53 protein-coding genes (2 of these 53 running past the window's edge) are annotated in these 57,671 nt (G+C 37.9%); 10 read left to right on the forward strand and 43 right to left on the reverse strand.

What is annotated here, in order from left to right; translation table 11 throughout:
- From dnaE to efp, 5 genes are all read right to left on the reverse strand, one after another.
- On the reverse strand, positions 1-3,353 hold the 5' portion of the coding sequence (gene dnaE, locus SFB89_RS07530) for a DNA polymerase III subunit alpha (RefSeq protein ID WP_331774070.1). The gene continues 187 nt to the left of window position 1, outside the view; the window shows 3,353 of its 3,540 coding nt (coding positions 1-3,353); the start codon lies at positions 3,351-3,353; its stop codon lies beyond the left edge, outside the window.
- 76 nt (positions 3,354-3,429) lie between these two features.
- On the reverse strand, positions 3,430-4,638 hold the full coding sequence (locus SFB89_RS07535) for an NAD(P)/FAD-dependent oxidoreductase (protein ID WP_331774071.1): 1,209 nt from the start codon (positions 4,636-4,638) through the stop codon (positions 3,430-3,432).
- A complete protein-coding gene (locus SFB89_RS07540) occupies positions 4,623-5,465 on the reverse strand; it encodes a CvfB family protein (protein WP_331774072.1) in 843 nt (280 codons plus the stop codon). The genes SFB89_RS07535 and SFB89_RS07540 overlap by 16 nt, the downstream gene beginning before the upstream one ends.
- Positions 5,462-6,004: a DJ-1 family glyoxalase III gene (locus tag SFB89_RS07545; protein ID WP_331774073.1), complete on the reverse strand. Its 543-nt coding sequence runs from the start codon at positions 6,002-6,004 to the stop codon at positions 5,462-5,464. Before SFB89_RS07545 ends, SFB89_RS07540 begins: the two co-directional genes overlap by 4 nt.
- A gap of 21 nt (positions 6,005-6,025) precedes the next feature.
- Complete coding sequence (efp, locus tag SFB89_RS07550; protein ID WP_331774074.1) at positions 6,026-6,589, reverse strand: elongation factor P; 564 nt, start codon at positions 6,587-6,589, stop codon at positions 6,026-6,028.
- 167 nt (positions 6,590-6,756) lie between these two features.
- On the opposite strand from efp, the gene SFB89_RS07555 reads away from it, so the two are divergent.
- Positions 6,757-6,918 (forward strand): hypothetical protein, encoded by a 162-nt coding sequence (locus SFB89_RS07555; protein ID WP_331774075.1) that lies wholly within the window; start codon positions 6,757-6,759, stop codon positions 6,916-6,918.
- A 247-nt stretch (positions 6,919-7,165) separates the two neighbouring features.
- Positions 7,166-7,315 carry a hypothetical protein gene (locus SFB89_RS07560; protein ID WP_331774076.1) on the forward strand — a complete coding sequence of 50 codons (150 nt, stop codon included), beginning with the start codon at positions 7,166-7,168 and terminating at the stop codon, positions 7,313-7,315.
- Between the two features lie 32 nt (positions 7,316-7,347).
- On the opposite strand, the gene SFB89_RS07565 is transcribed toward SFB89_RS07560, so the two are convergent.
- The 13 genes from SFB89_RS07565 to pheS all read right to left on the reverse strand — a co-directional run bounded on the left by SFB89_RS07565 (position 7,348) and on the right by pheS (position 24,161).
- Positions 7,348-9,021 (reverse strand): efflux RND transporter permease subunit, encoded by a 1,674-nt coding sequence (locus SFB89_RS07565; protein WP_331774077.1) that lies wholly within the window; start codon positions 9,019-9,021, stop codon positions 7,348-7,350.
- Complete coding sequence (locus SFB89_RS07570) at positions 9,008-10,645, reverse strand: efflux RND transporter permease subunit (RefSeq protein WP_331774078.1); 1,638 nt, start codon at positions 10,643-10,645, stop codon at positions 9,008-9,010. The genes SFB89_RS07565 and SFB89_RS07570 overlap by 14 nt, the downstream gene beginning before the upstream one ends.
- A 9-nt stretch (positions 10,646-10,654) precedes the next feature.
- On the reverse strand, positions 10,655-11,455 hold the full coding sequence (locus SFB89_RS07575) for an efflux RND transporter periplasmic adaptor subunit (protein ID WP_331774079.1): 801 nt from the start codon (positions 11,453-11,455) through the stop codon (positions 10,655-10,657).
- Positions 11,452-12,858 (reverse strand): TolC family protein, encoded by a 1,407-nt coding sequence (locus tag SFB89_RS07580; RefSeq protein ID WP_331774080.1) that lies wholly within the window; start codon positions 12,856-12,858, stop codon positions 11,452-11,454. Before SFB89_RS07580 ends, SFB89_RS07575 begins: the two co-directional genes overlap by 4 nt.
- A gap of 93 nt (positions 12,859-12,951) precedes the next feature.
- Positions 12,952-13,101 carry a hypothetical protein gene (locus SFB89_RS07585; protein ID WP_331774081.1) on the reverse strand — a complete coding sequence of 50 codons (150 nt, stop codon included), beginning with the start codon at positions 13,099-13,101 and terminating at the stop codon, positions 12,952-12,954.
- A 63-nt stretch (positions 13,102-13,164) separates the two neighbouring features.
- A complete protein-coding gene (locus tag SFB89_RS07590; RefSeq protein ID WP_331774082.1) occupies positions 13,165-14,631 on the reverse strand; it encodes an NAD(P)/FAD-dependent oxidoreductase in 1,467 nt (488 codons plus the stop codon).
- 187 nt (positions 14,632-14,818) lie between these two features.
- The gene (serA, locus tag SFB89_RS07595; RefSeq protein ID WP_331774083.1) at positions 14,819-16,405 is read right to left on the reverse strand and encodes a phosphoglycerate dehydrogenase; all 1,587 of its coding nucleotides are present in this window, start codon (positions 16,403-16,405) and stop codon (positions 14,819-14,821) included.
- Between the two features lie 2 nt (positions 16,406-16,407).
- Positions 16,408-16,899: a hypothetical protein gene (locus SFB89_RS07600; protein ID WP_331774084.1), complete on the reverse strand. Its 492-nt coding sequence runs from the start codon at positions 16,897-16,899 to the stop codon at positions 16,408-16,410.
- A 13-nt stretch (positions 16,900-16,912) separates the two neighbouring features.
- Positions 16,913-18,586 (reverse strand): 30S ribosomal protein S1, encoded by a 1,674-nt coding sequence (locus tag SFB89_RS07605; protein ID WP_331776071.1) that lies wholly within the window; start codon positions 18,584-18,586, stop codon positions 16,913-16,915.
- Positions 18,587-18,700: 114 nt separating this feature from the next.
- Positions 18,701-19,525, reverse strand: a complete 825-nt coding sequence (locus tag SFB89_RS07610) for a 4-hydroxy-3-methylbut-2-enyl diphosphate reductase (protein WP_331774085.1) — start codon at positions 19,523-19,525, stop codon at positions 18,701-18,703.
- Positions 19,526-19,555: 30 nt separating this feature from the next.
- Positions 19,556-20,842: a 3-phosphoshikimate 1-carboxyvinyltransferase gene (gene aroA / locus SFB89_RS07615; RefSeq protein WP_331774086.1), complete on the reverse strand. Its 1,287-nt coding sequence runs from the start codon at positions 20,840-20,842 to the stop codon at positions 19,556-19,558.
- On the reverse strand, positions 20,839-23,172 hold the full coding sequence (pheT, locus tag SFB89_RS07620; RefSeq protein ID WP_331774087.1) for a phenylalanine--tRNA ligase subunit beta: 2,334 nt from the start codon (positions 23,170-23,172) through the stop codon (positions 20,839-20,841). Before pheT ends, aroA begins: the two co-directional genes overlap by 4 nt.
- A complete protein-coding gene (pheS, locus tag SFB89_RS07625; RefSeq protein ID WP_331774088.1) occupies positions 23,169-24,161 on the reverse strand; it encodes a phenylalanine--tRNA ligase subunit alpha in 993 nt (330 codons plus the stop codon). The genes pheT and pheS overlap by 4 nt, the downstream gene beginning before the upstream one ends.
- Positions 24,162-24,391: 230 nt before the next feature.
- On the opposite strand from pheS, the gene SFB89_RS07630 reads away from it, so the two are divergent.
- On the forward strand, positions 24,392-24,748 hold the full coding sequence (locus SFB89_RS07630; RefSeq protein ID WP_331774089.1) for a histidine triad nucleotide-binding protein: 357 nt from the start codon (positions 24,392-24,394) through the stop codon (positions 24,746-24,748).
- A gap of 12 nt (positions 24,749-24,760) precedes the next feature.
- On the opposite strand, the gene argH is transcribed toward SFB89_RS07630, so the two are convergent.
- From argH to SFB89_RS07685, 11 genes are all read right to left on the reverse strand, one after another.
- Entirely contained in the window at positions 24,761-26,149 is a 1,389-nt protein-coding gene (gene argH / locus SFB89_RS07635) for an argininosuccinate lyase (protein WP_331774090.1), read from the reverse strand.
- Between the two features lie 61 nt (positions 26,150-26,210).
- Complete coding sequence (gene pckA / locus SFB89_RS07640) at positions 26,211-27,785, reverse strand: phosphoenolpyruvate carboxykinase (ATP) (RefSeq protein ID WP_331774091.1); 1,575 nt, start codon at positions 27,783-27,785, stop codon at positions 26,211-26,213.
- A 17-nt stretch (positions 27,786-27,802) separates the two neighbouring features.
- A complete protein-coding gene (locus tag SFB89_RS07645; protein WP_331774092.1) occupies positions 27,803-29,128 on the reverse strand; it encodes a sodium ion-translocating decarboxylase subunit beta in 1,326 nt (441 codons plus the stop codon).
- 9 nt (positions 29,129-29,137) lie between these two features.
- Positions 29,138-30,979, reverse strand: a complete 1,842-nt coding sequence (locus SFB89_RS07650) for a biotin/lipoyl-containing protein (RefSeq protein ID WP_331774093.1) — start codon at positions 30,977-30,979, stop codon at positions 29,138-29,140.
- Positions 30,980-30,992: 13 nt separating this feature from the next.
- Positions 30,993-31,250 (reverse strand): OadG family protein, encoded by a 258-nt coding sequence (locus tag SFB89_RS07655; protein ID WP_331774094.1) that lies wholly within the window; start codon positions 31,248-31,250, stop codon positions 30,993-30,995.
- Between the two features lie 145 nt (positions 31,251-31,395).
- Entirely contained in the window at positions 31,396-34,224 is a 2,829-nt protein-coding gene (locus tag SFB89_RS07660; protein WP_331774095.1) for an FAD-binding and (Fe-S)-binding domain-containing protein, read from the reverse strand.
- Between the two features lie 113 nt (positions 34,225-34,337).
- Positions 34,338-35,693 (reverse strand): TRAP transporter large permease, encoded by a 1,356-nt coding sequence (locus tag SFB89_RS07665; RefSeq protein WP_331774096.1) that lies wholly within the window; start codon positions 35,691-35,693, stop codon positions 34,338-34,340.
- Entirely contained in the window at positions 35,693-36,226 is a 534-nt protein-coding gene (locus tag SFB89_RS07670) for a TRAP transporter small permease subunit (RefSeq protein WP_331774097.1), read from the reverse strand. Before SFB89_RS07670 ends, SFB89_RS07665 begins: the two co-directional genes overlap by 1 nt.
- 96 nt (positions 36,227-36,322) lie before the next feature.
- A complete protein-coding gene (locus SFB89_RS07675; protein WP_331774098.1) occupies positions 36,323-37,387 on the reverse strand; it encodes a TRAP transporter substrate-binding protein in 1,065 nt (354 codons plus the stop codon).
- A 132-nt stretch (positions 37,388-37,519) separates the two neighbouring features.
- On the reverse strand, positions 37,520-38,173 hold the full coding sequence (locus SFB89_RS07680) for a response regulator transcription factor (RefSeq protein WP_331774099.1): 654 nt from the start codon (positions 38,171-38,173) through the stop codon (positions 37,520-37,522).
- 11 nt (positions 38,174-38,184) lie between these two features.
- Complete coding sequence (locus SFB89_RS07685; RefSeq protein ID WP_331774100.1) at positions 38,185-40,371, reverse strand: sensor histidine kinase; 2,187 nt, start codon at positions 40,369-40,371, stop codon at positions 38,185-38,187.
- 128 nt (positions 40,372-40,499) lie between these two features.
- Here SFB89_RS07685 and SFB89_RS07690 point away from each other — a divergent pair, with 128 nt between their 5' ends.
- The gene (locus tag SFB89_RS07690) at positions 40,500-40,658 is read left to right on the forward strand and encodes a hypothetical protein (protein WP_331774101.1); all 159 of its coding nucleotides are present in this window, start codon (positions 40,500-40,502) and stop codon (positions 40,656-40,658) included.
- A 41-nt stretch (positions 40,659-40,699) separates the two neighbouring features.
- Here the strand turns inward: SFB89_RS07690 and SFB89_RS07695 are convergent, their stop codons facing one another.
- Entirely contained in the window at positions 40,700-40,960 is a 261-nt protein-coding gene (locus tag SFB89_RS07695) for a hypothetical protein (RefSeq protein WP_331774102.1), read from the reverse strand.
- A gap of 12 nt (positions 40,961-40,972) precedes the next feature.
- Positions 40,973-42,310: a sodium-dependent transporter gene (locus SFB89_RS07700; protein WP_331774103.1), complete on the reverse strand. Its 1,338-nt coding sequence runs from the start codon at positions 42,308-42,310 to the stop codon at positions 40,973-40,975.
- Positions 42,311-42,749: 439 nt separating this feature from the next.
- Between SFB89_RS07700 and SFB89_RS07705 the strand changes: the two genes are divergently transcribed.
- The 6 genes from SFB89_RS07705 to SFB89_RS07730 all read left to right on the forward strand — a co-directional run bounded on the left by SFB89_RS07705 (position 42,750) and on the right by SFB89_RS07730 (position 49,093).
- Positions 42,750-42,971: a cold-shock protein gene (locus tag SFB89_RS07705; RefSeq protein ID WP_331774104.1), complete on the forward strand. Its 222-nt coding sequence runs from the start codon at positions 42,750-42,752 to the stop codon at positions 42,969-42,971.
- 218 nt (positions 42,972-43,189) lie between these two features.
- Positions 43,190-44,656, forward strand: a complete 1,467-nt coding sequence (gene zwf / locus SFB89_RS07710) for a glucose-6-phosphate dehydrogenase (RefSeq protein ID WP_331774105.1) — start codon at positions 43,190-43,192, stop codon at positions 44,654-44,656.
- On the forward strand, positions 44,649-45,344 hold the full coding sequence (gene pgl, locus SFB89_RS07715; protein WP_331774106.1) for a 6-phosphogluconolactonase: 696 nt from the start codon (positions 44,649-44,651) through the stop codon (positions 45,342-45,344). Before zwf ends, pgl begins: the two co-directional genes overlap by 8 nt.
- Positions 45,334-47,166 (forward strand): phosphogluconate dehydratase, encoded by a 1,833-nt coding sequence (edd, locus tag SFB89_RS07720; RefSeq protein ID WP_331776072.1) that lies wholly within the window; start codon positions 45,334-45,336, stop codon positions 47,164-47,166. Before pgl ends, edd begins: the two co-directional genes overlap by 11 nt.
- Positions 47,163-47,786, forward strand: a complete 624-nt coding sequence (gene eda / locus SFB89_RS07725; RefSeq protein WP_331774107.1) for a bifunctional 4-hydroxy-2-oxoglutarate aldolase/2-dehydro-3-deoxy-phosphogluconate aldolase — start codon at positions 47,163-47,165, stop codon at positions 47,784-47,786. The genes edd and eda overlap by 4 nt, the downstream gene beginning before the upstream one ends.
- A 20-nt stretch (positions 47,787-47,806) precedes the next feature.
- Entirely contained in the window at positions 47,807-49,093 is a 1,287-nt protein-coding gene (locus SFB89_RS07730; RefSeq protein WP_331774108.1) for an SH3 domain-containing protein, read from the forward strand.
- On the opposite strand, the gene modB (SFB89_RS07735) is transcribed toward SFB89_RS07730, so the two are convergent.
- From modB (SFB89_RS07735) to SFB89_RS07790, 12 genes are all read right to left on the reverse strand, one after another.
- Positions 49,090-49,767, reverse strand: a complete 678-nt coding sequence (gene modB / locus SFB89_RS07735) for a molybdate ABC transporter permease subunit (protein ID WP_331774109.1) — start codon at positions 49,765-49,767, stop codon at positions 49,090-49,092. The two genes, SFB89_RS07730 and modB (SFB89_RS07735), sit on opposite strands and share 4 nt — an antisense overlap.
- Positions 49,767-50,474, reverse strand: coding sequence for a molybdate ABC transporter substrate-binding protein (modA, locus tag SFB89_RS07740; RefSeq protein WP_331774110.1), 708 nt, complete (start codon positions 50,472-50,474; stop codon positions 49,767-49,769). The genes modB (SFB89_RS07735) and modA (SFB89_RS07740) overlap by 1 nt, the downstream gene beginning before the upstream one ends.
- Before the next feature lie 18 nt (positions 50,475-50,492).
- Entirely contained in the window at positions 50,493-51,341 is an 849-nt protein-coding gene (locus tag SFB89_RS07745) for an ABC transporter ATP-binding protein (protein WP_331774111.1), read from the reverse strand.
- A 1-nt stretch (position 51,342) separates the two neighbouring features.
- On the reverse strand, positions 51,343-52,038 hold the full coding sequence (modB, locus tag SFB89_RS07750; RefSeq protein ID WP_331774112.1) for a molybdate ABC transporter permease subunit: 696 nt from the start codon (positions 52,036-52,038) through the stop codon (positions 51,343-51,345).
- Positions 52,039-52,434, reverse strand: a complete 396-nt coding sequence (locus tag SFB89_RS07755; protein ID WP_331774113.1) for a TOBE domain-containing protein — start codon at positions 52,432-52,434, stop codon at positions 52,039-52,041.
- A complete protein-coding gene (modA, locus tag SFB89_RS07760) occupies positions 52,431-53,180 on the reverse strand; it encodes a molybdate ABC transporter substrate-binding protein (RefSeq protein ID WP_331774114.1) in 750 nt (249 codons plus the stop codon). Before modA (SFB89_RS07760) ends, SFB89_RS07755 begins: the two co-directional genes overlap by 4 nt.
- Positions 53,181-53,189: 9 nt before the next feature.
- A complete protein-coding gene (locus tag SFB89_RS07765) occupies positions 53,190-53,969 on the reverse strand; it encodes a TOBE domain-containing protein (protein WP_331774115.1) in 780 nt (259 codons plus the stop codon).
- Between the two features lie 101 nt (positions 53,970-54,070).
- Positions 54,071-54,481, reverse strand: coding sequence for a thioredoxin family protein (locus SFB89_RS07770; protein ID WP_331774116.1), 411 nt, complete (start codon positions 54,479-54,481; stop codon positions 54,071-54,073).
- Positions 54,482-54,571: 90 nt separating this feature from the next.
- Positions 54,572-55,459 carry a hypothetical protein gene (locus SFB89_RS07775; RefSeq protein ID WP_331774117.1) on the reverse strand — a complete coding sequence of 296 codons (888 nt, stop codon included), beginning with the start codon at positions 55,457-55,459 and terminating at the stop codon, positions 54,572-54,574.
- Between the two features lie 23 nt (positions 55,460-55,482).
- Positions 55,483-56,331: an NAD(P)-dependent oxidoreductase gene (locus SFB89_RS07780; protein ID WP_331774118.1), complete on the reverse strand. Its 849-nt coding sequence runs from the start codon at positions 56,329-56,331 to the stop codon at positions 55,483-55,485.
- A 79-nt stretch (positions 56,332-56,410) separates the two neighbouring features.
- Entirely contained in the window at positions 56,411-57,271 is an 861-nt protein-coding gene (locus SFB89_RS07785) for a DUF808 domain-containing protein (RefSeq protein ID WP_331774119.1), read from the reverse strand.
- 49 nt (positions 57,272-57,320) lie between these two features.
- Positions 57,321-57,671, reverse strand: the 3' end of a protein-coding gene (locus SFB89_RS07790) for a DsbA family protein (protein ID WP_331774120.1). The gene runs 483 nt beyond the window's last position; the window shows 351 of its 834 coding nt (coding positions 484-834); its start codon lies off the right edge, out of view; it ends in the stop codon at positions 57,321-57,323.

Here is a 57,671-nt window from a genome sequence, read left to right on the forward strand (position 1 = left end):
ATAAAGAGTGTCTTTGGCTCTGCTTCGACCTCAATCGCTTTAGTTTCAGTTTTCTCTTTTTTGGCTTCTTTTAAATTTAAAATCTTCAAAACACGCTTATTGACACCCCGTTCATCTCTTGAAATCGCCACTTTAAGACAAATAGGCTCTTCTTTATCCATCTTATCAATTTTTTCCAGAAATTTTGAAAACAGTGTCACTTCAATATTGCCATGGAAATCCATGAGATTTAAAATAGCAAATTTATTGCCTTTTTTACTTATTTTTTCAGTAATCTCTTCGACCTTCCCAATAAAAAGAGCCGTACTTCCATCGCCTAAGTTTTCAATATCACTTGACAAGGTATAAGGGACTGCATTAATTTCCTCTTTGAACGCATCAAGCGGGTGTCCTGAGACATAAAATCCCATCGTCTCTTTTTCAAATTCTAAGACTTTTTTCATATCAAATTCTGGTACATTCTGAATATCAATATGCAAAGAAACCAATTCTTGGTCATCTCCAAAGAGAGAATTTTCAGCCATTTTTTTCGCTCGGGCACATTCACCGGCAGTTTCAACGATTTTTTCGATATTATCTAACAGCGCCCGTCTGGTATAGCCAAAATCATCTAAACTACCAGATTTTATCAAGGATTCAATGACCCTCTTATTGACTTTAGAGGTATCGATTTTTGACAAGAAATCATCCAAACTGTGAAAGTTTTCTGCTTCTCTTGCTTCTAATATCTTGGTTATGGCTGAACTTCCCATACCTTTGACAGCACCCAATCCAAATAAAATCGTCTCATCGCCTTCGTCATCTTTTATCGCCGTAAATTCAATCAAACTCTTACTCACGCTCGGAGGAGAGAGTTTGATACCAAGTCTTTTGACTTCATCAATATACTTGACGATTTTTTCTGTATTATCTTGCTCACTGGTTAAAAGTGCCGCCATGAATTCTTGCGGATAATAGTATTTTAAATAAGCCGTTTGAAATGTAATCATCGCATAAGCGGCAGAGTGGGATTTATTAAAACCATAACCAGCAAATTTTTCAATCAATTCAAACAGTTCAATCGCATGATTATAGTCATATCCCTGTTTTACGGCACCATCAGCAAATTCAGCCTTATATTTTTTCATGACATCGATTTTCTTTTTACCCATGGCACGTCGCACAATATCTGATTTTCCTAGACTAAATCCCCCAATTGCTTGAACGATTTGCATGACTTGTTCTTGATAAACAATGACACCATAGGTCGTCTCTAAGATAGGTTTTAATGCCTCGGTAAACTCATCATAAAAGTAATCAATCTCTTTTATGCCATGCTTTCTGTCAATAAAGTCATTTAACATACCCGATTCCATCGGACCAGGACGATACAATGCCAACACCGCCACAATATCTTCAAAGGTAGTCGGTTTTAAACGTTCATTTAGAGATTGCATCCCTCCTGATTCAATTTGAAACAATCCAATAGTGTGTCCACTTTGGATAAATTTGTAAATATTTTGGTCATTGACATCTACTTTGTTAAAATCAATATCTTTGCCATATCGTGATTTTATCAACTTCAGTGCATTATCGATGACGGTCAGGGTTTTGAGTCCCAAAAAGTCAAATTTAATTAAATCCACATCTTCAAGATAGTTTAGAGAATATTGTGTGACCAATTGCTGGTCTTCTCCCGCAGGCTTGTAAAGTGGTGTTTTATGCCACAGTTCTTCATCACTAATCACCACGCCCGCAGCATGCATTCCGGAGTTACGGTTCAAACCTTCCAATGCCAAAGCAAATTTCCAAACTCTTGCAATTTCAGGATCTTCTTCAATCCATTGTCTTAATTTTTCTTCTTTTTGATAGGCTCCTGGTTTAAAACCTTCTTCTCCCTCTACCCCTTTACCATTGAGGGTAATATGCAGCTCATCGGGTACCATTTTGGCCATTTTATCTGCTTTGGCATAAGGCACACCTAAGACTCTCGCAACATCACGAATCACTCCTTTGGCGAGTAATTTTCCAAATGTAATGACTTGTGCCACATTGTATCTACCATATTTTTGCACCACATAATCAATAATCTCTCCCCGCCTACTTTGGCAAAAGTCAATATCGATATCGGGCATACTTACCCGTTCAGGATTCAAAAATCTCTCAAACAGTAGGTTGTATTTCATCGGATCAATATCCGTAATAAAAAGAGAAAAGGCCACCAAACTTCCAGCCGCACTACCCCTGCCCGGACCCACAGGGACACCACGTTTTTTGGCCTCTCGTATAAAATCCCAAACGATGAGCATATAGCCGGGAAATTTCATGCTACAGATAATATCCATCTCTCTATCGAGACGTTTTCGATACTCATCATGAAGCGAAGGATCCACGAGTTTTAACCTCTCCTTGAGACCGATTTCACATTGATATCTAAAATACTCATCATCATTATCATAATCCAAACCTTCACTTTTGGCATACTCTTTGGTAAATTTGAATTTAGGAGGAGTTGGGTCACCTAGTTTAATCTCCAAATTGCATTTTTCTACAATCTCTTGTGTGTTTTCAATCGCATCAGGGATATCTGCATACAGACGCATCATCTCCTCAGGAGACTTGAGATAAAATTCATGTACAGAGTGGCGCAATCTGTTAGGGTCATCAAACTCTTTATTCATGGCAATACACATAAACGCTTCATGAGCTTCTGCATTCTCTTCTTTTAAGTAATGCGTATCATTGGTCGCAATGATTTTAATCCCCGTTTCTTGCGAAAGACGGATGGTGCTATCATCGATAAATTGTTGATCACCAATACCATGGCGCATCAACTCAAGATAAAAATCCTCGCCAAAAATATCTTTGTATTCAAGTGCTGCTGCTTTTGCACCCTCATAGCCTTTGGCGCCAAATTGCACATTTCTTGGATTTTGTGTATTCAGATGCCAGTTGACTTCTCCTTGCAAACAAGCACTAGAACAAATCAAACCCTCGCTGTGTTCACGAAGCATTTTTTTGTTGATTCGTGGATAATAATAAAATCCATGAATAAAACTTTGAGAAGAAAGATACATGAGGTTTTTATAACCGATTTCATTTTTAGCCAATAAACACAAATGAAACCGTTGTTTGGTTGTTTTATCATCAATCTCTTCTTGATTATGAATGTAGGCTTCCATCCCAATGATTGGCTTAATCCCAACACTGCGCATCGTTTTGTAAAAATCTATAGCACCAAACATATTGCCATGGTCTGTAATCGCCACAGATTCTACGCCTTGTTCTTTGAGTAATGATGCTAATTTTCCTATTTTATTGGCTCCATCTAGGAGTGAATATTCAGTATGTAAGTGTAAGTGTGTAAATTTCATAATGGTTATTTCTTTCTATTTATTTTTTATTCATTCTACAAAAAAAGCTCTTAAAAAACATCGTGTTGGTGTCATGTTAGACGATATTTTTACCGGCACAATATCCACTAGCCCAAGCCCAATGAAGATTAAAGCCACCACAATCTCCATCAATATCCAAAACCTCTCCTGTGAAAAAAAGTCCTTTTTTCAGTTTGGATTCCATACTTTGAGAGTGGATTTCATCCGTATTAATCCCTCCAGCTGTAACTTCAGCACTCTTGAAACCTCGTGTTCCTGTGATAGTAAGCTGTAGATTTTTAAAGGCATAAACCAAGGAGACGATATCTTTGGTATTGAGATGATCTGCATTTTTTACAGAAAAATCTCGTGCTATGAATTTCGCTAATTTTGAATTAATAAACCCATCCAACCACAAGGCTAAACTTTTATGATGGGAATATTTTTTCCGTTTTTGTAACATATTTTTCAATTGTTCTTTGGAATACTCCGGCACTAAATCAATCTTGGCCTTGACTTTTTTTTGATGTTCAAGCGCCCATGATGCATGACGACTCACATCTAAAATAGCAGAGCCTGAAATACCATAATTGGTAAATAAAATATCATCATGTTTACGCATCACACTGCGTCCATCAACCAAAATTTCAATCAACCCTTCGATTTTAACACCATTGATACTCGCTAAATCTTCTTTGGTTTCCAATTGCACCAACGAAGCGTAAGGTTTGATGATACTGTGCCCAAATGCTTGGGCAAATTTGTAGCCACTATCACAACTCCCTAGTGTGGGCATGGCCAAACCACCAGTAGCGATTAATACCTTGGTGGCCTTGTCTTGTCCCTCTTGGTGTGAAATAATAAATCGATCATGATCGGCTTGAATCTGTGTCACTTCGCACGGGAACATAAATCTCACTCCCAGACGTTCACACTCATAACGCAACAATTCTACAACACTAGAAGATTGATGACTTTTAGGATATAATCGGCCATTGTTGCCTTCAAACATTTCAATGCCCAATTCTTTAAAAAATGCAATACAAGCAGCCGTATTAAACCGATTGATCGCAGGATTGACAAAACTAGCATGTGTGCCATGATAGTTTGATGTTGCAATATTTTTATTGGTGATGTTGCATCGACCATTACCGGTGGCGAGGATTTTCTTTCCAATTTTAGAGTTTTTCTCATAAACTCGTACCTTAGCACCGCTTCTTGCCGCTGTGATAGCTGCGACCATGCCAGAAGCTCCCGCGCCGATAATTGCTATTTGTTCAGGCAAATTCCCTGCTCTTCAATCGTAATAATGTTATTTTCAGCCAGCTTGCTCAAGGCTTTTTTAAAGTTCTTTTTACTTAATCCAAAAGCTGATTTAATCTCTTCGGATGAACTTTTGTAATTGTAAGCCATGTGTCCCTCATGATCTCTCAAAATCTTCTCTACTCGGTGCGTTGCCATATTTTCGTTTTCTTTTCCGATGGGCTGTAGTGAAATATCCATCTTGCGATCGGGTCGTATTTTTTTGATATAGGCAATCTTTTTCTGTCCGACCCAAATATCTTCAAAAATTTCATTATGAAAAATCATCGCTTCATATTTGTGATCTACGATTACTTTAAAGCCTAAGGGCGTTTTCTCTCTAATAATAATTTCCACGCGCTGATTGACTTCTAAGTCTTCAATATCGTCTCTTATGTATTTTTTGAATTTGTGTGCCCCAACAAGTCGATGGGTCTCTTCATCCAAACACACTCGAAATACAAACTTCATCCCCACTTCAAGTGGAATCTTTTGCAATGCTTTGGGAACAAACAAATCTTTTGGCAATCCCCAATCAACAAAGGCACCAAAATGCGTCACATCAACGACTTCAAAATATCCAAATTCATCGCGTTGCGCCTTTGGCATCAACGTGGTCGCGACCAATCTATCTTCAGAATCGGTATAGATAAAGACATCTAACATCTCCCCTACTTCCATCTCATCTGTGACATAAGCATTAGGTAGGAGGACCTCAGTCTCATCTTCACTGATGAGATAAAGCCCTGGATCTGAGAATCGTGAGATTTCTAAGGTATTAATCTTACCCAGTTCTATTGTTTTATTCATAGAAGTAGTTGATTTTTGACATCAAGCGCCACATCAGGTCCTGCGAGTTTTTCTACCAATGCAAGACCAAATTTCATAGCGGTTGCAGGACCTCTTGAGGTTGTCACATTCTCATCATTGACGACGTCTTGGTCACTTAGATAGCCCTCTTGTCGAATATTGTTTTCAAATGATGGATAGCAGGTATAAGTTTTTTTCAAAACACCCGCACGTTGCAAAGCAATTGGCGCCGCACAAATAGCACCAATGGCTTTGTTATCATGATCAAAATCTTTGAGAAGTTTTTGGACATTCTCATCTTTTTCTAAATTGGTTGCACCGGGCAATCCTCCGGGTAATACAACCATATCAAAATCAGAATTTTTAACATCTAAAATATGCATATCAGCCTGTACTTTTACATTATGTGCGCCGGTCACTTGTTTCTTATCAATAGCGGCCATGACCACTTCGATATTCGCTCGTCTCAATACATCAACAACACTCAATGCTTCTATCTCTTCAAAACCATTTGCCAATAAAACTAAAACTTTTGACATTAATCATCCTTTCTTTTTGATTTATTTAACGCGTTCTAAATATTCACCACGGACAGTATCTACTTTGATAGTCTCACCTTCTAAGATATGAAAAGGAATCTGTACCACAGCACCACTCTCTAGCGTCGCAGGTTTTTTACCGCCTTGAGAATCGCCTTTGAAGTTTGGTGGTGTTTCTACGATTTTGAGCTCAACAACGGCTGGCGCATCGACACCGATTGGTTGACCATTATGAAATAGCATCTCCACATTCATACCATCAATAATCCAATTAGCAGCATCACCGACTTGATCTCTTGTTAAGCCGATTTGATCATACGTCACATTATCCATAAATTGCAAGAACTCACCATCATCATAAAGATACTGCATGGTTTTATCTTCTAGATTTGGAGCCTCGCATTTATCGCCTGCATGAAATGTTTTTTCGATTACTTTGCCATTGGCATAAGACTTAATCTTGACTCTAACAAAAGCGGCCCCTTTACCCGGTTTGACGTGTTGGTACTCTATAATCTTATAAGGAACTCCATTTAGTTCTATTTTTAAACCTTTTTTTAAATCACCCATTGAATATGTTGCCATACATTCTCCTCTAATTTTATGCTCTTATTATATCAAAAATAAGTTAAATTAGTCCAAAAAGTGCACAATAATAAAAATAGTATTATAATTTTTATCTATAATAGATCAATAAGATAAATCCTATCTTATTTTAGGATATAATAAATAAAAAGCAACAAGGAAATGACATGTTCAAGAATAAAGAATATTTAAATATCTACTTAGTGACAGGCATTTTGACACTGTTTGTGATCTTTAGCGTCATTACGCTCTATTTTATACAAAAAGATATTACCAACAATACCAGTGCTACTTTGTTAGAAAAAAAGTTAAAAAAACTTAAAAAATAACACTTAAAAACAGATCACACACTCCTCTTTAATACCCTACTTCCACCCCTGCAATCGATTACAAGAATTTTAAACTAAATACTTCTCTTTTTATACGTTTTAACGTATAAAATATATATTTATATTCTACATATATATAAATAAACGTATTTAATATGAGATTATTAGTATATTTTATAATTTTTAATGTACTTTTTATAATATTTTGGTATAATATATACATAATAAAACAAGCAAAAGGATGCTCATGATTAATTTGACACTAAGAGAAAAAGAGGATTTAAAAGAAGTTTATGATTGTTTGGTCATGAAAAGTGAGATTGAGTTATCCTGTGAAAATGTGTATCAAAATATTTTAAATGTAGTCAAGAAAATAAGAAGTATAATAAAAATATAGAGATGGCATCATGCCATCTCTATCATGATAGATTAAGACGGATTGTTGTCTTTAATCGCTTTGGTGTTGTCCATCAGTACGGGCACTACGACAAGCGATACGATTACCGCAACAATCGTACCAAATATCAATGCAACACCCAAACCACCAAAAATCGGATCTTTTGCTAGTAGTGTACTGGCTAAGATAATCGCAGCAGCCGTTAAGAAGATTGGTTTTGCTCGTGTTGCTGTTGCCGATGCTATGGCTTTACGTTTTGGCATACCTTTTTCAATCAAACCAATCGCAAAATCAATCAACAATAATGAGTTTCTCGAACTAATTCCCATCAGAGCAATAAATCCTATCAGAGAAGTCGCGGTCAAGAAGAAGGTATCGGTCGTAAAAAGATCCATAATCCAATGTCCCACAATCACCCCGATAATCGATAAGAAACTTCCCAAAAGGATAATCCCACTCAGCGCAAAACTCTTATAATAAATCACCATCAACAAAAAGATTAAAATCAGCGCCGCGATAAAAGCTCCACCAAGGTCTCTAAATGTGTCCATAGTGACTTTCATTTCGCCATCCCAATTGAGGTCAAACACTTCACCGCTTTTTTTATCTTTCAATTGTAAATTAAAAAGATGTGTACTGGTAACATCGTAGTTTTTGCTAAAAAATTCTTTCATTTTACTTCGAGCCTCAAGCAGTGGATAGACTTGAGAGACCAAATCTGTCTCTGCGATAACATTCACCATCTTGCGAAGGTTTTTGGACATAATCGTTGGATTTGAATTCACTTCCACCGGCGTTACCAACTCATTGACAGGAATCATCATCCCTTGCTTATTCATCAGTTTGAGTGAGGATAATTTGTCTTCTAAAGCTTTTTTAGACAATTGATTGAGTTCTTTGGTTTTCTTGCTCAGCACGACGTACAATGGAATTTGCTCTGGTGAATTTTCACTATTTTTCACTGCAATACTCATACCCTCAAAAGAGAGATACAAGATTTCATTGAGTTGTTTGATACTCAAACCTGAGCGAATGACTTTTTCTTTATCCACGCGTAATTCATATTTTTTGTATATCGTATCTTGCATCACATCAACATCTACAAGATCTTTGGTATGTTTTAAGATATCAGCCACTTGATTGGCGAGCACTCTGAGTTGTGCACTATCGTTGCCATACAGCTCTACCACAATCGATGCTAAGGTTGGAGGACCCGCAGGTTGCTCTATCATCTTGATGGTGGTTCCCTTGACAAGATTGCTACAACTTTTATCTATCACCGGACGCAAACGATGTACCATCATAAAAGATTTTTCATCTCTGTCATTTTTGTTCGTCAAATTGACAACAATTTCTGCAGTATTTTCCGTCATTTTAAACGATGAACCTTTGACCAGTCCGGCATAATCAAGTGGAGAACCCGTACCCAGATAGGTCTCTATATTGACGATTTCTTTCTCTTTTTTTAGAATATTATTAATGCATTGGGTCACGCTTTTTGTTTGGGTAATAGAACTACCCGTCGGTGTATCTACATAAATAGAATACGTATTAGCACTTTTACCCGGGAGCATCTTCGCTAATACCACTTTTGTAGGAAACATCATGATAGAACCAATAAAGGCTAACAATGTCACCAATAAGACAAGAAGCTTCTTGGATCTGGAATTAATAATGGAATAAATAATCGTCTCAATGATTCTCATGGTTTAACTCCTCAGCTTCTATTTTATCTTTTTGAAAATGCCGTTTATGGTGATGTTGTGGCGGTTTTTTTAGTAACTTCTTGGATAAGTAAGGAGTGAAAATATAGGCAATAATCAAAGAAGCAAACAGCGCCACCGGTACATTTTGAGGGATTGGTTTCATAAATTGTCCCATCATCTGTCCCACAAATGCCATCGGTACCATAGTCAAAATAATCGCCAATGTTGCCACGTTGGTCGGGGCACCAATCTCATCGGTTGCCTCAATGAGTATTTCATCCATATCTTTGTCTACACTATCATGAGAGTGAAGATGGCGATGGATATTTTCTATCACGATAATCGCCGCATCGACCAAAAGTCCCAAACTCAACAAAAAGGCAAACAGTGTAATTCTATTAATCGTTTGTCCTGTCATATAAGCCACAAATATCGTCACGGCCAAAATAGCCGGTACGGTAAACGTCACAATCACCGACTCTTTCCAACCCAATACAAAAACCAAAAGCATGGCAATAATCACAATCGAAATCAAAAGATGGAAAACCAATTCATTCACCGCTTCATTGGCACGCTCTCCATAATTTCTCGTAATTTTATAAGAGATTCCCTCTTTTGCTAATTCACTTTTCATCTCATGGAGCTTGTCAATAATACTATCAGCAATCACCACAGCATTGGTCCCTTTTAGTTTTGATAAGGTCAAAGTGATTTGATTTTTACTTTTTACAAATTTGCCATCTTTTTTATATAAGATTTCTGCACTTTTGAAATTTTGAATGTTATATCCATTTTCTACGTGTGCCACATCTTTGAGATAGATAGGTGAGCCCATGTATTGTGCAATGATGAGATTTTGTACATCTTTGATGCTCTCAATCGCATTTTTGACACCAAATATCGCAAGCTTACCATCTTTGGTACGGTCTTTGATATCAGGCACATCCACCGCGAGTGATTTTAAAGCTTGGACAATCTGTCCCATAGAGAGATGAAATCCTGATAATTTATTTAAATCTACTTGGATGTTAAATTGTTGCTTTTTTTCGCCAATCAATGTCGTTTTTGCCACATCTTTGATTTCGTTTAATTCATTTTGAATGGCTTTGACTTTCTTATACAATTGGACATTGGACACATTAGCACCGTCTTTTGCATAAAAGGCAACGGTGACAATTGGAATATCAATATCGATATCAAAAGGCTTCACAATCGGCTGCATGGTATCTTTTGGAAGTTGATCCATGTTTTGCATCACTTTATCATAAAGCTTTAGATTGGAAGATTCCCTATTTTCTCCGATATAATACATGACATTGACAATCCCAACATTGGGTGCTGCAATCCCATAAATATACTCTACCCCTTTGATTTCTTTGATTTTTCGCTCCAACGGCTTGACGATGATATTATCAATCTGTTTTGGAGTGGCACCGGGTAGTACTACCATGACAGCGCCCCCGCTTATTTCAATTTGAGGATCCTCTTCTCTTGGGGTGATTTCCAAAGCCAAATACCCAACAAGAAGGAGAAATACTCCCAGCAACGGCGTCAGTGGATTGTGCAAAAATGCTTTGGCTAGCTTTCCTGCAATATCCGTAACCTTATAATTATTATTTTCCATGTCTTTGCCCTATTTGAGATTTACGACAGCATACATACCAGGAAATACAGCTTTCCCTTTTTTATTAAATGTCACTTTTAATTTAAAGGTATGTGTGAGCGGATTCGAACTGGGTATGATAGAAGAGATTTTACCCACGCCCTTTAATCCGACAGAAGGGACTTCAATATCCACACTGTCTCCAATTTTGACATCTTTCAAGTTGTTTTCAGAAATTTCAGTAGAGATTTTAAGATCCGTCAAATCAGAGAGGATAATTGCGGGCATCCCTGGCATAGCCATCTCGCCCACTTTGATATTTTTACCCACAACCACGCCGTCATTTGGGGCTTTGATATCCAAATATTTATATTGGTTTAAAACTTCTTGTAACTTCGCTTGGGCTTGTTTGATTTGTTCTTTTGAAATTTTTACCATATTGCTCAAATTCTTTTGTGCTAATTCTAGGTTTTCTACATCAAATTTTGACACCATATCTTTTTTCAACAAGCGTCGGTTTCGCTCCAAATTCAATCGTACATTTTCATATTGATTCTCATACATTTGAGAAGCAAGTTTTGCTTGAGAGATCACAAGTTCCACTTGTGCTTTCGCACTGTCAATTTCACGCGTATCTATTTTGTATAATAGATCGCCTTTTTTGACGTTTTTGCCCTCAGAAACAAATACATCAGTCACAAACCCCATATATCTGCTCGTAATCATTTTTTGGTTATCAGAGATGACACTCCCACTCAAACTCAAATCTGCTGCAGCCAACGGCCATGACCATGCTAATAATATCCCCATATATATTATTAATTTTTTCATATTCCTACTCCATTTGCAATTTTCTCTAATTCTAATACTTTATAAATCTTCTTGTTCTCAACCTCTTTGAGCTTTAATACTTTTTCTATCTCTAAAGATTGTTTGATAATCACATCATTAATCGATACCAATTTTTCTTGATAACGTCCGAGATAATTTTGGTATATCACTCGTGAAAGTTCTAACTCTTTGTTTAAACTATCAATCGAGAAGTCAAAATTTTCTATTTCTGTCTTGATTTTATCCACCTGTAACATAATGCCTTTTTTTGCTAACTCTACCTGAGTTTTTGTTTTGAGGTTTTGAACACGTGCTTTTTCAATACTGTTTTTATCAATACCACCATTAAAAAGATTCCATTTAAATTGTACCCCAAAGGTATAAGCATCATGCTTGCTAAAATCATTCAAAAACTTATCATCCGCACTCGAATACTCCGCAAAGGCTCCGATTTCAGGAAGATTTGATGCTTGTTGCAATCGAATATTCATATCTGTAATTTTTAAACCCAATAGTGCTTTTTGAATATCTAAGTTGGAGCGGACAATCTCTTTCGCATCAATGTGACGCGGCGCAATATCTTGATAATTTCCTTGGACAGATTTGACATCAGCATTGAGTAGAAAAGATAAAAATTGATAGGTCAGCGCTTTATTGGCTTTGGCTTGATGTAGCATTCGTAATACATTGGCTTTTTTCGCCTGTACTTCCAATAAATCCACTTTTTTAGCATACCCCTCTTCTATCATATTACTCGCCATATTTTCTAATCGTTCCATATTGGCTTTGACGATATTTAGATTCTTGATATAGGTGTTGAGCAAGTAAATGTCAAAATAACTTTTTTTGACTTGATAGATTTTTTCATTCGTAATTTTTTGAGTATCTAAACCTGACATCTTGGTGAGTGCATCAGTGATTTTTCCATATTGTTCTAACTTCCCACCGGTATAAATAGGCAGTTCATATTTGAGTTTGGTTTGAAAAAAACTTCGAGCATCGGGATAGTTTAAGTCATTAGGTTGAATACTCAATATACTACTCATATCAGAAGGAGGATTTCCTTGTGAAGCATTATAAATAGCTGTTCCCATAGGTGTTAAAAACTCGCTGAAACCAAAATCTGCAAAAGTTGCTTCTCGTGAAGCTAATTTATACCCAAATACATTTCCGGCATCATTAGAGCGCATAGCATATTGTATTAAGTCTAATTTTCCGTAATTATAGCCCGTAGCGATTTGATGTTCAAAACTTTTGATTTTTTCGTCAAATCTTGCGATGTTAATCTCTAAATTATCCTTTTTTACCATTTCGATTGCATCACTCAAAGCTAAATTTTGATACGTTATATTTTGAGCGAAAACAGGAAGAAACGAAAAGATAAAAAGTAGCAATATCCTCATAACTTTCTCCATCATATAATGTTTCTTAGGAGCAAAAAAAATATTCGTGCTCCTAAGATGTTATATTATATCAAAAGTTACTATAATTTTTATTTAATGATGTGATTTTAATAGTAAAACCGTCATCTTAAAATTAATGACCAAAAATCTCACAATTTGCCAAAGAACACAATTTCTTCGGAATTTTGTAAATTTTGTAGGTATGGGTGTAAAATCATTTTGACTGTATGGTGTTATTTTCATATTTTCTCCTTATTTATTTATTTCATGCTCAATGTTCATCTCTCTTCTTGCTATCATGATAGATTATTCTGGGATAATTCTCCAGAAAGGTTTCAATTTTGCCTTCCACAAGAAACCGACATGAAGCAGATATTTTACCCAATGTCCAGCTAGACCAATTTCACCAAAAGTTCCATTCAGGTCTCTACCGTAATCTGGATATTTTTTGAAATCAGGAATGATAGGATACATCGTCATCGTCACCGCTGATCCGCTAAATATACCCTTGCCCGCACTGGCAATACATGCCGCACCCATTTCACTCATCTTGGCGGTATGGGTTGGTTTTTCTGCTTTATTGAGTATCATATCTTTGATACTAAGCGCAACGGCTTTTCCCATCATACCACTTGGCATACCGGTTCTTGGAGGTGTTGGATTGATAGGTGTTCCATTTGGACTTTTCATTGGTTTTGAGATAATGTGTGGTGGTGCAAAAGCAATTCCCACAGCAAACATATTTTTGTACGTTTGGTTTTGACAATAAGAAGGCCAATCATCAGCATCCCACTCTTCAAACGGTGCTGTCCCTTTGGAATAATCTCCATCTACAAACATAAAACCTGCTGGGTTAAATATTTTTGAGGTAATATCTTCACCATGGGCATCATAAGCTTTCATACCGGCACCTTGAAATGGAGGAAGCAACATGGCAAAGTCATAAGATTCCTCATGTTTGGAACCATCAAGCAATTCATAATGGACTTTCTTTTCTTCCACTTTATTGACATGCGCTCTTTTAATCCAACGCACACCTCTTTCAGTATAAAGTGATTCAGCAAAAACTTTAGCACTAGTGACATAGCCACCCACTTTGATATGTAATCCACCCACACCAAAATCACCTAATTCATATTCATTTGATATATACGTGATGGTAGCTTTATCGCGCACCCCTTCTTCTCGAAGTTTGTGGTCCACGTTAAAAGTATATTCAAAAGCAGCACCTTGGCACGTACATGTACCATGACCTGTTCCAATCAAAAACTTTTTATGCTCACCACTTTTCATTTGTGCTATCACTTCGTCAAGTTTTTTACTAGCATGATCAGCGTGATCTGCGGTACAAACAGAAGCAGAGTATCCATTATCAGGTCCGAGTCCTTCTGTCGCAGCAAAATTTAGTTTTGGTCCTGTCGCATTGATTAGGTAATCATACGTAACTTGCTCGCTATTGCCCTCTTTGCCTTGGCCAGTATATTCAATGGTTACAAATTGTTTGCTCTGTTCTTGAGATCCTTCTGGATGAATAGAAACGGCTTTTGCTTGTCTGTAATCGATACCCGCTTTCTCATAAACAGGGGCTAATTCAAAAACAACCTCTTGTTTTTTCATTCCTCCGACGCCAACCCAGATATTTGATGGAATCCAATTCCATTTAGCGTTGGGTGTTACCACGACCACTTCATGGTCTTTGCCCAACCATTTTTTCAAAAACGTAGCTGAAGTATGTCCTGAAACACCTCCACCTAAAATTACAATTCTAGCCATATATTCTCCTTTAATTTCCTTTAGTTTAGTATATCATATTGTTAATTTAAAAAGAATTTAAATATAAGTATTATTATTAATTTTTATAAAAAAAAGAGAAAAAAAGTAGCAGTTGTGAATTATTTATATTGTGAAATATATTTTTATAAGAGTTTATGATTTTTTTCATAAACTCTTATAATTTTTATTATAATATTGCGTAAGAAACCCACAAACAAGAATCCAGCGTATTGAGCTCATTCAATGTCTGTTTGTCTATCGCTTCATCAACCAAAATGACAGCCATAGCATCATCATCTTTGCCACGTCCTAATCTAAAATCGGCAATATTGATATTGCGTTTTGCTAAAAGCGTTGCAATACCGGCAATGGCACCAGGGACATCTTTGTTTTTGAAGACAATCATCTTACCTTTTGGTTTAAAATCAAAACCAAAGCCATTAATATTGACGATACGTTGTTCGACCTCTTCAAAGACAGTACCTGCTATCGTCGTAACCCCTTTTTGGGTTGTCAACGTTACGGTTGCTTTATTGTGATAGCTAGAAGAGTGTGGTATCTCTTCAAATGAAATATCAATATTTTTCTCTTGCGCTACATACGTCGCATTGACATAATTAATCTTGTCGCCAACAGAATCTTTTAGCGCACCAACAACGGCAAATGTCAGCATTGATTTGGCATACTGGCTCACTTCTCCTTCTGTCTTAATGCGAATAGATTTGATTTGAGCACGATTGACTTGTGCGGCAAAATATGCCATTTTTTGCATGAGTTCCATATAAGGAACGATATCTTGAGGTAAATCTTCGGTTTTAATCGGTAGATTTAGCGCATTCGGATAGCTAACACCACGTGCAGCATACAACGCACACTCTGCGGCTTGGAGTGCAATTTTTTCTTGAGATTCTACGGTATTGGCACCCAGATGTGGGGTAACACAAATATTTTCTAAATCTAGCAAAGGATGATCGGTTGCTGGTTCATATGAGAACACATCAATCCCTGCAAATGCAATTTTTCCACTTTTTAATCCATCATAAAGAGCGGTTTCATCATATAAACTCCCGCGTGCACAGTTGATCAAACGCACGCCATCTTTCATCTTCGCGACTTCATCATGAGAAATAATACCAACGGTCTCTTTATTTTTTGGCGTATGGATGGTAATAAAATCACACCCCAAAATATCATCAAAATTTTCAGTATAAGTCACGCCTAAATCTGTCGCTTTTGAAGGCTCAATATAAGGGTCATAAGTCACAACATCCATACCAAAAGCTTTGGCTCTCACGCTCACTCGGCTTCCAATATTACCAAATCCTATAACACCCAATTTCTTGCCATAAAGCTCAATGCCATACCATTTTTCACGCTTCCAAACGCGCTCAATTTTCAAGTGATTGTTGGCATTGGTAAAACTTCTCGCACAACTTAACATATGTGCCATCGTCAATTCCACAGCGGCTAAAGTATTGGCAGTAGGAACATTCATCGCGATAATACCGCGTTTGGAGCAGCCATCTAAATCAACATTATCCACACCAACACCCGCTCTGACAAGCGCTTTTAGATTTTTTGCTGCTTCTAAAAACTTACTATCTACCGCTGTTGGGCTTCGGGTAATCGCGATATCTGCATCTGCAATAACCTTTAATAATTCGTCTTTGGGCAATGCGGCTGCATTGATAACCTCAACATCACTCTCTTTTTCTAAAAACTGAAATCCCTTTTCATGAATTGCATCACAAATGATTATTTTTTTTACGCTCATGGTTATTCCTCTATGATTTTTGACTTTATTTGATAAGTATTTAACTCTTTTACAATGTTACTCAATTTTTTATTATCTGTGTTGATGATAGAAATCTTTGGATCCGATCCATCTTTTGTGAGTACGAAAGGAACATTGAGATTCGATAGCGTCTGGACAACACAGAATATAGAATATTGATCTATATGACCGATGACCAATTTGTAAGATTTCGGTTTGATGATTTTTTGCTTTTCGCTACGCGGTAGTTTTTTTTGTAAATCTACTTGCATAAACAGCTCATTCACAGGATAAGAATACTGTAATGTAGAAGATTTTGCCAGATTGTCAATCCACAACTTGGTCGGACTGATTTTCTTTTTTTCTTTGATAGGAGAAGGATACTGCTTGTACGTGACCACTTCGTTGTCGGTGTAATTGAAAAAATGATATAACATCGCCAATACACCGACTAACAAAAGAGTAAAAAAAACACCGAGTATCTTTTTTTGCATTAAAAGATTCTTACTATTTGAGCTGATCTTTTAAGATATCACCCAATGTCATCTTATCTTCTTTATTTATCTCTTTTAAGGCTTCTCTCTCTTTTAATCTTGATAGACTTTTGACAGAGAGTCGAATTCTACTTTTTTTATCATCGACAAAAGCAATAGCCGCTTCAATTTCATCGCCGACTTTTAAATCTTCTTCAGGCGTAGGACCAAGATCTTCTTTTCGAATCAAGGCATCTACATTTTCTTCCAATTCTACAAAAATTCCAAAATCTTTAATATCTCTGATTTTTCCTTTGACAATATCACCATTTTCATGAGTTTTCGCATATTTTTGTATTGGACTATCTTCTAAATCTTTTTTGCTAAGAGATACTTTTTCATTTGTTTCATCAATTTTGACAATTTTCACTTCGATTTCGTCATCAGTGGCAAAAAGGTCTTTGCATTTGTCATTACGATTCCAAGAGGCATCTTCATTATGAAGTAATCCCTCAATACCACCAATTCTGATAAATGCACCAAAATTAGTAATCGTAGTCACTTTACCAACAACAACATCACCCACTTTGAAGTTTTTCAAAAATTCATCAAATGGTTTTGGAAGGATGCTTTTGAGAGACACTCTCAATCGTCTTTCTACTGGATCAATTTCAATCACTTCTACATCAATCTCTTCGCCTTCTTTGATATAATCTTTTGGATGTTTAATGTTTTTATCCCAAGAGATTTCAGATATATGTAAAAATCCTTCAATATCATTGCCAAGGTCAACAAATGCACCATAAGGTTCGATATTACTAACGGTTACTTGGATGGTATCACCATTTTCTAATTCACCTTTGATTTCATCCCAAGGATCAGGCATTGCGGCTTTGATTGATAGAGACAAGTGTCTTTTTTCTTTATCATATTTGATGGCTTTAACCGGAACGATTTCGCCTTCGCTGTAGAGTGTATTTGGGTTAACAGGACCTTTGTAGCTTATTTCACTATAGTGAACCAAACCATCAACGCCACCAACATCAACAAACATACCATAAGTGGTAATTTTCTTAATAACGCCTTCTACAATTTCATCTTTTTCGATTAATTCTTGTACAATTTCTTTTCTTTTTTTGCGTTCATCATCTAAAAATTTCTTTCTTGAGACGATGATAGACTCATTTTCACTGTCAATCTTAATAATTTTTACTTTAATAGTTTTTCCCATGAGGGCATTCATATCTTTAACAGCTGCTTGTGAACGTGGCAAGAAAAATTCAATACCATCTGTGCTTTCTACGATGAAACCACCTCTATTTTTATTCACAACTTTTACGTCTAGGACTTCATCTTCGTCTTCTTTATGTGCCTCAATGAATTCTTTAACTTTAACTTTTTTGATCGCTTTTTTATGAGATACTATTGGTCTTTCGTTTTTAAATCCAGAGATGACGACTGATATAGTATCGCCGACTTTGCAAGTCACATTGCCATCAGCATCTGTTACTTCAGACGCATACAATCTACCTTCGGATTTTTTACCTACATCGATTAAAATCACATCATCTTTGATTTCAACCACAACACCTTCAATCAGTGCATCTTTCTCTGTATCTTTAAAAGACTCTTCCAACATAGTTGCAAAATCCATCTCCTCTTGTTCATTTGCATTCTCAGTCTGAACTGCTTCGTTCGCCTCATTCACCATTTCATTCCCTTTTGTTTAATTTTTTACTATGATTAACCTTTGGATATAGTCAAAATATCATCTATAGAAACTACATCGAAAAGCCTAAGCACATGAAGTTTGATATTATACTTAAATTTTCTCTATTTTGCCAACAATTTTATCAATAATCCATCCTGGAGTCGATGCACCAGCGGTTACACCACATATTTTTTTATTTTTGAACCACTGAGGATTGAGCTCTTTTTCGCTTTCTATGAGATAACTATCATCACAAAACTCTTTTGAAATATAATGCAGTTGTTTTGTATTGGAAGAATTTTTACCCCCAATGACGATCATGATATCCACATCTTTTGCTAATTCTTTAGCCGCTACTTGATTATCTAAGGTAGCATTACAGATGGTATTAAAAACTCTCACTTCTTTATAATGAGCAATAAGATAATTGGTGATTTTCATAAATTCTTCAATTTTTCTAGTGGTTTGAGATACCACTGCTATTTTATGCGTTAATCTAAGCGTTTTTAGCTCATCGATGCTAAGTACCACATGAGCTCCATATTGAGCATAACTCTCCACCCCTTTCACTTCAGGATGTTGCTTATCTCCAAATATCACAATATCATAACCCTCAGCGCTCATTTGTTCGCATATTTGCTGTGGTTTAGTGACAAAAGGACAGGTTGCATCGACAATATCAATCTGCTTGGATTCTAGAAATTTTAAATCTTGCTTGGGGATACCATGCGTTCGGATGATGGCTTTTTGCGTTTCACCCAAACCCTCTAGACTCTGAAGTGTCACAACATTGTAATCTTTTTTCAAACGATGTATCTCTTCATTGTTATGAATTAAAGGACCAATCGTTGATGCATTTTTTGAACTCTCTGCTATTTTTATCGCACGTTTTACTCCAAAACAAAAACCATAATATTCTGCTAATTTGACTTTCACTGCTTTGCTCCTTTAACTTCAAAACGGATGTTAATCCACCCTCACATTGGCGATTTGAGACAAAATATCTATAAAATTCGGGAAGGATGTTTGAATGCAATCAATATCTTTGATTGTCATCTCACTCAACAACCCCGCAATCGCAAAACTCATCGCAATGCGATGATCTCCATAAGAGTCAACAGTCGTGCCTTTTAGAGCACCGCCTACGACTTCATAACCATCATCAAACTCTTTTACTTGAATCTGACATTTTTTTAAATTCTCAACCACCGTAGCAATCCGGTCACTCTCTTTGACTCTGAGCTCTTTGGCATTTTTGACGAGACTTTTGCCTTTTGCCACACTAAAAGCGATAGAGAGTGCAGGCAGTTCATCAATCAACCACGCAATATTTTCACTCACCTCAACACCATGCAATGTGTGGCCTTCTATCACAATATCACCCACCACTTCATATTTTGAATCGGTTGTGATAAATCTCACATCAGCACCCATTTTTGCCAACACTTTATAGGCTTCAATCCGCGTTGGATTCAGTAGCATATTTTTAAGTCTCACCTTGGAGCCCTTGGTAATCGCCGCCGCCACGGCAAAGAAAAAGCCACTTGAGGGATCATTAGGGACTTCAATATCTAGAGGTGCTAATGGTTTGCTTAAAGGAGAAATCATGATAGTATCATGATCCCTATGCAACGCTGCTCCCATAGCGCTTAACATATTTTCACTATGATCACGGCTTAAACTAGGTTCCTTGAAAGTGGAGTCACCTTGCGCTCGTAATGCCGCTAAAATCATCGCGGTTTTTACTTGTGCTGAGGAGATGTTACTCTCATAAGTAAATGCTTTTAACTCCGTATTACCACGGATACAAAGGGGCGCAAACTCGCCATTGGCTCTTCCTTCGATTTGCGAACCGATGTCTCTTAGCGGGTCGGCAACTCGCCTCATGGGTCTGCTATTTAGATACTGATCGCCGCTTAATACAAAAAACCCTTCGCATGTTGATAAAAATCCCATAAACAAACGAATCGCTGTGCCTGAATTTCCACAATCTAAAACCACAGGGGGTTCTTGTATTTGATGGGGTGGTATGATGGTGATTTTATCCTCATCAATCTCGACTTTTGCCCCTAGTGATGCGGTGATTTTGAGTGTATTCATCGTATCTTCTGCTCTCAAATAATTTTTGATTGTTGAGGGCTTATCACTCAGCAATGAAAAAATAGCACAGCGATGGGATATTGATTTATCGCTGGCTATATTTGAAAATTCAGCATCAAAGAGTCCTTTGGGAGCGACGCATAATTGACTCATCGAATATCAATCCCAAACTTTTCTTTAAGCGCGTCTAATATATGTTCCATATTTGCCGTGATATCTTCATCTACTAAAGTTTTCTCATGAGATTGAAAGTTGAATTTTATCGTTAAACTCACTTTATCTCCTAATTCAGCACTACTGTAAATATCAATGGCGCTAAAATCAACCATTTCAGCTGGTTTGATTGTGTTAATATAATCTTTTATCTGCGCATATTGCATCTCTTTTGGAATCAAGACACTAAGGTCTCTTGATATCATCTGATAATTAGAATAACTCTGAACGAGACATTTTTCATCAAGCAGCGCATCAAAATCAAGTTCTGCAATGTAAGTTTTCGCAATGTCAAAATCTTTTTCTATCTCAATATGGAGTCGGGAAATATAACCGATGACACGATTGTTTTGTTTGACAAGAGCGTATTCATAAGGATTTGAAAGTTTATTTTGTGGCTTTTGAACTTCTAATTCAAAATCTCCAATCACATTGGATACTTTTCTGGCAAATGCATAAAAACCAATCATTTCTGGTTTGCCATGATTGGATATTTGGGCATATTCTTGTTCACCACTAAAGACAAAGGCAATCTTGGTTGTCTCTTCTCTTTGATGATTATATACCCTACCAATTTGGAAAAATGGAATGGTTTTCTTTCCATATTTTGTATTGCGACTGATTGAATCTAACATATTTAAAATCAAAGAAGAGCGCAGTGTGTTTAATTCACTGGTGATAGGATTGGCCAAATCTAGTGTTTCATCCACCACTTCTAAGCCATATTTTTCTTCTCTTGCTTTATCATCAAATATAAAATCAATCGACTCAAAAAAGCCATTTGACGCCGCTTTATATCGATAAGATTGTCTTTTTTTAAAATGAGCATAGGCGTCATTGTGTTTGGCTTGCTCCAAAAAAGTCAACGGTTTTGCAGCAATATTATCAATCCCGACAATTCGCACCACTTCTTCACAAATATCTTGTTTGTTGACAATATCATGTCGAAACATCGGAACACGAATATTCATGGCATCTTGTTCATGACTGAAAACCACACGGAATCCCAGCTTTTTCAGGATATCAACAACACTATTTTTAGGAATTTCTTGACCAATCATCTGTGTCAATTCATCGGCATGTAGATTGATAATTTCTTCTTTGAAATCCTGAGCTACTTGTTGTGTCCCCGCATAAACCATCACATCGCAGTTGGCACCAAGCAAACTAATGAGATAATTCATACCAAAGTCCAAATCTGGCTCACTCCCTCTTGTGGAGCGATACAAATGCCGGTCTGATTTGAGATTGAGCGTGTAACTGTGTTCTGATATTTTGTCTGGATTGGAGTAATTTGCTTCCAGGATAATTTTTGTACTCTGAGTGGTCGCTTTTTCTTCAGGTTCTTGCGAAATACCGACATAAGACAATCTTTTGTGACTAAAGACAGCATCGAGTTGATTGCTCTCTTTTTTGATACTCAAAATTGCTTTGCCATCTTTTTGTTCAAATTTATCATAATCGTAGGCTCGAAATAAAACACCCGTCGCGTGAGTCGCATAGGTCAAGAGTCTTTGCAGTGGATCATCATCAAATTCTCCAATCAAAGACAATCTAAGGTCGATGAGTACATTTGATTTGATTTCGCGATTCTCTAGGGCTTTAAAAACAAATGAAGATTCTATTTTCTCACCGCAGTTCATATTTAGAATCCGCCCTACGCCTAGTGTTGCTTCATCTTCTTCTTTAATTTCAAAATCATTTACTTCCAAGCCAAACGGTACACAAATGTCTCTTGCGACACCATGCACACTCAAACAATCTCCACGATTTGCGGTGAGTTCTAGCTCAATAATCTCATCATTTAATAAAGGAAAAGATGTAAGAGCCTTCCCTACTTCAAGCGTGCCGATACTTTCATCTAGTATCATGATACCGTCATTGATTTTAGGTAATCCCAACTCTGTGGAAGAACAAATCATACCATTAGAGATAATATCGCGAAGTTTGGCTTCTTTGATTTTGATACCTCCGGGTAAAACCGATCCGACTTTGGCAACAGGCACCATCTGTCCCGAAGCGACATTTTTCGCACCGCACACGATTTGTTCTGTTTTGTCTCCAATATCGACTTGACACACATTGAGCTTATCCGCATTAGGATGTTTCTCGCACGAAAGTACATGTCCGACTACCACATCATGAGGCATTTGTATTTTTTCAATACGATCGACTTCTAAACCGATGGAATTGAACTCTTTTGCAATATCGTCAATCGCGATATTTTTGATATTAATCCACTCTTCTAACCATTTTTTTGTAACTATCATCTAAACTGCTCCAATAACCGTAAATCCCCTTCAAATAACGAACGAAGATCAGGGATCCGATGTAACAACATGGCAAATCGCTCCACACCTAATCCAAAAGCATAGCCACTAACATCTTTTAATTCAACGGCTTTAAATACATTAGGATCCACAACACCGCTACCCAAAACTTCCAACCAGCCGGTATGAGAACACACTCTACAGCCACTTCCTTTACAAAAAATACAACTAATATCGACTTCGGTACTCGGTTCTGTAAAAGGGAAAAAGCTAGGACGGAAACGCACGCGTACATCTCCAAACATGTATTTTAAAAAGTCTTCTAATATATACTTGAGATTCGCAAATGAAACGGCACCGGTTTTATCAACAACCAAGCCTTCAACCTGATGAAACATCGGAGTATGCGTCAAATCATAATCTCTTCTAAAAACAGCACCGGGGCTGATAATACGAATGGGAGGTTTTTGGTTCAACATGGTTCGAATTTGTACCGGACTGGTATGTGTTCTGAGTAACATTGAGTCTTTGAAATAAAACGTATCTTGCATATCACGAGCAGGATGATATTTTGGAAGATTCAGTGCCTCAAAGTTGTGAAAATCATCTTCAACTAAAGGGCCCTCTTCGATGGAAAAATTCATACTGACAAAATATTCTATAATTTTATCCATTGTTGCCATCACAGGATGCAACGCGCCACACGTTGGTTTGCTATTAAATAGCGTTACATCAACACTTTCCTCTTTCATTTCCTCAGCAATTGCGATTGCTTCGAGCTTCATTTTTGCCACTTGGAAGAGATTTAAAAAATCTTCTTTTTCTTCATTGAGTTTTTGAGCAAAATCCTTTTTCTCATCCTTTGGCAGAGATTTCATCTTGGCAAACTGTTCTGCAAAATAACCTTTTTTGCCGAGCATTGATATTCTGATTGCTTCAAGGCTTTTCAGATCCTTGCAAGATGCTATCTGCTCTTGTATTTCATTCATTTAATTGCTCCCATTTTTGCCGACTCATTATCGGTAAAAATTTCCATTATAAATTTGTAACCACGCATAAAAACGTAGAAATTATTAAGATTATATAAAAAAAATCATTAAAAAGAGTTAAGCAAAAATAATTCATCAGCCTAGAGCGATATAAATCACGTTTTTACTAGGTATTTTTTAATTAAAAAAATTGTATAATAATTTAATATTAAAGAAGGAGATACTAAAACATGACAATATTTAGCAAAATTATAAAAGGCGAAATACCGTGTAATAAAGTTCTAGAAAATGACGAGTTTTTAGCATTTCATGACATCAATCCAAAAGCACCGATTCATATCCTGATTATTCCGAAAGTTGAAGTTCAAAATTTCCAACAAGTCACTCCAGAAATCATGGCGAAAATGACCTCTTTTATACAAGAAGTTGCGACACTGTTGGGTCTTGATGAGAGCGGATATCGTTTGATTACCAACAACGGTGACAACGGTGGTCAAGAAGTCATGCACCTGCATTTTCATCTTTTAGGTGGTGCAAAACTTGCTTGGGGTCATCTAGCAGATAGCGACTCTAAAAACTTTTTTTAAATCTTTTGGCACTTATGCGCCAAAAGATTTTACCCATGCTTCAAGTTCTTTGATTTGCTCTTTCGTACTCGCTTCTGAAGTTCCACCTTGTGAATTTCTAGCATTCATAGAGTGTCTTAAATCGAGGAATTTGACAGCATCTTCTTCAATTCTCTCATCTACTTTTTTCAACTCTTCGATAGTTAAAGTACTGATATCTTTGCCTAACGTTTCTGCATAAGAGACAGCATGTCCTGTGATAAAGTGAGCTTCACGAAAAGGAATATTGCAATGTGCAACCAAATAATCTGCTAAATCTGTCGCGCTAAGGTGTCCGGTAGCACACGCTTGCATCATATTGTTTTGATTGATACTCATGGTTTTGATAGCTTCATTTAAAATCTCCAATGAAATAAAAATGGTTTCAACGCTATCAAAGACGCCCTCTTTATCTTCTTGCATGTCTTTATTATACGCTAAAGGCAAGCCTTTTAGTACCGTCAATAATGATATAAGATTTCCATTGACTCTACCGGTTTTCCCTCTTAAAAGTTCAGGAACATCAGGATTTTTTTTCTGTGGCATAATAGAGCTGCCGGTACTGTATTCATCGCTTAGCGTGATAAATTTAAACTCATAACTTGACCACAAAATCAATTCTTCAGAAAAACGTGACACATGCATCATGGTTGTCGCGATATTAAATAATATCTCTAAGGCAAAATCCCGATCACTGACCGTATCTAGACAATTTGCACTCACCGCATCAAAACCTAAAAGTTTGGCAGTTTTTTCTCTATCAATATGATGAGGAGTTCCCGCAAGTGCAGCACACCCTAATGGCAAGATATTATTTCGCTTATAAGAGTCTTCAAATCTTAAAATATCTCTTTTAAACATATTGGCATATGCGAGCATGTGGAATCCAAAATTGATAGGTTGTGCATGTTGCAAGTGCGTCATGCCTGGCATCAAGGTATTGGTGTTTTCTTTTGCGATATCTATGAGCGTTTCAATCAGCACTTTGAGTTTATCTATAATTTCAAGATTACTACCGAGTACAAACATTCTAAAATCTAAAGCGACTTGGTCATTTCTACTTCTTGCCGTATGCAATTTTTTGCCCACATCACCGACAATGGCAATCAACCGTGTTTCAATAGCCATGTGAATATCTTCATCTGAAATATCAAAAACAAAGGCACCTGATTCGATTTCTGTTTCTATCTGTTTGAGTCCTTCAGTGATTTTCAGTACTTCTGATTTTTCTAAAATACCTTGAGCTCCTAACATCGTAGCATGTGCGATTGAACCTTTGATATCTTCATGATACAATTTTTTATCAAATGATAATGATGCATTAAATTCATCTAATAGTTTTGTTGCACCTTTTGAAAATCTTCCTGACCATAATTTTGACATTTATTCTCCAGTATCTGTATGTAATGTAGTAGCAAGAGAGCGTGACGCTCTCTTGTTTTTTCTAAAGTTTTGGTCCAAACTGTGAAAAGTCTGAATCCGCAGTGATGTATTTTTTGAAGTTTTCAACAAACATGCCCGCTAATTTTTTACTTACTTCATCATAATTATTTTTATCGCTCCATGTATTTCTTGGGTTTAATATTTTTGAATCAACGCCATCAAGATGGTCTGGAATACTCAATCCAAAAACCGGTAAAACAGAAAAGTTTGAGTCATTAATCGTACCATCCAGTATCGCATCAATACACGCTCGTGTCGCTTTGATACTCATACGCTTGCCGACACCATACTCTCCCCCGGTCCAACCAGTATTTACCAGATAAACATCCACACCGTGTTGGTCTATCTTTTGCCCCAATAATTTGGCATAAACTGTCGGATGAAGAGGTAAAAATGCTTCCCCAAAGCACGAACTAAAGGTTGCCACCGGTTCAGTGATTCCACGCTCTGTACCTGCGACTTTTGCTGTGTATCCACTCATAAAATAATACATCGCTTGCTCTTTTGTCAAACGAGAGACCGGAGGGAGCACACCAAAAGCATCAGCGGTTAAAAAGATAATCTTTTTAGGATGACCGGCTTGAGATGATTCTTCAAAATTTTCAATGTGATAAATAGGATAAGACACTCTAGTGTTTTCAGTCTTACTGCCATCACTGTAATCAACCACGCCAGCATCATCTAAGACCACATTTTCCAAAAGCGCATCACGCTTGATAGCGCCATAGATTTCAGGCTCACTGCTTGGGTCTAGATTGATACACTTAGCATAACAACCGCCTTCAAAGTTGAAAATTCCGTTGTCATCCCAACCATGTTCATCATCACCGATGAGTTTACGGTGGGGATCAGTCGAGAGTGTCGTTTTACCCGTTCCACTCAGCCCAAAAAAGAGCGCACTATCTCCATCTTTGCCAACATTTGCCGAACAATGCATCGATAGTTTGCCTTCTAATGGAAGCCAATAATTCATCATAGAAAAGACACCTTTTTTAATCTCGCCACCATACCAAGTACCACCGATAACGGCAATTTTCTCTTCAATGTTAAAAATCACAAAGACATCAGAATGCAATCCATGCTCTTTATAATCTTCATCTGATGTTTTACATGCCACATAGAGTGTAAAATCTGGTAAAAAGTTTGCCAAGTCTTCTTCTGGTGGACGGATAAACATATTTTTGACAAAATGGGCTTGCCATGCGATTTCAGAAATCACACGGATACTTTTTCTACTATCTAAGCTAGAGCCACAATAGGCATCTTGTATGTAGATTTCTTTCCCTGAGAGTTGTTCTTTTGCTTTTTGAAACAATGCATCAAAAACCTCTTTCGTAGTCGGTTGATTGATGGTCCCCCACGAAATGTATTTTTGAGAAGGATCTTGTTTTACAAAATATTTATCTTTGGGACTTCTGCCGGTAAAAATACCCGTATCCACAGTGAATGCTCCACTGCTTGATATTCTGCCTTCTTTATTTTTTACTTCATGCTCAAACAACTCATCAAAACTCAAGTTGTGATACACATGCTCAATATTTTCTAGTCCTAACTTTTCAATTCCATTTACTTTCAAAACAAATTCCTTCCTGGTTATTTAAATATCGACAGCAATACGCCTGCTGCCACAGCAGAACCAATTACTCCGGCAACATTTGGACCCATAGCATGCATTAAAAGCATGTTGGAAGGGTCATCCTTCATACCAACTTTATTGGCAACCCTTGCAGCCATAGGCACGGCACTCACGCCTGCTGCCCCGATGAGAGGGTTGACTTTAACCTTTGAGAATCGATTCATAATTTTTGCCATGATAACACCGCCTGCCGTACCGACAGAAAATGCCACAAGACCGATGGCCAAAATACCCAGAGTATCGGGGATTAAAAACTTTTCGGCCGCCAATTTTGACCCTACGGCCAATCCTAAGAATATCGTCACAATATTAATCAATGAATTTTGCATCGTATCTGAGAGGCGATCAACCACACCAGAAACTCGTGCAAAATTACCAAATGTCAATGCCCCAATCAATGGTGTTGACTCAGGAAGGATAAAAATTGAGAGCATCAAAACGGTCAATGGAAAAAGCAATTTTTCTATTTTGCTCACATGTCGCAACTGTTTCATTTTGATTTTTCGCTCTTCAACGGTTGTAAACAATCGCATAATCGGAGGTTGAATAATAGGCACTAATGCCATATAAGAATATGCCGCTACGGCAATAGCACCCATTAAATCAGGAGCCAATTTTGAAGCTACAAATATAGAAGTCGGACCATCTGCACCACCGATAATGGAGATGGCAGAAGCATCTTTTAATGAAAAACTAAACCATGGAGTATATTGAGAAAGGGCTAAGGCTCCTACCAAAGAACCAAAGATTCCAAATTGAGCTGCCGCTCCCAATATGGCTGTTTTTGGATTAGCCAATAGCGGACCAAAATCCGTCATTGCCCCCACTCCCATAAAAATAATCAAAGGAAACAGCTCATTTTTGATACCGGCTTCAAAGAGAACGCCCAAGAAGCCTTCATGTCCGATAATATTGGCATAAGGGATGTTCGCTAACAGCCCGCCAAACGCTATTGGTAATAACAGTAGTGGCTCAAATCCCTTAGCAATAGCCAAATAAAAGAGCAAAAATGTTATCAGTATCATGATAATACGTCCCCAACTTTGTGAGAACTTGCTCAAAGGCTCACCCAAGGCATTTTTTGCACCATCAACTGGATTCAAAAATGCATAAATACCTGTCGTCTTATAAAAGTTGACAAACATTTCTGAAATATTTTTGACTTCATGCTGTGTCACTTGCTCTGTGGTTTTGATATCGCTTTCCATGCTAGATGCATGCAGCGGTTTTGCACAGAGCGTCATCGCAGCTAATGTCAATAAAACAAAAAGTATGTTTTTCATATCCATCCCTTATAGAATGACTAGCGTTTGGGCATCTTCTACATTATCACCTTGTTTCACCAAAATGGATTTTACGACTCCATCACACGGTGATACCACTTCAATTTCCATTTTCATCGCTTCTAATACAATAAGTACGTCATCTTTTTTGACTTGTTGTCCTTCGCTAACAACGATTTTAAATACAGAACCTGGAAGACTTGATTTGACTTCCACACCATCGCTACTTGCGGCAGGTTGTGTTGGTTGTGTTGGTTGTGTTGGTTGTGTAGGCTGTGCAGGTTGTGTAGGCGCAGCTGCTGGTGTCGCAGGAGAAACGGATTTGACTTCAATATTCGCATCGAGTCCTTCACTGACTTGAACGTTATATTTTTGACCATTGACTACGACTGTATAATCACCATTTGATTTTGCCACTGTTACTTTCTCCTCTTTTTTTGTTCTGTCTATTTTTCTTACATTAACTTTTGCTTCTCCCTTGAGATAAGCAATCCCTTTTTCTTTACAAGAAGCCGCTATAAAGATATTTTCGTCATTGATAACAATGCCTTCTTTTTCCAAAATATTCTTCACGTAGGCCATTGATTTTGTTTCATCTTGATCTGCAATATCCACAGCATTTTCTGTTGTCGGCTCGAGTTTCAATTGCTCTTGTGCAAGTTGAATGACCTCAGCATCTGGTTCTGATGGAGTATGTCCAAAATACCCTAATACCATCTTGCCATAGCCCTCTGCAATCTTTTTCCATGGCCCAAACATGACATTGTTAAATGCTTGTTGGAAATAAAATTGAGAAACCGGTGTCACGCTGGTGCCATAACCCCCCTTTTCTACCACTTCTCGCATCGCTTTAATAACTTCTGGAAATTTGTGTAAGATATTGTTATCTCGCATCATTTGAGTATTGGCTGTCAATGCGCCTCCTGGCATCGGAGAAAACGGTATCAATGGAGAGACTTGTGTCGCTTCTGGAGGCATAAAATAATCTTTCAAACACTCTTTTAATGTCTCTTCATAACTGAGGATTTTTTCAAGTTCCAAGCCACCAAGATCATAATCCATCCCTTTTGTCGCATGCAACATAGTGAGGATATCTGGTTGACTCGTACCACCACTGACGGGACTTGCAGCCATATCGATACCATCAACTCCCGCTTCAAGAGCTGCTAAATAACATGCCACACTCACGCCGGCAGTTTCATGTGTATGCAAACGCACATGAGTGCCCTCAGGGAGAAGTTTTTTGGCCATTTTAATCGTTTCGTAGACTTTGTTAGGGCTTGAAGTACCGCTGGCATCTTTAAAACAGATGCTATCATAAGCAATGCCCGTATCTAGTATTTTTCGTAGTGTTTTTTCATAAAAAGCCACATCATGAGCCCCAACACATCCAGGAGGTAAATCCATCATTGTGACGACGGCTTCGTGCTTGAGTCCGTGATGAGTGATGCGCTCACCACTGTATTTTAAATTCTCAACATCATTCAGTGCATCAAAATTTCGAATCGTTGTCGTGCCATGCTTTTTGAACATTTTCGCATGCAAGTCAATCAAATCTCTGCTGCCGGTATCAAGCATTACGGTATTAACACCACGTGCTAGGGTTTGTAGATTCGCATCCGGCCCTGCGACAGAACGAAAGCGGTCCATCATCTCAAAGGCATTTTCATTGAGATAAAAAAAGAGACTTTGAAATCGCGCGCCTCCTCCAAATTCAAAATGAGTAATTCCTGCCTCTCTGGCAGCTGCAACTGCCGGCATGAAATCATCCATTAAAACTCGTCCACCAAAAACAGACTGAAATCCATCTCTGAATGTCGTGTCCATTATATCAATATATTTTTTTGCCATTTTGTCCTACTCTTTATCCATTTTGATTTTTGTGATGTTGTATCGCTGCGGTGATAGCCGCTACAAGTGCCAAGTCATTATCAGAAGATACGATCTGTGGCTTAATCGGTGCAGGTTGTGGAGTTGGGGAATTTGCCTTGTTCGGAAAAAACTTTGTGACAAGTTTATGTTCGATACGTAGCACTAAAATCATCAAGGCTAAAAATAGATAGACTGTTACCATCCCTAAAACCATAAATTTTAAACCGTCAATGATTATATTCTGGTCCATATAAGCACCTCCTGTTGTAGAGAATTATTTAAAAGTAAAGTATTCTAACATTTCTTTTATTAAACAAAACATATAAATTAGAGGAGTTTTAATAAAACTTAATAATATAAATACATTTTTATAATTAAAGGTTATTATAAGGAAACTATCGTGTACAACGCTCTACTAAATAAAAAATTGATTTATAATCTAAACCACTGTGCTCACTTAATCCAATCTCACAAGTTTTACTCGTAGAAAAAGCATAGGTGACATTTTTAGGAATTTCCTCTTTTAAGTGACGTAATGCCGATTGATTCAGTTCAGGAAAGGTAAACCCACGATCTCCTGCAAAACCACAGCAACTCACACTTTGAGGGATGATGACATTCGAACTGCACATTTTTGCAAGTGTTTCAAATTTCTTGGTTAAGCCACTCTTTCTTGTACTACAAGTCGTATGAATCACAATAGGATCAGACACTGCTTTAAATGTTAATCTTGGAGCTAAGAAATCGGTAATAAATTCAACCGTATCATAGATGTTTAAACCCTCTGGCTTATGCTGGTCTATGGTCTTACTACAAGGGCTCATATCGCATAAAATCGGATATTTTCCATTCTCACTGGCCTGACGCAATTGGGCTTCTAATTCATCATACTTATATTTTCCCTCTTCTGTGAAACCTTTAGAACTAAAAGGCATGCCACAGCATAGATTATCAATATTCTCAGGGATAATAATCTCATATCCGGCACGCTCCAACAAAAGAGCAACCACCTCACTGATGCTTTTCTCACCCTTTTGTGCATGAGAATTTGACATCGTTCTGTTGATACAAGAAGAGAAATAAACCACTTTATCGTCCGCATGGGTAATCGTTCTCTTGATGTTGAATTTTTCACCTTTTGGCAAACTCGCACTCCAAAGTGGCATTTTGTTACCGGTGAGTTTTCTAAAGCCTCCACTGATACTTCGCATGGCATCATCACCAATGATGGAGTTGACCACTTTAACCGCACTTAATGCAAAACGCCCCAATCCCAAAACCGTCCCATAATGATGTGCAATACTCCATGCAATTTTATGTTCTAGTGGACGAATCTGTTGGCTTCGTAGCTTTTTTGTAAGATTGCCCGTATCAATTCCAATCGGACAAGAAATAGAGCACAATTGACACGTCGCACACGTTTCAATGCCATCATATTGATACAACGCTTCAAACTCTTTCAATGCTGCGATTTGTCCGCTTTCTCGCAATTGTGTCATGTAACGATTGGCTACAATTCGCTCTCGAGGGGTCAATGTAATAAAATTAGACGGACATTTTGGCTCACAATATCCACATTCAATACACGTATCAATCAAATCGTCTGTTTTGGGCATGGCTTTAAAATTTTTCAAGTGGATGTTCTTGTCATCATTGAGAATCACACCGGGATTGATGAGTTTTTTAGGATCAAAAATCTCTTTTATGGCCTGCATCAATTGATACGCATCATCGCCCCACTCTAATGCCACAAAAGGAGCCATATTACGCCCCGTACCATGCTCGGCTTTGAGACTGCCTTGGTATTTTAGCGCCACCTGATCTGCCACTTCAGCCATAAAGGCTTCATACCGCTTAATCTCAGCTTCATTATCAAATGCTTGAGTAAAAACAAAATGGAGATTGCCCTCCAACGCATGTCCGAAAATAATCGCCTCATGATAGCCATATTTTTGAAACATTGCTTGAAGTTCAAGTGTGGCATCAGCTAGAGATTCAATCGGATAAGCCACATCTTCGATGATAACCGTCGTACCCGCTTCTCTCACCGCACCAACGGCAGGAAATAATCCCTTTCTAATACTCCAATAGAGTGTATATTCTTCAATGACATCGGTAAATTCTAGCGGACGCTCGGGTTCAATATGTTGTAATTTTTCTAAGATGATTTTTATATTTTGTTGCAAAATATCAGCATCAGGCGCTCGAGTCTCTACCAAAACCGCTGTTGCTTCATCTCCGAGTGTTTTAAGAAACGCTGGCATCCCTTTTTTATTTTCTACACTTCTCAATCCTGCGCGGTCCATAATCTCTGCTGCATTCACATGAGAGCGACACTCTGTCTTTAAGACAATAACCGCATCACAGGCATCTTTAATATTTTTGAAAATCATCAAGGCGCTGGCTTTATCTTTATATTCAGGCACCGTTTTGTATGTTATCTCTTCAATAAATCCCAATGTCCCCTCACTCCCTATCATGAGATGGGCAATAATATCGATGGGGTCTTCATAATCAACCAAAGCATTCAACGAATAACCGCAAGTATTTTTGATTTTAAACTTTCGCATAATTTTATCATGAAGCTCTTGGTTACTGCGTACTTTAGCATGCAAACTTTTGATGCCTTCAATCATCATGCCATGTGTCGCCATAAAGCTTTCACAACTCTTAGGGTCTGCTGTATCTAACCGGCTACCATCATGAAAGATAATCTTCATACTATGCAACGTTTTATATGAGTTATCAGCAACGCCACAGCACATACCGCTGGCATTATTAGCCGCAATTCCGCCAATCATCGCAGCACTAATACTCGCCGGATCGGGTCCGATTTTTTTACCATACGGCAACAAAAAGCTGTTAGCATCTGCACCGACCACAGAGGGTTGTAATGTTACCAAAGTATGATCATCACTAATCTTTTTACCACGCCAATCTCGTGATGTCACGACTAAAATGGAATCTGTAATTGCCTGTCCTGAGAGACTGGTACCTGCTGCTCTAAACACAATCGGCAAGGAGAGCTCAAAGGAGAGCTTCATAATAAGAGCCACCTCATCGGCATCATTTGCCCAAATTACGATCTTTGGAACCAGTTTATAAAAAGAAGCATCCGTTCCGTAAACCAGAGTATGAAGGGGGTCTGTAAATATTCTCGAAACAGGTATGTCCTGACGTAATTGTTTATAAAATTTTAGGTAAGATCCATCCAATGCTAACATCAATATTCCTTTTAAAAGACATAAACGTATTTTAGCACGTTAAAATGAAAAAGAGATGAGATAAAGTGGTCATGCCAAGTATCGTGACACTGGCATGACCGTCTGAAGTATTATTATTTAATAAAAGGTGAGATACCAAACCAACCTGGCTCGATAATCAATATCGCTAAAATCGCAATTTGAATCGCAATAAAAGGAATCACCCCTTTATAGATATCAACCGTACGAATCGAATCGGGTGCAACACCCCGCAGATAAAAAAGACTAAAACCAAATGGCGGCGTCAAAAAGGAAGTTTGTAAGTTCATCGCAATCAAAATCGCATACCAAACCGGATTGATTCCCAAATGCAAGGCAATCGGTACCAAAATAGGTACAATGATATAAGAGATTTCAACAAAATCAATGAAAAATCCCAAGAACATAATCGCGACCATTGAAGTAATCAAAAATCCCCATTCATTTCCCGGTAGATTTGTCATGATTTCTTCAACTATCGTATCCCCGCCTGAATAGGTAAAGACCATTGAAAATGCTGTCGCTCCGATCAAAATCGCAAAAACCATCGCCGTCACTTTTGCGGTCTCCAATGCAGCCTCTTTAATCATTGAAATAGAAAAAGTTCGATAAATAACCGCCAATAACGCCGCACCGACAGAGCCGACCGCTGCGGATTCAGTAGGTGTCGCAACACCAGCAAAGATTGACCCTAAAACTAAGACAACCAGAACAAGTGGAGGAATAATCGCTTTAAAAGCATTAAAGACTTGTCTTGATTTTGTTCCTCTTGCCCCTTCAATAATCACAGGAGGTGCTGTATCTTTTTTGACAATAGAGATAATCACGATATAGAGGATATAAACCGCAACCAAAGAAAGACCTGGCCAAATTGCAGCTTGAAACAAGTCTCCAACGGGCACTTGAAAAACATCACCCAAGATAATCAAAACGATTGAAGGGGGAATGATTTGTCCGAGTGTCCCTGAGGCGCAAATAACACCAGTAGCCAGTTTTTTGTCATAATTGTATTTGAGCATCACCGGCAAGGAGATAACCCCCATCGCAACAACACTCGCACCAACAACGCCCGTAGAAGCCGCAAGCAGTGCCCCCACCAAAACCGTACTGATGGCGACACCACCACGCACTTCTCCAAACAAAAAGCCCATCGACTCTAAAAGTCGCTCTGCTAGTTTTGTTTTTTGTAAGATAATCCCCATCAAAATAAACAGTGGTACGGCCATCAAAATCGTATTTTGCATGATGGCATAGATACGAAAAGGCATAAAACCAAACATATCAACCCCATAGCTCATAAAGCCTTCCCAAATCGGCCCTCCATCTTGGATCGCTTGAACCAGACCATAAGCCAAACCAAAAACCACCGAAACCGCTCCGAAAGTAAAAGCGACCGGAAATCCTATCAGCAGCATTACCAGTGCTGCAAAAAACATTATAATACCGACCATTATTGTTCTCCTACTTCGCTACTATCTTGTTCGTTGGCTTTTTTATATAAAAGTAAATTTTTGATAAAGTACCCAAAATCGAAAAAGATTAATAACCAAAATGAGGCGGGAATCAAGGCTTTGATAATCCAACGATGTGTTAATCCACCAGGGTCCATACTAATCTCATGAGAGGAATAAGACGCCATTACAAAATCTACGGAGTTAAAAGCAACCAAAAGGGCAATCGGTAAAACAAATACGATCGATCCCATCATGTTAATCATCGCTTTTTTCTTGATACTCCAGCGATCATACAACACATCAACCCGAACATGCGCTTCTTCCATCAAAGAGTATGACATCCCCAATAAGATGATGACTGAAAACTGGTGCCACTCCAATTCTTGTAACGCGATTGACCCGCTATTAAATACATATCGCATCACCACATCATAAAAAACATTTAATGTCATGGTAATCATAAAAATAAAGAGCACATAGCCCAAATATTTTGTCATGACACTATAAAACCTGTCAATTTTATGTAACATTTAATTCCTTGTTTGATTTTTAAATTTCATAGGATTTGATAACACTATTTATAAAATCCTATAAAGATTAGCCGCCCCAAAAGGCGGCTATATAGTCTATTCGAATGTAGATTTCAAATATAGATAATCTGAAATTTTTGTCCAAGCACGTGCTTTTTTCATATAAGCATCTTGGGAATCAATGATCTTAGCGAACATTGGGTCTTTGGCTTTGTATTTTGCTAACAATTCATCATTAGTTTTTCTCAAAGCGTCCATAACAGATTTTGGAAATGTTTTTACTTTGATATTTGGATATTCTGTTTTCATTTTAGCCCATGCTCTCGCACTCATGTCATAGTTTTCTATGTACATATCATACGCTGCAAGTTTCATAGCAACCGTGAGCATTTCTTGGTATTTTTTTGGTAATTTGTCAAATTTCTTTTTATTGACAAGAAATTGCAACTCAGTAGCTGGCTCATGCCATCCTGTATAGTAGTATGGAGCAATTTTATGAAATCCCATCTTGATATCCATGCCCGGTCCGACCCATTCCAATGCATCGATGGTGCCTCGCTCAAGTGATGTATACAATTCACCCGGAGCAATATTAACAACCGTACAACCAAGTGCGGACATAATTTCACCTGCGAAACCTGGAATTCTCATTTTGAGACCTTTTAAATCAGCAGGAGATTTGATCTCTTTTCTAAACCAACCACCCATTTGAGCGCCGGTATTTCCACCAGGAAATGAGTAAACGCCATGTTTTGCGTATACTTCTTGCATTAATTTCATACCACCACCGTGATAAAACCACGCGTATTGTTCTGGAGTTGTCATACCAAATGGCATCGTTGTAAGCGGTAGGGTATCAAGGTCTTTGCCTTTCCAATAATATGAAGCAGAATGTGCCATATCATACTGACCAAGCTTAACCATATCTAAAACGCCAAAAGGTGATTTGTGTTTGTTAGAAGCATCAATTCGGATAGTAAATTTACCTCCACTTAGCTCTTTTACAATTCTAGCCACTTCTGCGGGAGCATTGACAAATGGTTTCAGTGTCGGTCCCCATGTCATCGCGAGTTTCCAATGTACTACTTTATCAGCAGCGCTTGCGCTGACAGTTAACGCAGCCGCTAAGCCTAAAGTTCCAAGAACTTTTTTTATTCTCATGCTGTCTCCTTAAATATAATTTTTTGTAACCCTGCATCACTTGCAAATACACAAAAAGTCTATCCATGCGATATGACAAGTGTATGACATTTTATATTATGGGGACTTAATTGGAGATTTATTCCTAGATTGTTACTTATCGAAACTTTTTTTAAAAAGATAACCGACATCAACGACCGTATCTACACACTCAAATGGTATCTTTTTTCGGATTCTTCTCACCAAAGAGCGTATCGAATCAATGCTTGTAAACTTACCTTCCCATACAATCGCTTGAATGGTATCAAAGGAGACAACCTTACCTTGTTTGGAAATCAATAAATTCAAAAGAAGGCGCTCTTTTTTGGAAAGATGCTGCGATTTGCCATGATAAATCAATGCACTTTCCTTAAAGCTAAATTGACACTCTTCACCTATCATGATCGAATCATCATCAAGATGACACAATTTTTCGATTTTGATTTCCAACTCATCGATAAAAAAAGGTTTTTTAAGATAATCATTGCAACCGTATCGATAAGAATCTTTGATAATATCCAACTCCACAGAGGAGCTGATGATGATAATAGGAGTATGAGGATGATATTCTCGCACTTTTTTTAAAATCTCAATACCGTTCATAGAGGGCACATTGATATCTAAAACAAAGCAAAGATATCCCTCATCAATATGGTCGTATGCTTGAATACCATCTGTAAAACTAGAGACCTCAAATCCCTTGACTTCAAGTCGTTTCGTAATCGTATCGTTTAGTCTTTTATTATCTTCAAGTAGCATTATGCGCATGCCATTTCCTTTTAGGTTTCTTTTCGTGGAACAATAATCGTAAATATAGCTTTATTTGTATAATTATAGGCATAAATTTTACCATTCATCTTATCTTCTACGATGACTTTCGCCATATAAAGTCCCAATCCCGTCCCTTTTTGTTCGGTACTAAAATAGGGGTCAAATATAAGATTCATGATTTTTTTAGGTATCGCACCGCCATCGTCACTGATTTTAATCTTCACATAATCACTCTTTGCGACGATGTCGATTTGGATATTTTTACCCACTTTTTTATGGATGATTTTATTTTTGGCGTTGTTAATGATATTGAGCAACACTTGTTTAAATTCATTTTCATATCCATAAATCGTCACCTGATCGTCTTGGCAAGAAACTTTGAGATTGATGTGGGCATAAAATATCTGTCTGCCGACGATTTCTAAGACTTCATCCAAAGCTTTTCGAGCACAAAATGTTACTTTTTGGGTGGAAGGTTTTAAAAAATTCCTGAAATCCTTCATCGTAGCGGACATATACTGTATCTGAATCATCGACTCTTTGACCAAACTTTTCATTTTGTCTTTATCCATCTCATCTTGCAAGTACGAAAATTCCATATCTTGTAAAATAGCGGAGAGCTCGACTAACGGTTCATTCCATTGATGGGCAATAGCAGCAATCATCTCTCCCATTTCTGCGAGTTTGCTTTGTTGGATGATAAATTGCTTTTGTTGATCTCGCTGCGTAATATCATCCATAATACTGACAATTCCCCCGAGTGTTCCATCGATATTTTCATACGCGGTTTTTGTATAAGACATCGTTTTTGAACTTTCATCTGGGAAATGCAGAGTTCTCTCAAAATTATCCGTACCTTTGTTGGCTAAGAGTTCTTTATCTTTTTTAGTCTGTTCAATAGCCCACTCTTCATCAAAAAAGTCAAATACATTTTTACCGACTATCTCCTCTTTTTGTTTACCAAAAAGATCGGCAAATGCCTTATTGCATCCAAGATAATTGCCATCTAAATCCTTATAATTGATGGGATTTGGAATCGTATCCATCATGACACTAATAAATTGCAATTGATTTTTGAGCGCTATTTCGATTTTTTTTCTTCGTGCCATATTGACCGCTAATAAAATCAATATGGAAATAATAATCACAAAAATTGAGATGGTAATCCAGACGATGTATTTGTACTTTTCATAAAAAGAAAACGGTTTATGCAGTGCCGTGTAATGCGTAATATTTGAGGGAATCTTCAAATGAAATTTTTCGAGTTCATTATAATCAAACATATACTTATTGGGACTTTGGACGAGTATGGGAATGTCTCTTGGTTTTGCACCTTCTAGGATTTGCACTACCATCTTTGTCGCTGCTTTTGCCTGTGCGGTGGCACTGGTCAACAAGCCTCCCACAATCCCTTTACCAAGATAAAAGTCCCACAATCCAAAAATCGGCACTTTCGTGATACGCTTCACTTGGTTAAGACTCTGCTGATAGGTGAAATATTTTCCCGTCTTATCTTTAAATAATAAAACCCATAAAATCACGGTATCATGAGAGAGCCCACTGATTTTTTTCTTGAGATTATCGATGGAAATATCATCGATATACTCAAAAGCAACTCGGTTTTTATAGAGTGGTAACACATGAAGGATATCGCGGCGCATCGCAAATCCTGTTTTAGAACGGTCATTAATAATCACAATTTTTTTGATTTTTGGATTGAGATCAAGAATCAAATCAATATTTTTTTTAATATCAACATTCTCAGCCACTCCCGTAGCATAGAAGCGCATATTGTTTTCATACAGCATCGATTCATCAAAATTATTAATCCCTAGAAAAACAACAGGTAAATGAGGAAATAAATGATCATGATAATGCGTCACGAAATCGAGCGCATTGTTATCAGCGGCGATAATAATATCAAAATGCCGTCCTTTAAACTGCTCTTCATACAGATGATACAATTTCTCAAAATATTGCATATTATTGACTTTCTTCGTATCCATATAAACTGTCGTCAAAGAGTAGTGTCGGTCATCTCCAAATTTATTTTCAATCACTTTAGAGATATCATCACTCCATTTATAACCTCGGTGATACGATTGAATCAATAAAATATCTTTGACTTGTGCCTGAGCAAAAAGTTTCAATGACACCAAGATAAAACACCATAAGAATATTTGAGATGCGCGCATCCATCCTCCTATAAAACAATGAGAATATTATAGCGTATTGACTCTGCCACCAAAATGGTTATAGTGTTTCACTATAGTAACTATCAGGTAGGATATACTATAATATTTTAAAAAAATAAAGGTTAAAAATGATAAAAATATTGGTAAAAATTGTTGGATTAGTGACACTAGCAACGTTTCTTTTTGTCGGATGTAATGATGAGAAGACAACCGTCACTACCGTCAAAAAATCACAAAATCAGCCTGAAGTGGTACCTCAAAAAACGGGTGCGATTAAAACGCACTAGAGAATGTTGAACCGTGCCTAATGTCAAAAAGCTTATGAGAACTAGATAATAAAAAAAGCTTTTGGTTCTTTCAATATCGCAGAGTGTTCTGCTATGGCTTCATCGCGCATATTATAGCGTTCATTAAAGATGGGTTTGTCATACAAGACCTCATCATTTTTCATTTCAAACACCATCGTTTCATAGACAGTTTTGTCACGATCATCATCAAACCACGAGTGGCGAACATTCATGCTGATGGTAGAGATTAAAAATTCTCTACCATCTACTTTTAATATATTTTTTAATTCCAATTCCCTCAAAGCATTCTCCTTTTAAAAGAAAAGTTTATTTATCATCACGATCATGACCGCAGCAGGGGCAATATATCGGATGGAAAAATACCAGAGATTAAACAATCGATCACTCATATATTTTGACATCGTCGCATGAACTTTATCACGCTCAATAACAAAACCGACAAAGATTGCAATAATCATACCACCTAGAGGTAATAATATGGCGGCACTGACAAAATCCATCAAATCAAACGCACCTTTTCCAAAATAAGTGAAATGCGCACCATACGCTTTGGTATTAGACAATACCGCCATCGTACCTAAGATATAGACAATCACAGCGATAATAATCAAAGCTTTAGACCGTGCCATTTTAAATCGGTTGATGAAAAATAAAGCGGTTGGTTCTACAATAGAAACAGCCGATGTAATCCCTGCAAATGCCAATGCTACAAAAAACAATAATGAAATCACATTACCCATCACGCCCATATGATGAAACAATGCCGGCAAAGAAATAAAGACAAGTCCCGGTCCTTGGGATGGTTTTTCTCCAAAGTGAAAAACAAAAGTAAAGATGATGATACCCGCAACCAATGCAATGAGTGTATCAATAAAAGCAACATAAAAAGATGATTTGACAATATTTTCACCTTTTGGCAATGAGGTCGCATACGTCATGATGGTTCCCATACCAAGAGAAAGGGTAAAAAATGCATGTCCCACGGCTTGAAGCAAAGAGCTTTGTGTGAGTTTATCCCACTCAGGATAGAATAAAAAGGTCAAAGACTTCTCAAATCCGGTATACGTCATCGAGTAGAAAAATAAAAATATCAAAATAAGAATCAACAGTGGCATCAAGATAAGATTCACACGTTCAATTCCTCGTTTGACCCCGCGTGCGACAATCCACATAGTCAAAAAGAATGCAATATTAAAAAATGCAAATTGCCCTTCCCAATCTCCTGAAACCATAGCTCCAAAGAGCTTTCCTGCCGCACCTACACTGATTGGCAATGTTGAAAATGAGAGTATAATGTATTTAAAAATCCAACCGATAACAATTGTATAAAATGAGAGTATTAAAACCCCGGTAAAGACCATAAATCCAGCATATTTCCAGATATGTCCATTGCGTGCAGCCAATGTTTCAAAAGCTGTGACGCCGTCTTCTCGTGTTGTTCTTCCCATGTAAACTTCTGCAATAAAGATAGAAAGTCCTATCAAAACCACGGTCAAAAGGTATATCAACACAAACGCGCCTCCACCATTTTGTCCTGCCATATATGGGAATTTCCATATGTTACCCAATCCCACAGCACTTCCTGCTGCAGCTAAAATAAATCCAACCCTACTAAATCTAGCTTTTTCCAACTGAAACTCCTCCCCAATATATAAAGCTTTGATTTTAGCTAAAATAGATAAAATCTCGATTAAAAAATCGACCATTACTTTCAATTAATCAAATAATATAAAAAATTTATATTTTATGTCAGTAACCTAGATGATTTTGCAAAAAAGAGGCTCTTTGTTGCCACTCTTTTGCTTTTGAGGTATTTTATCATCTTTTTACGCTCACGATGTTACCGTTTTTGTATCTTTTTTCATTTTAAATCACATCAATCCATTAAGACTTGTGCTTTATATAAAATTTAGCTATACTTTCTTCACAAAAGATAATTCAAGTTTATATCTTTGGTCTGCTTTATATTGATGACATCTTGTTCACAGTTAAATCCACCTAAAATAAAACTTTATATTAGATTTTAGACCACCACATTTTTTGTGGTGTATTCAACACAAAGGGAAAAAAATGGCAACATTAGTTAATGGAACAGTAAAATGGTTCAACAGTGAAAAAGGTTTTGGTTTTATCGAACGAGAAGATGGCGGCAAAGATGTATTTGTACACTTTAGACAAGTAAATAATCCAAACGGATACGGTAGAGTATCACTTGATGAAGGTCAAAAAGTAACTTTTGAAATTGGTGAAGGTGAAAAAGGCCCACAAGCAGAAAACGTTACTGCTGTATAATATTACAATTGAGTAGTCTTCGGACTGCTCAACCTCCTATAATCTCAATTTTTCTCCACACATCGTATCATATTTTCACACACATCTTAATATAAAATTTTAAAATCAAATTTTGCATAAAAAATGTACCCTTTATTAATAAAATGTATCTAAACTTTGGCTATAATATTTATAAGCACTTATAAAGCTATACAAAATATAACATATTAGGAGAGATCATGGAACATCATAAAAGCTTGTGCGATATTATAATTTTTGGAGGACACGGTGATTTGTCGTTTAGAAAACTACTACCGGCACTTTATCACCTTTATAAAGAAGCTTATTTATCCCCCGATAGCAGAATTGTCGTCATATCAAGACGCGACATGACACAGGCGAAGCATGTAGAGCTGCTGCGCTCAAAAATGAAAGAATTCTTGCGAGATGGCGAGTATGATGAGGAAATTTTTAGTGAATTTATCAAACGCATCGTCTTGTGTAACATTGACTTTGATAATGAAAAAAGTTTTGAACATCTCAAAAAAACGCTGGACAAAGAAGAAAAACGCGATCGTATTTACTATTTATCCACCTCTTCAGATTTTTTTGGCTCCATTTGTAAATCTTTAAGTGCCTTCAAATTAATCAAAAGCAACAGTCGTGTTGTCCTAGAAAAACCAATAGGACGCGACCTAGAATCCTCTCAATCCATCAATAAAGAAGTGCTGAAATATTTCAAAGAGAATCAAGTCTATCGTATTGACCACTATCTCGGTAAAGATACCGTGCAAAATATCTTGGCGCTACGATTTTCAAACCGATTTTTTATGCCGTTGTGGGATGCTAATAATATCGACCATGTTCAAATCACCGTCTCAGAGAGCGTCGGAGTAGAAGGTCGATGGGGATATTATGATGATTATGGTGCGCTTCGAGATATGATACAAAATCACCTCTTACAACTTCTGTGTTTGATTGCGATGGAGCCACCGTGTTCTTTGGCCTCAGATAGTATTCGAGATGAGAAAGTCAAAGTATTACATTCCCTTCGTAACATGACACCAGAAGATATCAGACAGCGAACCGTACGGGCACAATACAAAAGTGGCTCTATCAACGGAGAACCCGTAGTCGGCTATCTTGATGCTGAGGGAGCGGATAAAAATAGCAATACCGAAACCTTTGCCGCACTGCGCGTGGATATCGACAATTGGCGCTGGATTGGTGTGCCGTTTTATCTTAGAAGTGGCAAGCGTATGAGTAAGAAAAATTCTGAGATTGTGATTCAATTCAAAAAAATCCCCTACTCTATTTTTCCTAATAATGGCAATTGCATCACCGAAAATAAGCTAGTCATCACCCTGCAACCTAAAGAGAGTATTAGTCTGAAATTGATGAATAAAATACCGGAGATTACGGAACAAATGCGTCTGCAGCAAGTTGATTTAGAATTGAATGCTCCCAAAACCAATGTCGGAACAGCGGAGGCGTATCAACGTTTGATTTTGGATGTCATTCATGCCAATCCAACACTTTTTATGCGCTTAGATGAAGTCGAAGCCGCATGGAGATGGACGGATATTATTTTGGAAGGTTGGGCACAAAATTTTACAACGATGAAAACCTACAGCGCTGGTACAGACGGTCCGAGCGCTTCCATACAACTCATCGCACAAGATGCTAGAAGCTGGTATGATGAGTAATATTATCCATAAATACGACAATCAAGCGATGCTCCGAGAAGATTTGAGCTTAGATATTGCCACCAATCTCTCTGAAGCTATCAATCAAAAGGGAAAAGCGACCTTGATGGTCTCTGGGGGAAACACACCCAAAGCACTTTTTGAGAGTTTGAGCAACATCAACATTCCATGGGGACGTGTCAGCATTGGATTGTGTGATGAACGGTGGGTGAATCCAACGGATGATGCTAGCAACGAAAAGCTCGTCAAAACTCATCTACTTCAGCATAAAGCATCCAAAGCAAATTTTATAGGGATGTATCAAGATATGCCCATTGCTGAAGCCACTGACATATGTTCCCAAAAAGTCAAAACCCATTTGATGCCTTTTGATGTCATCATTTTGGGAATGGGAGATGATGGTCATACCGCATCTTTGTTTCCCCACAATAAAAAACTGGAATTTGCCTACACGCAAGAGCTAGAAAATCCCTGCATTGCTATCGAGCCGACAACTGCTCCTCATATGAGGATGAGTCTCACCAAAGCGGCTATTTTGAGTGCCCGACACATTTATCTGCATTTTGAAGGCAAAGAAAAAACAGCCATATTTCACAAAGCTTTAGAACATCATGATGAATTTGCAATGCCGATTCGAATCATCTTGAATCCAAACACTAAAGATATAAAGGTCTATTATCATGAATAAAACAATACAACAGGTTACTGACAATATTATAAAACGCTCTCAACCATATCGAACACTATACTTAGAGCGCATCCAAGAAGCAAAACGCCATGGCGTTATCAGAAAAAAACTCAGCTGTAGTAATCTCGCACATGCAATGGCAGCGATGAGCACGGATGAGAAATCTTCGATGTCCAATATGCAATCCCCCAATATCGCCATCGTCACTGCCTACAATGACATGCTTTCCGCTCACGAACCACTGCAAACTTATCCAGATATTATCAAAAAAGCACTTCACGAAAAAGGCGCAACCGCACAAGTCGCCAGTGGCGTTCCAGCGATGTGTGATGGGGTCACGCAATCACAACCGGGGATGGAGTTGAGCCTCTTTAGCCGAGATGTCATCGCCCAAGCCACAGCGATTGCGCTCTCGCACAATGCCTATGATGGGGCACTGTATCTTGGTGTTTGTGACAAGATTGTACCGGGTATGTTTATCGCAGCGATGACTTTCGGACATCTTCCGGCCACTTTTATCCCCGCAGGTCCGATGACTTCGGGAATCAGTAATGCCGAAAAAGCAAAAATCAGACAAGAATATGCCATCGGAAAAGTCACGCAAAAAGAGTTACTCAAGGCAGAATCAGCCTCGTATCATGATTGTGGTACGTGTACTTTTTATGGTACGGCTAATTCCAACCAAATGCTAATGGAAATGTTAGGATTACACCTACCTAATAGCTCCTTTATCAATGCAGACACGCCATTGAGAGAAGCACTCACGCGATATGGAGCTCAAAATATCCTCAATATGACGCAACTCACAGACAATTACAAACCCATCGCCGATATCATCGATGAGCGCAGTTTTGTCAATGCGATTGTCGGACTCATGGCCACAGGAGGATCAACCAATCATACGATTCACCTCATTGCGATGGCACGTTCAGCGGGTATTATCCTCAATTGGGACGATTTTGAAGCCATCTCAAAAGTAGTACCGCTTTTATGTAAAATGTATCCCAATGGCAGCGCTGATGTCAATGCGTTTCGAGAGGCAGGTGGTATGGCGACTGTCATCCATCAACTCTTATCGGCTGATTTATTACACGAAGATGTCACAACCATCATCGGAAAAGGATTGCGCCAATATGTGGTCGAACCACGACTTGAAGATGATACGGTCATCTTTGATGCGGGTTCTACGACATCAAGAAATCCTGATGTTATCTCCTCCATCGCCACCGCATTTAATCAAGAAGGTGGCTTGAAACTCATCAAAAGCAAAATCGGGCGCAGCATCATAAAAACCTCTGCATTAAAAGAGGAAAATCTACTCGTAGAAGCCAAAGCAGTAGTATTTGAATCACAAGATGCATTGCAAGCGGCCTTCAAAGCCGGTGAACTGAATAAAGATTTTGTCGCAATTGTCAAATACCAAGGGCCAAAAGCCAATGGAATGCCCGAACTCCACGGACTCATGCCACCGCTTGGAATTTTGCAAGATCGTGGTTTCAAAGTCGCCATCATCACAGATGGACGGATGTCTGGAGCAAGTGGTAAAGTACCAGCCGCCTTGCACATGACACCAGAAGCTCTTGCTGGGGGAAATCTTGATAAAATAAGAACCGGAGATAAGATACGATTTGATGTCAAAAAAGGTGAGATTTTAATACTTGTTAATGAAGAGGAATTTGACGCACGCGTGTATGAATCTCCACATTTAGAGAAAAATCATCACGGCTTTGGACGCGAATTATTTGCGGCAACTAGAGACAATGTGCACCAAGCAGAAGAAGGTGCGGGTATCTTTAACTTAATTGGTGAGGAAAAAGGATGACAACAAAAGAGATCATGGAAATTTCACCCATCGTTCCAGTCATTGCATTGGACGATGTGCAAAATGCTGTGCCTTTGGCTTTAGCTTTACTGGAAGCTGGAATTCACATTATGGAAGTCACACTGAGGACAGAAGATGGACTCAAAGCCATTGAAAAAATTGCCAAAATCGTCCCTCAAATGCAAGTAGGTGCCGGTACTGTTGTGAATAAAAAAGATTTCAGATATGCTATTGATGCGGGAGCATCGTTTGTCTTTTCTCCCGGAATTAACCAAGAATTGATGGATTATTCTATTAAAAAAGGGGTTACTTTTATTCCAGGTGTCGCAACCGCAAGTGACATCATGATGGCGCAAAACAATGGTTTTTATTATTGTAAACTCTTCCCAGCAACCACAGTCGGAGGGGTGAGTGCACTAAAATCATTTGCCGGTCCCTTTCCAAAGATGAAATTTTGCCCAACAGGGGGCATTAATCTTAAAAATGTCAAGGATTTTTTACAGCTTGATAATGTTCTGTGTGCCGGAGGAAGTTGGCTGGTTCCAAAATCTGCGATTCAAAACAAAGATTTCAACTTGATCACCCAACTCTCAAAAGAAGCACTAAACGCAATCACATAAGATTTTAGATACTATTGGTTATGAAATCACTCATCGCAATAGTCTGTATCTTATTAATTTTTTCTGGATGTGTTACAAAACAGCCGATATTACTTTATAATCATGATATCGGCCAACTCGCCCAAGCAGTTCGTCCGCAACACATTACCACGGAATATTTTAAGACACACTTTTATAAGCCTTGGCATGTTCAAGCAATAGCGCAACCCAGACAAAAGGCAGCTTGGGCCAATGAACATTTTAATCAAAAAGAGAAGTATTATGGAGAGAATCTTCGTCCCCTAAGCACAAAAGAGATCCACACCATCATCAACACGACACATTTTGATGCTTATAATCAAGAAGGGCAAAGTGCCATCACCATCAAAAATGAACAGATGCGAGAACTTCCAACTCACAAACCGTTTTTTACCTCACCTAAAAAAGCAGGGGAAGGATATCCTTTTGATTATTTGCAAAATTCTAGGATTCATATCAACACCCCACTTTTCATCTCGCACTATTCTACTGATGGAGCGTGGGCCTTTGTCAAAAGTCCTTTTTCTTTAGGGTGGATTCCTACCTCAAGCATCGTCTTACTGAATGCAAAGCAACAAAAAGACTTTGAACATGCTCCTAAAATCATCATTACCAAAGACAATACCCCACTTTATACCAAAAATCAAAGATATGTCAGAAGCGTTAAACTCGGAGCTATTTTTCCTTATCAGGGAGAGGATACTCTTTTTTATTACTCTTATGTTTTTATCAATACATGGCAAGATTACGGCAAAAAAATCGCGGTGCGTATTCTCAAAGATGATGCTAATTTTTTTCCGATTCCATTTAATCATGAGACTGCTTTACAAATCGCTCAATCGCTCATTGGTGAAAAATACGGCTGGGGTGGTTATCTTGGAAATCGCGATTGTTCGGCCATGACAAAAGATTTCTTTGCCCCTTTTGGTATCTGGCTACCTCGAAATTCAGCAGCCCAAAAACATGCCGGGAAGTATCTTTCATTAGAAGGGTTATCTCCTAAAGAAAAAGAGGAGCGTATCATTAAAGAAGGGATTCCATTTCAAAGTCTTATCTATCTTAGAGGGCATATCATGTTGTATGTAGGTACCATCAACCATGTCGCTATGGTCTTGCACAATATTTGGGGATTAAAAACCAATATCAATGGCAAAGAGGGGCGAGATATTATCGGTAAAACCGTCATATCGAGCCTCTACCTTGGCAAAAATCATGACAATATCAATCAGAAAACTTTATTGATTGAGCGCGTTGAGGGCATGGTCATACACCCTTTTATCCAACCTTAAATCAATGCTTTGGAATGTTTTTGCAACCAATTTAATGAGATAAAAAAGACTAAAGAGATACCAATGAGTACCATGGAGAGTATCAAGGCTAAATGATACTCTCCATCAAATACCGCATTATAAATTGCCAAAGAAATGGTATCTGTTTTCCCAATAATATTACCACCCAACATTAAAGTAATCCCCACTTCACCTAATGCTCTTGCACATGCAATCAGCAGTGCGGCGAAGAAACTTTTCTTGATAGTGGGGAGGATGATTAAAATCAAGGTCAGCAGAGCACTTTTACCACAAATATAAGCAGCCTCCTTAATCTCTTTTGGAAATTGTTCTATGGCACTTTGCAATGGCTTTACCATCAATGGCAAACCTGAGACAAAACCCGCTACGACCAAAGCAGGGAAACTGAAGATAAAATGAATATCAAAAGAAGCTAGCACGTGCCCCAACCAGCCCTCTCGTCCTAAAAGCAACAACAATAAAAACCCTATCGCAATAGGAGGAAAAATCAACGGCAGTGTCACTATCATATCCAACAACCATCGAAATTTTAAATTTCTATTTGAGAGTATATAGGCAAGAGGGACACCAATACAGACAAATAATATGGCACTAACTCCCACCGTTTTGGCACTTAAGAATAAAGGATGCCACACTTGCGACGAAAGAATCATCAAAGACCGTATTTTCTAAAAACTGCTTTGGATTCAGGTGTTTGCAAATAGCTCAGAAAATCACGGCACGCTTTAGATTTGCGCCCTTTTAAAACACCCGCTACAATCTCTATCTTTGTATAATCTTTCTGATTGACGATAATGTACCCACCTATTTTATGCTGAAATGCTAGCGCTGCTGTGAGATTGACAATCCCAACATCCACTTCACTTCTTGCGACATAACTCATCACTTGTGGTACGGTAGCGACAACAAAAAGCTTCTCTTTTATAGATTTATATTGTTGCGTGTGGTCTAAAAACTCTTGCCCTGCAATACCATAAATCGCTTTTTTCGGTTGTGGCATGGCAATTTTTTTGATATGTGAGTTGGCCAAATGATAGGGGTTTTTAAGTGTGACTTGTTTGGAGTACGCTAAGACCACTTTCCCTACTCCCACCAAAAGATACTCTTGAAATTTGAGCCGACTCTTTTTTTCTAAAAATTTTTTATCACCAATCAAGAGTGCAATATCACTTTCTCTAGCCTGATTGGAAATCTGTCCCATATTACCAAAAATTGCATCAACACGATGGCCTGCACGTTTATAATTATTGATGATTTCCATCATTGGTTTTTTATAGCCTGCTCCTGCTGCTATCATGAGATCTTGTGCTAATAATGCACTCCATCCCAAGATAAGTATGAGAATTATTTGTTTATACATACTGCCCCTTTTTTATTTTTAACTCAATGTTGGCATAAACGCTTTGGTACTCACGCGCACGATTTGCCCACGTTTTAGATTTTGCGCCTCAAGTGAGCTGATGACAATCTCAACAATCTGCTGACCAATAGCGATAATCGCCACATAAATCACATCAACTTTTTGGATATCCAAAATCTCCCCTTCAAAAGAGAATTTTTGACTCCCGCTGGTCTTTAATAAAACATCTTTAGGAGAGCCATCATCGGTAATCTTTCCCTGATTGAGCACAATAACGCGCTTGGCAAGTCGGTAGATTTCACTCGGGTCATGACTCACCATAATCGTCGTGGTATGAAACTCCTTGTGTAACATCAAAATCTCATTTTGCAACTTTTCGCGCATCTGCACATCAAGCGCAGAGAGAGGCTCATCAAGCAAGAGCAGTTTGGGCCGATTCATGAGTGCACGACACAAACTCACGCGCTGTTTTTGCCCTCCACTTAAAAAGGCAGGAAAACGCTCTTGCAATTCACTAAGTTCGGTGATTTCAAGTAACTTTTCTGCCAATTTTTCATCATTGTTGACAAACAGTAAATTCTCCTTCACACTCATATTAGGAAAGAGTGCAAAATCTTGAAATACAAAACCAATCTCTCGCTTTTGAGGCGGTAAAAACGTCTTTTGATTTTGCCAAACATGACCACCAATATCAATGAGACTCTGCGATTTTTCCAAGCCTGCCAAAATACGCAAAAAGGTAGTCTTACCGCTACCGCTTTTACCGCTTAGCGCTACAAAATCACCCTCTTGAATCTGAAGATTGACCAAAAGCTCCATCGCACCACTGCTTCCAAAAAGTTCCTTTTTGATCTCTAAATGTATCATTTTAAAGCCTATTAAATTTTGTATTTTGTTTGCCATTGAAGATATAAACTCCAAGCAAGACCAAAAAGCTAATCGTTATCATGATGGCACTGTAAACATGAGCAGATTTATAATCCATAATCTCCACCATCTCGTAAATAGCGACAGAGGCGACTTTTGTCTCATTGGGGATGGAACCTCCCACCATCAAAACCACACCAAACTCACCCACGGTATGCGCAAAGGTCACAATCAAGGCAGTCAAGAGTGAGGGTTTGATATTGGGCAATGCGACGCGCAAAAGGGTTACCAACTTATTTTTACCACTGATATAAGAGGCTTCAAGCATATTTTTATTGATACTCTCAAATCCACTCTGTAGTGGTTGTACCATAAATGGCAGAGAATAGATACAACTAGCAATCACCAATCCGGTAAAATTAAAAACCAATTTTATACCAAAATACTCATCAAAAAATGCACCAATTGGCGAGTTTTGTGAGAGGGCATACAAGATATAAAATCCCAACACCGAAGGCGGCAACACAATCGGAAGTGCCGTGATGGCTTCTAATACTGGTTTTATTTTTGATTTACTTTGTGAGAGATACCAAGAGAGTGGCAAACTCACAAGAAACAGTATCAAGGTCACTACACTTGCGAGTTTAAAGGAGAGAATAAAGGGATCAAAATCGATGGTTTTAAATAGTTCAAACATTTATAACACCCTCTTAATATACAAATCACTCGCTTTGAAAAAAAGATTGACCGAATCGCCGACATTCAAATCCATCCTTTGCGAACTCTTACGTGAGACAATACTTTCAAAAATGGCATCAGACGTGGCTAATTTAACACTACTGAGCAAGATACCATTATCAATCTCAATGATTTTTGCAGAGAGTTGATTGCTAAAACTGATATCGCCATAAAATTCTTTTCCTATTGCAACATGGGTCGGCTTGACACTGAGTTCCACCTCACTGCCTAGTTTCACCCCTTCTGCCAATTCTAGACCAAGCATCACCAAGGTTTGATCGCCAAAAGCGAACGTTACGATATTGAGGTTCTCATGATTTTCAATCTTGATGACCTCCGCTTTGAGTGGATTCACGGAACGATGTATCCAAAATCATTGAAGATTTTTTTGGCTCTTTTGCTTAAAATAAAGCTATAAAATGCCGCCACTTCTTGATTTTTTTCACCTTTTTTCAAAATCACGATGCCTTGATTGATAGGGGTATAAAGTTTTGGACTCACATCACTCCAATTGATTCCTTTTTTATATTGAGCCATTTTAGGACTAAACAACGAGGATTTTGCGATAAAACCAACATCAGCCGCACTCAGCGCATAAGTGACCGTTTGAGAGATGGACTCTGCATAAACCAGTTTATCTTTGACTTTATCATAGACACCACCATTTTTCATCGCTTGTATGGCAGCTTTGCCATAAGGGGCTGTTTTTGGATTGGCCACCGCAATTTTGGAAATATTTTTTCCCTCAACTAAGGTGATACCTTGATTGAAATCTTGTTTTTTAACACTCAAATAGGCCAGTGAGCCTTGCGCATAGATAAGAGGCCTCGTGATGGCATCGCCACTTTTATAAAGAGCTTCAGGGTATTTCATATTCGCGGCCATAAAGAGTCCATAGGGAGCACCATTTTTGATTTGTGCGGTTAATTTACCACTACTACTGAGTGTGACATGAACATTAATATCGGGATAGAGTTTGTGAAATTCGCTTTTGAGTGTATCCATCGCATAACTCACATTGGCCGCCACGGCAATATTAATCGTGCCAGCAAAGAGTGAGGCACTCATCAACACACTCGCTATTACCATTTTTTTAAACATTTTTTCTCCTTATTTTCCTATCATAATTTCACTTGATTTGATTAGAGCTACAACCTGTGAGCCCACCTTTAATCCCAATCTTTTAACCGAACCAGTCGTAATCACCGAAGTGATACTATCGCCACCGACATCAATCACTACTTCACTGTTGGTATTGTTTTGTGTGATTTGTGTGATGATACCACTAATACGATTTCTCGCACTGATAGTGATATTTTCATCTGTTGAGAGCATGATGCTTGAAGATTTAAAAATCGCTACGACTTCATCACCCTCTTGTACCATGAGAGATTCGATGCCTGAGTTGGTAATATTGGCAAAGAGTTCATGACCACTTTTGGGCACCACGATCACATTGGCATTGACATCTCCGGTGACGATTTTATCCACAACGCCTCTGATCTGATTTCGTGCACTAATTTGCATGGAGATCCTTTTTATAGTTTTTATATCTTTGGTATCAAAATCTGCTAAGGTCGATAAATAAGAGAGAAACTTTTCTTCTTCTCGTTTTAAGATTTCGTAATTTTTTAGGAGTGTTTTACCATAATCTGTCAGTCGTGTCCCCCCACCTCCAGCGCCACCGGTCTCTTTTTCCACGATGGGCGATGGCGAGAGATTGTTCATCGTATCGATGGCTTCCCAAGCCGATTTATAGCTCATCGGAACCTTTTTAGAGGCTTTGAGCATGGAGCCCTCTTGATCGATTGCTTTGAGCAATTTGATTCTTTTTTCGATTAATAGCGGTTGGTTGTCTTCGCTGAGTGTCAATGTAGATGTGAATTGCATTGTTTACCTTAGTATATAACGAAATATTCTAGGAATCTTATCGTTATATACCTTAAGCTACAATGAAATTTGAAAGTATATTAGTGCTTACTATTTAGTCATTAAATGGAATCTTCTTGAGCATTTTTGATATCATCTAAAAACTTATCAACCGTTCGGTAACCATACGCTTCCCATTCGGTCTCTTGAGTGCTAGGGTCAATAAAAGAGACCACGGGGACAATCGCAGTGTGATAACATGCTGGCATTTTTTGGTTTCTATCAATAAGAATTTTGACAAATTGGGATGTTTTTTGTTGAATCTTGGTATCACAAAGTGTTTTTTGCTCTAATTTTTTGCACCAAGGGCAGTGGTCTTTCACCACTACGAGCATCACCATCTTGTGCTCTTTTTTCGCGAGTGCCATGCCTTGCTCAAAGGAGTTTATATAGTGCAACTCTTGTGCTGTTTTCGTCGCAGTATAGGCATAAAGTGAGGCAACAATAGATAAAAATAAACAGACTTTTTTCATAACATCTTCCTAATATGAATTTCAGTTAAAAGTATAGTTTATTTAACCTTTTATTTTAATAATAAAATATAATTGCCCTAAATATTTTTATTACTTTAAAATAATTTCCTCTATGGGTGCGTAATATTTGTTGCTTTGATTTTGATCAAAAAAGAGTGTGATGCCGCGGTGCTCATTTTTGTTGCCATGCACCAAGATAATCTCCCCTTTTTCGATTTTTTTATTGCTGACATTGAGCCAATTGTTTGTTCCTAGTGGCAAAAGATTATAAGTTTTGATAAGTTTATGAACCAATGTTGCATCACTAATGAGACCGGGAAAGCGAAAGAAAACAGAAGGCGTTTGGTGATTGATGATGAGTAGCTTTTCTGTTTTAATAATCTCCGCATCAAAAGCCTCTGGGTTTTTTAACATAAAATTTTTGGACCAATCTTTTTCATTTCTATCATAATAGTGGCTAAAAGAGTGATTGATCCAACGCACCTTCAAAGCACTCTTAATCAAAGCATCAAAATCATGAGAATGCCCTAACATCCACTTGCCACTGATTGAGATATTGGCGACTGAGCCAGATTTTTCCAAAAATCTAAAGAGCTTTTTCTCATACCCTTTTTTACTTGAGGGGCACATATCAATCGTGAGAAAATCTTGATTATTTTGAGGTGAGGTAATACCAAAGTTATGCAATTTTGGCGCTTGTTTGAGAAGTTTTTCTTTGAGCGCCATGAAGGGAGTCGCTATTGTCTTTTTTTTCATGATATCGACTAAAGGCGCTTTTATAATCTCGGTTTTTAGATTGTTTTGATTGACGACAAGATAGTATTGCTCTTGCTTGATATGCCAAGTTCGTATGGCTTTATATGGGGTTTTGTGTCGCCAAAAATCGGTATCCACCACATGATAATTTTGAATCGATTCCATGACAGACTCAAAACCCCATAAGGGCAAAATCAACAAAAAAATTGTTACAAATCTCAAAAAATCTCTTTTATCATGATAGATTATTTGAAGAGTTGATAGATGGAGCTCAAATCTTCATCTCCTTTTCCCATTTGTTTCATTTTAGAAAACAGTTCTTTGACAATACTGCCCGTATATAAAGGGCGTTGCATACTATAAGCCAAATCTTGCACACAGTGTAAATCTTTGTTGATAGCAGCATTACTGAAATGCGCACTAAAATCTTCATCGATGAGTTTTTGTGTTTTGGCCGCAAGTACGAGTGATTTACCCCCACCCACACCTAAAATGTCCAAAATATCTTTTTTCTCGATACCACAAGCCTCACCTAGAGCGGTTGATTCAGCGATTGTTGCCATAAAAGAGCCAAGGCATAGGTTATTGATGAGTTTCATCTTCGTCGCCAATCCCGCTGCGCCTAAAAAGAAAATATTGTTACCAAATTTCTCCAACTGCGCTTTGTGCGCTTGAAAAACAGCCTCTTTCCCTGAGACAACCACCGTGACTTCCCCTTTACTCGCTGGCACCACACTACCAAAAATCGGGGATTCGAGATAATCGCCACCCTTTTCTTCTACCATTTGGTGGAAAGAGAGGACATCATTAAAATGATTTGTCGATAAATCAATAATCGTTTTACCACTCAAATCAGCACTCAAAAGTCCATCTGTTTGTGTCAGTACGTCTCTCACACCGTTTGAATCAAACAAGCACATAAAAACAGTGTCACAATTATCGACCAACTCTTTGGGAGTAAACATCATCTCAAAGCCCAAGGCATCAGCTTTGGCCTTTGTACGGTTCCATACTTTGATATCTTCTCCCATATCGGCCAATCTTCGGGCAATCGCGCTACCGAGATTTCCTAATCCTATAAATCCTACGGACATTCTCTCTCCTTTGGTTTTTTTCAATTATATTCTAATTTATATAAAATTTTTAACAAAAATTCAAAGTAGCATTTCTTTATCAGCGCAGCACACGACTTTTGAGATATTGCAACATTTCAATGAGTAAAAATACGATAAATCCGATGACCAAACCAATCACCAAATCATTAATAATCGCAGGAATATTCGGGATGAAAAAATGGTGTAACCAAGTGATATGATGAGTCAAAATCCCACCACCGACCAAAATCATCGCCACCGTCCCGACAAATCCTAACACACGAATCAATTTTGGCATGGCGCGAATTAAGGATTTCCCGATTGCTGATTGTTTTTTGCCAATCAACCAAAATCCAAAATTATCCATCCTCACAATCAAAGCCACAATTCCATAAACACCAAATGTAGCAAAAAGTGCGACAAAAACCGTCGAAATCATTTGCACCAAAAGCGTCGCGTTGGCCACAGAACTCAGTGCTATCACAATAATTTCAATCGAGAGAATAAAATCGGTAAAGATGGCCGATTTTATCTTTTGCTTCTCCAAATCTAGTATATTTTCAGTCGTAGATTGCAAGAGTGTTTTATCAGGTTTTTTATGATGCCGCGCCGCGATGGATTCCACCACTTTTTCGCTTCCCTCATATAATAAATAAAATCCCCCTGCCATCAAAAAATAGATAATGATACTCGGAGCAAGCCAGTTTAACAAAAAAGCTATCGGCAAGATAATGGCTTTGTTTTTGAGTGAGCCTTTGGTGATGGCCCACAAAATCGTCAATTCTCTAGATTGCTGAAATCCCGTAGCTTTTTCAGCATTGACCGCAAGATCATCTCCTAGTACAGCCGTTGTCTTCTGGGTTGCAATCTTTGCGGCCACACTCACATCATCGGCGAGTGTCGCAATATCATCTAAAAGTGCAAAAAATCCTGATGCCAATCTGTATCCTTTTTATTTCATTGTGGCATCATTCTATCATGATAGAATTTTAGAGTGCCGCAAATCGTGTTTTCGTTCTGTCTAAGTTGCCATTGACAAAGAGAGTGGGTGTGCCTTGAACCATCACGTTGTTCCCCATTTTCATATCCGATTGTATCACTTTTTTCAGCGATGCATCTTGAATTTGACTCGGTGTGATAGAGGTTTTTAAAATCGCATTGATCCCATCGAGAATTTTTTGTGCATTTTTCTCTTTGACGGTAAAATATTTCTTATAATCAGACTCATAAATCTTCAATTCGACATCTTTGATACCCTCACGCTTAGCCACTATCATCGCCTTACTCACAACATCTGAAGCCGGATGCAATGCAAGAAGCGGAAATTGATAATAAAAGAG

The organism is Sulfurospirillum sp. 1612, from assembly GCF_036556685.1.
GTDB lineage: Bacteria > Campylobacterota > Campylobacteria > Campylobacterales > Sulfurospirillaceae > JAADIZ01.

Excerpts from the sequence above, each read along its gene's own strand:
- SFB89_RS07540 (WP_331774072.1), bottom strand. The coding sequence starts at position 5,465 with ATGAATAAAACAATAGAACTGGGTAAGATTAATACCTTAGAAATCTCA.
- SFB89_RS07545 (WP_331774073.1), bottom strand. The coding sequence starts at position 6,004 with ATGTCAAAAGTTTTAGTTTTATTGGCAAATGGTTTTGAAGAGATAGAA.
- efp (WP_331774074.1), bottom strand. The coding sequence starts at position 6,589 with ATGGCAACATATTCAATGGGTGATTTAAAAAAAGGTTTAAAAATAGAA.
- SFB89_RS07555 (WP_331774075.1), top strand. The coding sequence starts at position 6,757 with ATGTTCAAGAATAAAGAATATTTAAATATCTACTTAGTGACAGGCATT.
- SFB89_RS07560 (WP_331774076.1), top strand. The coding sequence starts at position 7,166 with ATGATTAATTTGACACTAAGAGAAAAAGAGGATTTAAAAGAAGTTTAT.
- SFB89_RS07565 (WP_331774077.1), bottom strand. The coding sequence starts at position 9,021 with ATGAGAATCATTGAGACGATTATTTATTCCATTATTAATTCCAGATCC.
- SFB89_RS07570 (WP_331774078.1), bottom strand. The coding sequence starts at position 10,645 with ATGGAAAATAATAATTATAAGGTTACGGATATTGCAGGAAAGCTAGCC.
- SFB89_RS07575 (WP_331774079.1), bottom strand. The coding sequence starts at position 11,455 with ATGAAAAAATTAATAATATATATGGGGATATTATTAGCATGGTCATGG.
- SFB89_RS07580 (WP_331774080.1), bottom strand. The coding sequence starts at position 12,858 with ATGAGGATATTGCTACTTTTTATCTTTTCGTTTCTTCCTGTTTTCGCT.
- SFB89_RS07585 (WP_331774081.1), bottom strand. The coding sequence starts at position 13,101 with ATGAAAATAACACCATACAGTCAAAATGATTTTACACCCATACCTACA.
- SFB89_RS07590 (WP_331774082.1), bottom strand. The coding sequence starts at position 14,631 with ATGGCTAGAATTGTAATTTTAGGTGGAGGTGTTTCAGGACATACTTCA.
- serA (WP_331774083.1), bottom strand. The coding sequence starts at position 16,405 with ATGAGCGTAAAAAAAATAATCATTTGTGATGCAATTCATGAAAAGGGA.
- SFB89_RS07600 (WP_331774084.1), bottom strand. The coding sequence starts at position 16,899 with ATGCAAAAAAAGATACTCGGTGTTTTTTTTACTCTTTTGTTAGTCGGT.
- aroA (WP_331774086.1), bottom strand. The coding sequence starts at position 20,842 with ATGAGTCAATTATGCGTCGCTCCCAAAGGACTCTTTGATGCTGAATTT.
- pheT (WP_331774087.1), bottom strand. The coding sequence starts at position 23,172 with ATGATAGTTACAAAAAAATGGTTAGAAGAGTGGATTAATATCAAAAAT.
- pheS (WP_331774088.1), bottom strand. The coding sequence starts at position 24,161 with ATGAATGAAATACAAGAGCAGATAGCATCTTGCAAGGATCTGAAAAGC.
- SFB89_RS07630 (WP_331774089.1), top strand. The coding sequence starts at position 24,392 with ATGACAATATTTAGCAAAATTATAAAAGGCGAAATACCGTGTAATAAA.
- argH (WP_331774090.1), bottom strand. The coding sequence starts at position 26,149 with ATGTCAAAATTATGGTCAGGAAGATTTTCAAAAGGTGCAACAAAACTA.
- SFB89_RS07645 (WP_331774092.1), bottom strand. The coding sequence starts at position 29,128 with ATGAAAAACATACTTTTTGTTTTATTGACATTAGCTGCGATGACGCTC.
- SFB89_RS07650 (WP_331774093.1), bottom strand. The coding sequence starts at position 30,979 with ATGGCAAAAAAATATATTGATATAATGGACACGACATTCAGAGATGGA.
- SFB89_RS07655 (WP_331774094.1), bottom strand. The coding sequence starts at position 31,250 with ATGGACCAGAATATAATCATTGACGGTTTAAAATTTATGGTTTTAGGG.
- SFB89_RS07660 (WP_331774095.1), bottom strand. The coding sequence starts at position 34,224 with ATGTTAGCATTGGATGGATCTTACCTAAAATTTTATAAACAATTACGT.
- SFB89_RS07665 (WP_331774096.1), bottom strand. The coding sequence starts at position 35,693 with ATGGTCGGTATTATAATGTTTTTTGCAGCACTGGTAATGCTGCTGATA.
- SFB89_RS07670 (WP_331774097.1), bottom strand. The coding sequence starts at position 36,226 with ATGTTACATAAAATTGACAGGTTTTATAGTGTCATGACAAAATATTTG.
- SFB89_RS07675 (WP_331774098.1), bottom strand. The coding sequence starts at position 37,387 with ATGAGAATAAAAAAAGTTCTTGGAACTTTAGGCTTAGCGGCTGCGTTA.
- SFB89_RS07680 (WP_331774099.1), bottom strand. The coding sequence starts at position 38,173 with ATGCGCATAATGCTACTTGAAGATAATAAAAGACTAAACGATACGATT.
- SFB89_RS07685 (WP_331774100.1), bottom strand. The coding sequence starts at position 40,371 with ATGCGCGCATCTCAAATATTCTTATGGTGTTTTATCTTGGTGTCATTG.
- SFB89_RS07690 (WP_331774101.1), top strand. The coding sequence starts at position 40,500 with ATGATAAAAATATTGGTAAAAATTGTTGGATTAGTGACACTAGCAACG.
- SFB89_RS07705 (WP_331774104.1), top strand. The coding sequence starts at position 42,750 with ATGGCAACATTAGTTAATGGAACAGTAAAATGGTTCAACAGTGAAAAA.
- zwf (WP_331774105.1), top strand. The coding sequence starts at position 43,190 with ATGGAACATCATAAAAGCTTGTGCGATATTATAATTTTTGGAGGACAC.
- pgl (WP_331774106.1), top strand. The coding sequence starts at position 44,649 with ATGAGTAATATTATCCATAAATACGACAATCAAGCGATGCTCCGAGAA.
- eda (WP_331774107.1), top strand. The coding sequence starts at position 47,163 with ATGACAACAAAAGAGATCATGGAAATTTCACCCATCGTTCCAGTCATT.
- SFB89_RS07730 (WP_331774108.1), top strand. The coding sequence starts at position 47,807 with ATGAAATCACTCATCGCAATAGTCTGTATCTTATTAATTTTTTCTGGA.
- modB (WP_331774109.1), bottom strand. The coding sequence starts at position 49,767 with ATGATTCTTTCGTCGCAAGTGTGGCATCCTTTATTCTTAAGTGCCAAA.
- modA (WP_331774110.1), bottom strand. The coding sequence starts at position 50,474 with ATGTATAAACAAATAATTCTCATACTTATCTTGGGATGGAGTGCATTA.
- SFB89_RS07745 (WP_331774111.1), bottom strand. The coding sequence starts at position 51,341 with ATGATACATTTAGAGATCAAAAAGGAACTTTTTGGAAGCAGTGGTGCG.
- modB (WP_331774112.1), bottom strand. The coding sequence starts at position 52,038 with ATGTTTGAACTATTTAAAACCATCGATTTTGATCCCTTTATTCTCTCC.
- modA (WP_331774114.1), bottom strand. The coding sequence starts at position 53,180 with ATGTTTAAAAAAATGGTAATAGCGAGTGTGTTGATGAGTGCCTCACTC.
- SFB89_RS07765 (WP_331774115.1), bottom strand. The coding sequence starts at position 53,969 with ATGCAATTCACATCTACATTGACACTCAGCGAAGACAACCAACCGCTA.
- SFB89_RS07770 (WP_331774116.1), bottom strand. The coding sequence starts at position 54,481 with ATGAAAAAAGTCTGTTTATTTTTATCTATTGTTGCCTCACTTTATGCC.
- SFB89_RS07780 (WP_331774118.1), bottom strand. The coding sequence starts at position 56,331 with ATGTCCGTAGGATTTATAGGATTAGGAAATCTCGGTAGCGCGATTGCC.